The organism is Empedobacter falsenii (assembly GCF_013488205.1).
Lineage (GTDB): Bacteria > Bacteroidota > Bacteroidia > Flavobacteriales > Weeksellaceae > Empedobacter > Empedobacter falsenii_C.
The window spans coordinates 3,112,057-3,169,727 of record NZ_CP040908.1 but is presented as its reverse complement, the minus strand read 5'-3'; the positions used below and the strand labels follow the sequence as shown (position 1 = coordinate 3,169,727).

Sequence of the window (57,671 nt, the reverse complement as noted above, 5' to 3'; positions counted from 1 at the left end):
ACCAATGGTAATTTCTTCATTTTTGATGTGCAAACCAACCGAATTTTCTACACTTTGTATTTGCTCTTGAAGTTGCGCATTAAATGCATCAAAATCTTCGGTAAAATTCATCAATGCAAAACCAAAAGTTCCGTCTTTTCTACCAATTGTTGTTCCGCAATCTAAATGATCGTACACAAAAATTTCATCATCTTCTATACGATATTTAAATTCATTAATCTTATTCTCTGCCAACATCGAGCAATGTAAATAGACTGCGAAAAAAGACAATTTATTTGCTTTGGCAAATTTGTATGCTTTAGAACATTCAACCTCCGTAACAACTCCGACATACGGATTATCCATTTTCGAGAACATATTAAAATGCTCTATACGATTCCAACCTTCAGGATTAAATTTCTGTTTCATTGATGCAAAGTTAAAAATAGGATTTACAATTACTTTAATCTTTTTTGTTGATATGCATCACCAATTACATTCAGAGTCACGCCTAGAATAATCATAAAAATTCCTAAAGCTAAACTCAACGAAAAATCTTCACCAAATATCATAACACTTACAGCAACGGCAACCACAGGTTCTGATGCGCCAAGAATAGAAGTGGCTGTAGAACCAATATTTTTAATCGCATAAATCAAAGCGATGCTCGAAATAACTGTCGTTACAAAGGCAAATGTAAAAAAGTTGAAGGTTAATTCTAATGATGGTAAAATGAACGAGTCTTTGTGAATAATCATTTTTATTGCGTAATAAATCGTTGTAAATAGAAAAGAATAAAAGCTTAATGTAAAGCCTTTTATATCTCGTACTTTCGATTTGTTGACTGTCACAATATATAATCCGTAACCCAAAGCACTGATAAATACAATTCCTAATCCGATTGGATTTAGCTCGAATTTTCCTTCTTTGAAACTTAGTAAAATGACGCCAGCCAATACAAAAACAATGGCTATAATGGTTGAAATTGTAATTCTTTCTTTGAAGAAAACAGCCATTATGATGGCAACAATCAACGGATAAACGAATAATAATGTGGAGGCAATTCCAGGAGTTAAATAATCATAACCTAAAAATAAAGCATCCGCTGAGATTCCGTACAATAATCCTAAAATGATTAAAAATGGAATCTGTTTCACATCTATTTTGAATGATTGTTTTTTGATGAATAAATATGTTCCGACAATCAATGCAGAAAAAAAGAATCGATAGAATAATGTAGTATCCATCGAAAAATTTGCCTGTTTTATAGGTAGGATAAATAATGGAATTAATCCATAAGATATAGACGAAATTAGCCCATATGCGTAACCTTTGAATTTCATTTTTAATAGAAAAAAACGAAGTTCGAATTTCGAACTTCGCATTTGATTAGTATTTATTAAAATTTATTTTCTCGTAAAATCTAAATCTTGGAAATCGTAACTGAAATCTGTTAAAGGAGAAATCGCTTTCATTTTGAAACCTGTCATTTTTCCATTTTTCATTTCTGCATAAACAAAAGCGTCTGCATGGAAATAACGATTGTACCATTTTACCGCAAACGTATTGTCTTTGTAAAATGACATTTCACCAGTTAATTGAGGTGAACGTTTCGATTCGAAAATTATTTTTCCTTTCTTTTCATAAATCACAACATCACCAAACCAATTGTCTTTATACGTTCCGATTACGCTTTTTGTATCAAATTTGATGGCTTTATTTTTTTGATTTGCTTCAACTGTTTTCCAAACTTCATCGGTAATGACATCGGCTTCTTCCACATTTTTCTTCATCAACTCATCGTAGGTTTTTACCCAATCTGTAGAAGGATTTTTTAAGTAAAAATCTTTGATCGTATTTGAAATTGCACGGAAAGCTGCACCTGATTGTTGGTTAGTCAAAATCACAATTCCTAATTTTTCTTGAGGATAAAACATCGTTTGTGTTACAATTCCTTCCAATCCTCCAGTATGCGAAACTTCTAATTTTCCGTTCATATCCTGCAACTGCCATCCCAAACCATAAGCTTTGAATAATGAATTATAAGGCGGAGTTGTGCGATTTGGTTGTAAAGTTTGTGGCGTAATCATTTCATTCATTTGCTTTTCAGAAATAATTTGTTTCCCATTAACCTTTCCTTTATCCAAATTGAATTGCAACCATTTTGCAATATCATCAACATTCGAATAGATTCCTGCAGCTGCATCAAAAATGGTGTTCGTATAACGATCAATCACTTGTAATTTTCCATCAATCGGAACGTGCGGATCAATTGCATTTTTCTTATCTTTTACCAAGTGCCAATTCGCCGCAGTATTCGTCATTCCAATTGGTTCCAACAATCTTTTTGTTACAAAATCTGTCCAAGATTGTCCCGAAGTTCTTTCAATTACAACTCCTGCGATGATGTATAATAAATTATCGTAATCATATTTGACACGAAAATCAGAAACAGGTTTTAAAAATTGAATATTTGAAATAATATCTTTTGGCGTGAAATTATGTCCATCAGGCCAAACCATCAAATCACCTGCTCCCAAACCTAATCCACTGCGATGCGTTAATAAATCACGAATTGTAAACTCTTTGGTTACATAATCGTTGTACATCTTGAATTCAGGAATGTGAGTAATCACTTTATCATCCCACTTTATTTTTCCTTCATCAACCAAAATCGCCAAAGCTGCTGCTGTAAAAGCTTTTGAGTTAGAAGCAATTCCAAAATTTGTATTGGACTGAACTTTTTCTCCCGCTTTAAGCGATTTTACTCCATAACCTTTCGAATGCAGAATTGTGCCGTCTTTGATAACCGCAACAGATATCCCAGGAACATCAAAAGTTTTCATGGCATTTTCTGTGACTTGATCAATGGCTTGATTCGAAATATTTTGTCCAAAAGCTGTAAAAGAAGCTAATGTAATCGTTGATAAAAGTATATTTTTCATGTGTGAATTTGAATTTTCACGAAGTTAGAAATTTTTATTCATCAGCTTATAGCTTTTAGTAAAATATCAAATATAGTAGATGAATTAATTTTGAATGATTTAAAAATTTATAATAATTAAGTATAAACTAATTTACAATTAATTAAAAACGTAAATTAGTTAAAAATAATTTAATGAAAATAGCTTTCTTTTCGTCTAAGCCTTATGACAAAACTTTTTTTGAGGCTGAAAATAAAAATTACGGTTTTGAACTTAATTTTTATGAAACACATTTAGGTCCGCATATCGTAAACGCGATTGAAGATGAGCAGGCAGTTTGTGTGTTTGTGAATGATAAAGTGAATCGCCAAGTCATTGAAATTTTAGCAAAAAAAGGCGTTAAAATTATAGCTTTGAGATGTGCTGGTTTTAACAATGTCGATTTGGAAGCTGCGAAAGAATTTGGAATTAAAGTTTGTCGCGTTCCTGCATATTCTCCTGAGGCAGTGGCAGAGCATACAATGGCGATGTTGTTAACATTGAACCGAAAAACGCATAAAGCTTATAATCGTGTTCGTGAACAAAATTTTGCATTGAACGGTTTGCTTGGTTTCAATCTTTTTCAGAAGACAATTGGAATTGTAGGAACAGGGAAAATAGGAAAAGCTTTTATCAATATTGCGAAAGGTTTTGGATGTAAGATTATTGCGTATGATTTGTATCCAGATCAAGAATTGATGAATAATGGCGTGGAATATGTTGAGCTGGATAAGTTGTTTAAAAGCTCAGATATTATTTCGTTGCATTGTCCGTTGACGCCAGAAAATCATTACATGATTAATCAAGAAACGATTGCGATGATGAAAGATGGTGTAACGATTATTAATACGAGTAGAGGAGGATTAATCAATACACATGAAGCGATTGAAGCCTTGAAAAATCATAAAATTGGTTATTTGGGAATTGATGTTTATGAGCAAGAAGAAAAATTGTTTTTCAAAGATTTATCAGCAGAAATTATTCAGGATGATATGATTCAACGATTGATGAGTTTTCCAAATGTTTTGGTCACTGCACATCAAGCTTTTTTTACACAAGAAGCGTTGGAACAAATTTCAGAAATTACGATGCGAAGTATTTCAGAAATTAAGGAAAAAGGTTCGACAGATGAGGTTGTGATGTTATAAATCTCCTAAATGAGTGGACTTGAAACCATCATATTTTTTGAGACCAAATCCTAGATAACGATCGAACGCAATATGAGCGGAAAATATAAATCCAATCATCAAACACCATTCAATATGTAAAAAATAACCAATAAGAATTAATGCAATTGTCGTAAAATAATTATGAATAAAATTATAGGATATTGCGCCAATCTTATTTCCAAAAAGATAACCTAACATAAAAATATCGGGAGCAAGAAAAAGAATTGCAAACCACATCCATGATAATTTTAGTAGACCATATAAAACGATCATAAAAATTAATACAGCAAGTTGTTCTAGCTTTAGTAAGTTTTTCATGCGATTGGTATTTAGTTTACTAGTACAAATATTTTACCAATTGTTACAAAAAAAGCCACTCTATTGTGAGTGGCTTTGATAATTATTTATATCCCATTATTTAGTGAGGAAAGAGTTTCATTTATAGAAAAGTATTCAACATTGATATTTGTTGCTCCTATTTGTTTTACTCGTTCGCTATGCATTTCAGCATAATTTTGAGCATTTTCTAAAGTGTCAAATATATAAATACCTCCACTTCTTGCAGTGTCTGAATTTTCGATCCATATTTTTGAGATGAATCCTTTTTCAGTATTTATACTTTCTGCTAATGAACGAGCATTTTTTGTTAAATTTTCTCCCATCATTTGAATAGGAAAATCAAAATTTATTTGAATTAAAATCATTATTACTTTTTTATCAAAGTTCATTAAATTGTTTTAAAATATCTGTGATATTTGTTACAGTGAGTTCAAAAAAAAGAGCTACTTAAAAAAGTAGCTCTTATATAATTATATAAAAATTTTAATCATTCAATTTCAAAACAGCTAAGAAAGCAGATTGTGGAACTTCTACACGTCCAATTTGACGCATTTTCTTCTTACCAGCTTTTTGCTTTTCTAATAATTTACGTTTACGAGAAATATCACCACCGTAACATTTCGCCGTAACGTCTTTACGCAACGCTTTAATTGTTTCACGCGCAATAATTTTTGCACCAATCGCTGCCTGAATTGGAATATCAAACTGTTGACGAGGAATTAATTCGCGTAATTTCTCACACATTTTTTTTCCAATATTGTAAGCATTATCAACGTGAATTAAGGCAGATAAAGCATCCACAACTTCACCATTAATCATGATATCAACTTTTACCAATTTCGAAGCTTTCATTCCAGAAGGGGCATAATCAAACGATGCATATCCTTTTGAAATAGATTTTAATCGATCATAAAAATCAAAAACAACTTCAGCCAAAGGCATATTGAAAATCATTTCTACTCTATGTTGAGTTAAATAATTTTGAGATTGTAATTCACCACGTTTTTCAATACATAAACTCATTACAGGACCTACGAATTCAGATTTTGTAATGATTGCTGCACGAATATATGGTTCTTCAACACGATTTAATCCTGATGGATCTGGTAATTCAGATGGATTATGAACCGGAATCATTTTTTCTGGATCTTTCTCCAAATAAGCTTCATACGAAACGTTAGGAACAGTCGTAATTACTGTCATGTTGAACTCACGCTCTAAACGCTCCTGAATAATTTCTAAGTGTAACATTCCTAAGAATCCACAACGGAAACCGAAACCTAAAGCAGCAGAAGATTCAGCCTCAAAAGTTAATGAAGCATCATTCAAACGTAACTTTTCAATAGAAGCACGCAAATCTTCGTAATCTTCTGTGTCAACTGGATAAATACCTGCGAAAACCATTGGTTTTACTTCCTCAAAACCATCAATAGCTTCGCTTGCAGGATTCTCTACTAATGTAATTGTATCTCCAACTTTTACCTCAGAAGCTTCCTTAATTCCAGAAATAATATAACCTACATCACCAGTTTTAATGACTTTCTTTTCAACTTGATTCAGTTTTAAGGTTCCAATTTCATCGGCACCATATTTTTTGTTGGTTGCCATGAATTTTACTTGATCTCCTTTTTTGATTTCTCCATTTACCACTTTATAAAAAGCTTCAATTCCTCGGAAAGGATTATAAACAGAGTCAAAAATCAAGGCTTGTAACGGTGCATCTGGATCACCAACTGGCGCAGGAACTTTTTCGATAATTGTGTGTAACAATTCTAACACACCTTCACCTGTTTTTCCACTTACACGCAAAACGTCTTCGGGATCACAACCAATCAAATCAACAATATCGTCTGTTACTTCTTCCGGATTTGCAGAAGGTAAATCGATTTTGTTCAAAACTGGAATGATTTCCAAATCATTTTCTAAAGCCAAATAAAGGTTAGAAATAGTTTGTGCTTGTATACTTTGCGCAGCATCTACAATTAACAAAGCTCCTTCACAAGCGGCAATCGAACGAGAAACCTCGTAAGAAAAATCCACGTGACCAGGAGTGTCAATTAAATTTAAAATATATTTTTCACCATCTTTTTCATATTCCATTTGGATGGCGTGTGATTTAATTGTGATTCCGCGTTCGCGTTCCAAATCCATATCGTCTAAAGTTTGATTTTGTAACTCGCGATCAGAAATCGTGTTTGTTACTTGCAATAAACGATCGGCCAAGGTACTTTTACCATGGTCAATATGGGCGATAATACAGAAATTACGGATATTTTTCATATTCTATTTGTCGAATAGGCAAAAATAATCTTTTCCGTGCAGACTGCAAGTATTTTGAAAAATATTATGAATTATATTTTAATAAATTAACGAGAGTTGAAGTGAGAAATGCTGAGTTAAAAATAAGTAATATCATCATTTTTCTTTGAAAAACTCTCTGTAAATAAGTTTTAACCTTTATATTTAACCTTAAACGTGATTGTAAAATCTTTATATTTATTATTCTCAGAAGCTGGAATTATTTTTTTACCTTTTTGTTCGTAGTATTTAAAAACTTTCGAAATTCGTTTAAGATAAGTTGTTGAAATCAATGCGTCACTATCTTTTGAAAAGCTATAATTTGTTACTTTTCCATCTTTTTTAACTGTAAAATATAAAGTTAACTCATGTACAGATTTATTTTCTTTGAAAAAATCCTCACTAGAATCTTGGGTTTGGTCATTCAATTCATACCATAATTTTTCAGAAAAGCATTTGCTCAATTCTTCATTTGTTTTATATTTATTACAACCTGGAAATATTGGATATTTAACAGATTCTTGACCAAAACAAAAAGTTGAAATTGTTGTAAGTAGAATAAATAATAAATTTTTTTTCATTTTTTTATAAAAGTAATAAAACAATAATTGTTTTAAGCAATTATCTGATGGAAAAAAGTATACAATTCATCTTCTTTTACTAGACCAAATTTTTGCTTCAAACGATACTTTGTCATTCGTACACTTTTTGGTTCAATATTAAGAATAGTTGCAATTTGTTTGGTGTCTAAACCAAGATAGATATACGAACAATATTTCAAATCTAGAGGTGTTAGTTTTTGCTTAGAATGTTCGTTTAGCGTTTTGAAAAAGTTTGGATGTAATTCTTGAATTCTAAATTTAGCACTTTCAAAATCATTATCTAATAAATTTTCTTCTCGCATAACTTGTTTTAAATTGATAGAAGATTCATTCCCAATCTTATCTTTCAGATTTTTTAAAACTTGATTTTTATGTTCCAAATGTAGTTGACTAGCCAAAACTTCGTCTTGCAATTTCTGCTGTTGTAATGTTAATAACTCTTGTTCCGCCAAAATTCGGGCTTGTTCTTCTTCTTGCAATTGTAATTTTAGATGTGCTTCTTGTTTTTCTGAATTAAGTTGATTTTCTCGACCAACTGAATAACGCAGTTTGAAATGATAAGAACGAAACATAAAAAACGCACCAATAATTCCTATAAAAGCAAGACAGATGTATAAAATTCTTTCTTTTTGCAGACTTTTGTTTTTTGCTTCCAAATTGGTTAATTCTTCTTCTTTTCGTTCTGATTGAAATTGAGCTTCCAATTTTTTTGAAGTTTCTGCTTGATCTTGATTGTATAAATCTGTTGAATAATCAGTTGCTTTTTTCTGAAATTCAAACGCTTTTTGAAATTCTCCTTTTTGTTGATACAAATTGGCTAATTCAGTTGAATTTGCAACAAGCGCATAAAAATTCTTGATTTTTTGTGTGTGCAAAATAATATTAGCTTCTAGCAAATATTTTTCGGCAAGTTCTATCTGATTTTCATCTTTTGCCAAACCACTCAATAATCCCAATGCGCCAGCAGAAATTTCTTGTGAATTCGGAATCGTTTTACATAATTCTATAATTTTGAAACTATTTTGCTTGATTTCATTTTTATCATTAACCGTTAATTTGGTATAATTACGTTGATAATCAGCTAAATTTAGTAAAGCAATAGCATAGTTGTAGTTTGTAACTTGATTTTGATATTGTTCACTAATCTGCACCGCCTTTTTACTAGTTTTTATTAACTCATCTAAATCCTTAGAATTTTTAGATTCCATATATTTTAACGATTGTGCCACACCAAGATTTGCATAAGCAGGGACAAGAAGATTTTTGTCGGATGATAATTCGGCAAATTTCAACGATTTTTCAGCATATAGAATAGAATTTTTCGCATCATTCCAAGTCGCATGAACCGCATATAGGAGATAATTTGCTTTAGATTTTAGAATATATTCATCAGGCGTTTTTTCGAGTTGAGCAATAAATTGTAAAACCATTTTTTGACTTTTCTCAAATTCTCCAAGATTTATATAATGATAGGCTAATAGATATTTTAGATAAGCTTTTGGGAGAAATTCATTTGAATCTTTGGTGATATTTTGAATTGTATCCAATGATTTCTGCACATTCTCAAACAATTGTCGATTTTCGTACGAAACACCTCTTTGCACATAAGCTTTCACTAATTCGAGCTGATTATTTTCTTTTTTACTTAGTTTTATTTGCTCATTTATATAGTAGTCAGCTTGCTTATATTGATCGGAAGTTCTACTGAATTCTGCTAATTTATTTAGTAAATCAAATTTAGATTTTACAGAAATAGTCGATTTTTTTAATTCTGATTTTAAACTATCAGTGTATTTATTCTGAGCAAATAAAATCGTAGAATAAAAGACGAAAAAAATAGTATATAGGTAGGTGGGTAGAGTTTTCATATTTCAAAAATCGGGAAATTTTGTTTGAAATAAAAGAATTCTTCTATAAAATTTCCTGAATTATAAAAATGTATAATATTGACAATTAGACTGTTGTTTAAATCTGTAGTTAATCTGTAGTCATTGATATTTATGACTGTAGTAATAAAGTAGTAAGTCTAAACTTTTTTTTGATTTTGATTTCGAACAAATTTGTATCAGAAAATAAATCAAAACATAACCAACAAAATTATAACTATGGATAACAAAACATTATCAATCGTATCGTACATTACTATTATTGGCTGGATTATAGCTTTCGTTATAGGAAAAGATAAAGCAGATGATTTATTAAAATTTCATTTGAAACAAGCTTTAGGATTAGTAATTTTCTCATTTATTTGGGGAATACTTTTGAACATTATTATGTATGCAGTTAATATTCCTTTTATCGGAATTTTAGGATTTGCTTCTTTAATTTTAATGATAATCGGGATTATCAATGCTGCAAATGGTGTTAAAAAACCTTTACCAATCATAGGTTCTATATTCGAAGATAAATTTGCATTTATTGGGTAGAACATCAAATTATTTTAAAAGGTTATTTTTTATAAATAGTTTAGGGATTTTAAGAATCTTTTTCTGAATCCCTATTCTTTGAAAAATTAAAATATAACCGGATCAACCTAAGTTTAGCATATTCGTTATTCCCATAATTAACGAAGTTTATATTATGTATTCAACAAAAGAGATTATTAAAAACAATCTCTTTTGTTTTTTTATGAATTATTAAGCTATTTTTATCTTTATGAAAATCAGCATAAAATGAGGAGATTACTATTTTTTGTTATTACTTTTTTTACATTTATTCAACTTTCTGCTCAAACGACTCGAAATTTGAATTCAGAAAATTGGACTTTTCAACAAAAAGGAGATTCAAAATGGTTGAAAGCTGAGGTTCCTGGCTCTGTTCATACTGATTTGATGTTAAATAATATCATTCCAAATCCTTACAAAGACGTTAATGATGTAAAAGTGCAATGGGTAGAAAACGAAGATTGGAACTACAAAACTTCTTTTGATTTGACTGATGCTGAACGAAAAGCACAAAATATTCAGTTAAAATTTAATGGATTGGATACCTATGCAAAAGTTTTTCTGAACGGAAATTTGATCCTGGATGCGAATAATATGTTTCGAATTTGGGAAGTTTCGGTCAAAGATTTTTTGAAAGATAAAAATAATCTACTCGAAATACAATTCAAATCGTCGTCAAATGAAGGAAAACGTTTAGCAAATTTACTTCCATATAAATTACCAGAAGGCGAGCGTGTTTTTACTCGAAAAGCGCAATATCAGTATGGTTGGGATTGGGGACCAAGATTGGTGACAGCTGGAGTTTATAAACCAATTGAACTTATTTCTTGGAGTAATTTTAAGCTAAATGAGTTGTCTCATGAAATTGTCAAATTAGAAAAAAAACAAGCGAAAGTGAATTTTAAATTCATCATTCAATCAGAGCAAAGCACAGCTATAGAAATTATTTTTAATCAGAAAAAAATTACTCAAAAATTAATCAAAGGAATTAATCATTTTTCGATTGATGAAATAATTCAAAATCCAAAATTATGGTGGCCAAATGGAATGGGCGAACAGTATTTGTACGATTATCAGTTTAAAATTAAACAAGGAAATGAACAGGTTTCTAAGCATTTGAAATTTGGTTTACGTACGATAGAATTGGTTCAAGAAAAAGATAAAGCTGAATCGAGTTTTTATTTTAAAATAAATGGAATTCCGACCTATATGAAAGGTGCAAATTATATTCCGCAAGATAATTTTGTTTCACGAGTTTCAAAAAATGATTACGAAAAGCTGATAAATAGTTCGGTTGAAGCTAATATGAATATGATTCGTATTTGGGGCGGAGGAATTTATGAGGATGATTATTTTTATGAATTATGCGACGAAAAAGGTTTATTGGTTTGGCAAGATTTTATGTACGCTTGTGCTTTTTATCCTGGTGATCAAGATTTTCTTAACAATGTAAAACAAGAAACAATTGATCAAGTGAATCGACTAAAAAATCATACTTCTATCGCGCTTTGGTGTGGAAATAATGAAATTGATGAGGCGTGGCACAATTGGGGATATCAGAAACAAATGGGCTGGTCGAAACAAGATTCGTTGAGTATTTGGAACGATTATCAAACGACTTTTCATCATATTATTCCGAATGTTTTGGATTCTATTTTACCAAAATCAGAGAACCGTTATTGGCCGTCTTCACCTTCGATTGGTTGGGGAAAAAAAGAAAGTTTAACACAAGGAGATTCACATTATTGGGGCGTTTGGTGGGGAATGGAACCATTTGAAATGTATGAGAAAAAAGTTCCACGATTCGCTTCTGAATATGGTTTTCAAGGAATGCCAACATTAGAAACCGTAATATCTATGTTTTCTGAACAAGACACATTGAGTAGGAATTCTACAACAATTTTAGCGCATCAAAAACATCCAAAAGGTTGGGAAACAATCAACGAATATATGCAACGCGATTATATTGTTCCGACCGATTTTGTGCAGTATAACTACGTTTCGCAATTGTTGCAAGCGCGCGGAATTCAGATTGCGATTGAGGCACATCGACGCGCAAAACCGTACAATATGGGAAGTTTATATTGGCAATTGAATGACGTTTGGCCTGTGACTTCGTGGGCGTCTTTGGATAAATTAGGAAATTGGAAAGCATTACATTATCAAGTGAAAAGAAGTTTCGAAAAAGTATTGATTTCAGTTGAGAAAGAAGAAAAAGTGTACAAAATTTATATCGTAAATGATTTATTGAAAGATTTGAAAGGAAAAGCAAAGTTTTCTGTAATTGATTTTAATGGAAACCAACATTGGACTAATGATAAAGATGTAACGATTTCGTCTAATTCTTCTACTAAAATATCGGAATTAACTAATGAAATTTTAAAAGGAACTTCTTCAATTAAAGCTTTTATTCGAATTGAATTTGAATCAAATGGAGAAAAATATTCGAGAAATTATTTCTTCGAAAAACCGAAAGATTTAGCTTTAACAAAACCAACAATTAAAATTAAAAAGATTAATCATAATCAATTCGAAATTTCGACAAATGTTTTGGCAAAAGATGTTTATTTATTGGACGAAAACAATCAATTTGATGATAATTTTTTTGATTTAATACCAAATGAAACTCGTATTATAACAGGAGAAAAATCAATTCAAAATCTAAAAATTTATTCGTTGTATGACACTATGAATGCTGAAAATCAATAATATTTTTATCCCTATTTTTAGTGAAATTTCACAAACGATTTGGAAATGTGAATTTTATTGACTTAAATTTGCACTGATAAAAATCATAACGTATAACAATTTAATAACGAAGAAATAAAATGTTCAAAGAAACGACATATCAGTTTTCAGCTATTGCAACAGATTTTGCAATGAGCATTCTTCGTGCTTATAAATCGTAAATAATTTACTTATTATATCAAAAGCCCGGAGGATTCTTCGGGCTTTTTCTTTTATTATTCTATTCTAGATTCAGAATAACTTCTAAAAACTTCCGAAGAAGAAATAATTAGCGCTAATTATTTCAAAACAATTATTTGCAATCAAATAATCCATGTTATGGAAGATTCAATTTTCTTTTCTACTCGTTTGCGAACAAAAAGAGCAAGGAAAAGAAGTGTAAAAACAGCAAAAGAAAAAAATGTAAGAGATAAATATAAACGTCGAAAAGAAATCTTTAAAGAGCAAAAAGCTATTCCGCTTGTTCCTTTAAAAGAGCCGTATCAAAAAGGTTTCGAACGTTATTTTGTATTGAGAGAAGATATTAAAAAGGAAAATGACATTAAGTTTTTTACTCAAATTCTGAAGAAAATTAATACCTCTCAATATGCAGAAACACGAAAGTTTGTAAAAAAACGAAAACGAAACGGAAAACGAATTTATGTTCCGAGAATTCAAGAATTGAAACAATTACAACCTTACGAATATTCAGGTTCGCATTCAATTTTGAATGATGAAGAACGTCGATATTTTGCGTGTATTCAGGTGTATGATCCAAAAACAAAACGTTTCAAAGGAATTTATGAATTTCTACAACCGTGGCGTTTTCGATTAATCATCAAACCAAACATGATTACGCATTACAAACCACTTGATATTGATTTGAAGCGCGAAGAAGCACAAATCGATCACTTTTTTGATAAGTATAAAAATCAAGGAATCCTCTTGAAAAAAATAGTTGGAGGGGGTTATTCGTATGAACGAAAATCAAAATTTAAAAACCCTTTTACCAAAAGGAAATTTTTTAACAACAAAAATTCGGCGACAGAAATCGCTGAAATGCTGATAGAACAAGAACATCAGCTATCTAAAAGACATTAATCATGGGAAATAAAATCTCTGGAAAGGACTTCATAAAATTAGGCTTTCCAAAAAATAATTCGATCAATATTGCAATTGGGCAAATTCATCGATACAGAAAAAAAGAAAAGAAACAAACGATTCTCAACGAAGCAAAAGAAGTTTTACTCGAACCAGAAAAGTACATTGGTCACGGAATTTGGGGAAAAGTTGCGGAAGGATTGATAAAACCAGTTGAGGTTAGATTACAAGAATTGAAAACGACGCGTTCGCCTTTTTCGATTTTTGGTGAAAATGAAATTGATGAACAAGCAAAATTTCAATTGTATGACGCGTTGAAATTGCCGATTTCGGTAAAAGGCGCTTTGATGCCAGATGCACATTCAGGTTATGGATTGCCGATTGGTGGCGTTTTGGCGACGGATAATGCGGTGATTCCGTATGGAGTTGGTGTGGATATTGGTTGTAGAATGAGTCTTTCGGTTTACGATTTACCAGCCAGTTTTTTGAAAGGAAAATCGCATCAATTGATTCAGATTTTGCAAGATCATACCAAATTCGGAATGTATGAAACGCATAAATTAAAAGCTGATCACGAAATTTTTGAACGTTCTATTTTTGATGAAATTCCAATCTTGAAAAGTTTGAAAACAAAAGCTTATCAACAATTGGGAACTTCGGGCGGAGGGAATCATTTTGTTGAGTTTGGGATTGTAAAATTAGACGAGGTAAAACCAGAATGGAACTTGATTCCAGGTGAATATTTGGCTGTTTTATCGCATAGTGGTTCGCGTGGTTTGGGTGCAAATATTGCAAAATATTACACATATTTGGCGGCGAAACAATGTCCGCTTCCGAAACAAGTTCAGCATTTGGCTTGGTTGGATTTGGGTACGCACGATGGACAAGAGTATTGGGCTGCGATGAATTTGGCAGGAGATTATGCAAAGGCTTGTCACGACGATATTCACCGAAGAATTGCGAAAGCTATAGGAAAACGTATCGTTTTTAACATCGAAAATCATCACAATTTTGCGTGGAAGGAAATGGTTGATGGAACGGAACGAATTGTTCATCGCAAAGGTGCAACGCCAGCTGGAGAAGGAGTTTTAGGAATTATCCCAGGTTCGATGACCGCGAACGGTTATATTGTCGAAGGATTGGGAAATGAATCGAGTATTAATTCGGCTTCGCATGGTGCGGGACGAAAAATGTCACGTGCAAAATGTAAATCAACGATTACCAAAAGCTTTATGAATGCACAATTGAAAGATGCAGAAATTGAGCTGATAGGAGGAAGTGTTGATGAAGCGCCATTTGCGTATAAAAACATCAAAACGGTGATGAATTTACAAACCGAATTAGTGAAAGTGTTGGGAACTTTTACGCCGAAAATTGTACGAATGGATAAATAATGATGATGAAAAAAATTATTCAACTTACATCGGGTAGAGGACCTGCAGAATGCAATTTTGTGGTAACTAATGTTTTTAAAAAGTTTTCGGAAGCGTGCACAAAATCCGATATTAAGTTTGACGTAATCGAAAGAGAAATTGATAAAGATTTTAATCAACTTTCATCTGTGATTATAGAACTTGAAGGGAATGATTTAAACACATTTTTGATACCTTGGATTGGAACAATTTTATGGATTGGAACAATTTTATGGATTGGTAAAAGTCCGTATCGAAAATTTCATCAACGAAAAAACTGGTTTATTGGTTGTTTTGAATTAGAAATTCCGAAAGAAAATTCAATTAATCCAAATGAAATTGTTTACCAAACAATGCGAAGTTCTGGAAATGGTGGACAAAATGTAAACAAAGTAAATTCGGCTGTTCGTGCAACGCATCAACCAAGTGGAATTTCTGTTGTTTCGATGGATTCGCGTTCGCAACATCAGAACAAAAAAATTGCAACAACACGTTTGTTATTGAAATTACAAGAATTTGAAACCAATAAATTGAAGGACTTGGTTCAAGAAAAATGGAACAATCAAACGTCTATTGCAAGAGGAAATCCTGTGAAAATATTCAGAGGAGATAAATTTAATTAATAATAAAGCCGCTCAATGAGCGGCTTTGTTTATTCTTCTTCAGGTTTTACTAAAAGAGAATTAATCGTTTCTTGAACTTCGTCGATAGAATTTACTTTTTTAGTAAAAGTCACTTTTCCTTCTTTATAAAATTCAACCAAATACTTTTTTTCTGTTTCAGAAATTTTAATTCCCCAATCAGGATTTCCATTTTTATTATAACTCAAACTTGAAAGCACTTTATTTGGACCTTCTATAAATGATTCTTGAGAAAATAATTTTTGAATATTATTTGATTTAAAAATTTCTGCAAATTGATTAAACAAATCATCTATTTTCATCGTTCGATTACATGCAACAGCAGAATAAATCAACACAATTAATGGGTTGATTTCTTTATAAACTTTTTCGATTAAAGGGTTTAAACTCTCTGGAGATATGTTCTCTTCTTTCAGTTGATTATTTTCTATTTTAAAAATTGTAGTAGAATTAGGTGAACTTTTTTGTACTTCTTTTTGTTGATTATTGACAATCAATTTTCCGTTTTCATCAAAAACTTCTGCAAAAATGCCATTATTTTTTTCTGTTAATTTGATTGAAGTTTGCTTCTCAAAATCTTTCACCACGATTTCTTTTCCATTATAATCAAATGATAATCGGTTAAAAGCGTGCATTGCGAAAAGATTCATTTCAAGGTAATTTGCCTTTTCATTTTTATATCCAATTCGAATTAAAAAACCTTCTTCGCTATCGAAAAACTCAAAACCGTCTACAATTTTGCCATTTTTGTAGACACTTTTTTGATCATATTCATAAAATTGATAATTATCTAATTGCTTCAAAAAATCAAAAGAATACTGATATTTTAGTTCGCCTTTTTCGTAAAAATCAACTAAAGGAATTTCGTTCAGAATAATCTTATTGATGAAATATCCATCATAAGGTTTTCCATTTTGAAAAATCCCAGTGTAAGAAGCTTGAGGTTTTTCTTTAATTAAAAAATTAGAATAGATAACGGATTTTAGTTGATTGTTTTGAACTATTTTTTTTGTTGTTCGCTTTTTTTCTAATTTACTTAAGTCTTTACCTGAAATTGTATCGCCTCTATGATTAATGAAAATCGTGTCTTGAGAATAGGAAAAAATTGAACTAAATAGTACAAAAAGAAAGGTTATTTTTTTCATAGTAAATGTTTTGGTTGAGGTTAAATGTAAAAAAAACTGCTCATTTTGAGCAGTTTTAATATTACTTTTTCAAGATTGCTTTGATAATTCCTTCCAAATTTTCATTGAATTCGAGCAGTTGAGAAAAAACTTTATCGTCTTTATTCAAGCCGCCATGTTTATTGTTTTTGACAAACGTTGCTTTTATCGTTTCCCAACGTTCTTTTTCCTCGGAAGTCATCAAACCTGCAATTTCTTTTAAGCGCAAAAGATTCGATTCTGCATCTGTTGTCAACGTTTGAGATTCACTTTCGTAATGCGCCAAAATCGTTTCATTAATTTCTTTTTCGTTCATCATCGGAACAATTTTCGAAACTAATTTTGACATATTTCTGTACGAACCTTGCATCTTGAAAGGCGGTTCAGTTCTGTAATCATCTTGCATTGCTGCGCTTGCAATATAATTTTGATTGACTTTTACGACTATATTTCTAATCTTAATCACATGTTTCAAAACAGCAATAAAATCGTCAATTTCTTGTTTCAAATAATTGCCTTCCAAATTTGGAAGTTGTTCTTGATTTTCGGTTACAAAATTTGCTAACTTGTAAAAATCGGTTAAACTTTTTGAAGCAATTTTATCCAAATAAGGATTATCGCCTGTCGCATTTTCAATCAAACTTAAATTGAACAAAGTTTCCGTATCACCAATTACATCACCCAAATTATATACATCGGCACGATTGGCTAACATATCTGGAATCTGAAATTTAGAACCGCTTTCCGTATATGGATTTCCAGCCATTACAATACAAAAACGTTTTCCACGTAAATCGTAGGTTTTACTTTCTCCTTCGAAAATTCCATCAATTTTTCGCTGTCCATCGGCTAATGAAATAAATTTCTGCAAAAATTCTGCACTCAAATGCTGAATATCGTCCAAGTACAACATTACATTATCCGCCATTTCAAACGAAAGATTGATCTTTTTCAATTCTTCTCTTTCTCCAGAAGTTTTGGCTTCGATTGGATCGATTGACGTAATGTTATGTCCAATTGTAGGTCCATTCACTTTCACAAAATGCAAGCCCATTGTTTTGGCTAAATATTCCATCAACGTCGTTTTTCCATAACCTGGAGGCGAAATTAACAACAACATTCCCATACGTGCGGTGCGCTTGTTTTCGCCTGCTGTTCCCAATTGTTTGGCTAAATTATTTCCGATTAAAGGAAAATAAACTTCGTTGATTAATTTATTTCGAACAAATGATGTCAAAACTTTTGGTTCAAATTCTGCGATTTTTAAATCTTTTTCATACGATTTAGAAATTTCTTCTTTTAGCTTTTGGAATGATTTAAAATTTGGAACATCAACAGTTGAAAAATGCTCTAATTTCGAAATGATTTCATGATAATTTTGAGTATAAATTCCTTCAACAATTACCACATGATTTCCTTTCAAATCTTCAATTTTGATGACAGAATTTCCATCATTTATATAATATAGATCTTTCGAAAATAAAAGCATTGCCGCCACTTCATTCACCACATTTCTATATGACGAATAATTTTCGTTTTCATCAATAAAAGAATGAATCCAGTTTTCGATCAAGTAAAATTTTTCGGTTGAAGAAAATTGTTGATCTGTAATCAATGCATTAAAATCTTCCGAATTTTTATTTTTTTCTAAATAATTTACAAACTCTTTTTGAAATTTTTCAGCTTCTCTACTCATCGAAAAAGCTTGATATTTCGTGAAAGTTGTAAACAAATAGTGAGAAACTTTTTCTGATGATGTTTGCGATTTATCCCATTCGGTTTCCCAATTTTCAAAAAGCGATTTGATTTCATTTAGAATATTTTCAAAACGATTTGAATTCGGAAAATTTTTCAAAATTAATTGAGCTGAATTAATCATCGCGTTCAATTTTTCTTGTAAATTCTTTTCTAATGAATGCCAAAAAACTTGAGCAGTTGTGCGTGTTTGAGCATCAAATTGTAAGACATCCAATTTCGAATTAATATTTACTAATTCAGTGAAAATTCGCAACGCATCAAAATTGTGAACGCCTTTTATATAACCTTCCGAATAATTTTGTTCAATGATTTGATTGATGAATTTTTCAGCATCGAAATCTTTTTCATTTCTCGCTAAAAAAGCTTGATAAGCCAAATATTCAGCGCGATAAACCAATTGATTTTCCGAAACAAATTCTTGATTCCAAATATCTTGGTAACGATAAATTTCTTCGTTTTTAACTTTTTGATAGAAACTTGTTCCTGTTAAATGATAAAATAATTCGTTGTTACGATTCAGCAAAGTCAGCGCTAATTGCTGCGTATTGACCGTAAATTTATTTTGTCCGAGCGCAATAATATTTTGTCCATCAACAAAAAGTTCAGTTTTATCACGTAAAACACGAAGCGTATCTTCTTGAGATTTTTTCAAGAGATTTTCAAGATTTTCGGCTTTCGAAACATCTTTCAAATCCTTTAATTCTTGAATGATTTGACGCATTTTATCAATCATCAAATCCGAAGAATAAAACGCTAAAATTTCTTCTTTTTCTAAAAAAGTTTTGGATTTATTTTCGATATTTTTCAAGACTCGCAAACCAATTTGCTCTAAAGAATTGGTGCGTTTGTTGGTTTGTTCAACCAATTGTTCGCGCTTCGAATTGAACGCTTTGATAATTTCGTCGCGTTTATCTGCAATTTTTAAAGCGAAATCATCAAAATCAGAGAATTTACTTTCTAATTCTTCGAGCTGAACAATGATTTTTGTATTGTATTCTTCCGTTTTTTCGGCAGTTGTTGATAACTCTAAAAAGTTGACCACACTTTGTTCCAACAACGTAATTTGAGCAGAAAATTCGGCAACCGCTTCCTTGCTTTTTAAGGCAGAAGTTTGACGTGTTAATTGCGCACGAACTTCGTTAAGCGAAGCAAAAATGACAGAAATTTTCTCAATAATTTTTGTTGTTTGCGTGGCGTCTTCAATTTTTAAACTGTTCAGAATGTCAATCAATAACTCTAATTCGGAAGCAATTTTAAGACAAGATTCTTCGATTACTTTAGCGTCAACAACTTTCTCAATCGAAGCCACTAAATTTTTCTGTTCCGCAACTTTTTCTTCATACGGAATCAGCGCTTCATCCAATAAAAGAAACTCAATTGTTTTGGTTGATAAATTTTCGTTGACTTCTTGCAATTGATTTTCTAATTCCTGAACACGTTCTAAATTGATATAACGAATCGAACGTAAATCAATCACTTTTCCTTGAATTTTACGCGCTTCAGCCAAATGTTCAACCAATAAATCCAATTGATTATACGTTGTACTATTTACTTTGAAAACGATTTCTTCAATCGATTTTTCCGTTTTTTCTAACGTTTCTTGCGCAAATTTTTTCTGAACTTGGACTTTTGCAAATTCATCAATCGCTGTATTGGCAACCGTTTTGATTTCTAGCAAAGGAATAGCTAGCTCAAAGGTATCTTTGTCATTGATCCAAAAATATCCATCAACAATATTATTCGCTTTTTTTACAATGTCCTCATACAAACCTTCGTACGAATCTTCTTTGTTAATTAATTGGATAACTTCTTGAGATTCAGCCATTGCTTTTACAATGTCTTTGTTTCCAATTTTGTATAATGGATGATTTGTTTTTTCTTGATTTTCCACCAAACGCTCGACATAAGGCGTTTCCCAAATCTGAACTTGATGATGTCGCGTTGCTTCTTCTTCTGTGCGGAAATAGATTAAACTTCCGTCTTTAAAAATAGTAAAACCATTGCAAACAATAGGCGTTTCGACATTTTGTTGAATGATATTGTACGATAAAAGAATGTATGTATTGGTTTCATCTTGATTGAAAATATACATAAAATCTTCTCCGTTTGGAGAATTTACACGACGGAAAAATTGAAAATTATCTAACTTATTTTCGAATATATGATAGGTTCCGTTTTGTAAATAATAGCCATTCGAAAAAATCAAACCTTGATTGTCTGGCAACAAAACTGCTGCATCCAAAAGAGCAGGAATATTGATGACTTCCTTGGTGCGAACATTGTAAATATACGCTCTGAAATCTTCTTGAAAAGGTTTGATTTTAACCGCAATCAGATTTCCTAAATCGGCGTAATAATATTCGGCATCGTCTAATTGTTGATCTAAATGCGTAACTTTTTCAGTGAAAATTCCTTTTCCTGTATCCGTATTATCCTCAATTTTGAACGTAATATCGCCACCAATCGCTTCGATAAAAATTTTATCTAAAATAGAAATGTGTGGAAATTTACCTAATCGACGATCATCAATTGACGTTTTTTGCCATTCGAAATCAAATTGATCTGCTTTTTTTACTTCGTGAATGCTGCGATCATCTTGATAAATTAATTTTCCGTCTTTGATTAACCATTTAAACGCTTTTAAATCTTGTGCGCTTTTGCTGGTTTGGAAAACCATGTATAAATAATTATCTGTTCTACGAAATTTAGAAAAGATAGAATCGCGGTAATATTTATATAAATTCTGAAAATCTGTAAAGAAATTCTGATCGTTAATTAAGTCGAGAGGTTGAGGTATAAATTGATTTTCTTGAAACAGATAAATACTAAAAACATCGCTCAACTGAATGTCTGTGCGTAAACCGAAATGGACGTTGTACCCAAAAATACATAATTTATCGAACGCGATAATTCCACGTGAAATACAAGTGTTTTCTGTCGTAATTCTTTGGTTTGCGCTTAATGCAAAATTGGTAGAATTGAACACCTCTTTACGAGCTTCGTTCAATTTCGTTAATCTTTCCGAAAGAAAATCTTTTTGTGTAAGAAGTCTTTTTCGGATGATTTCGTACGCGCCTGCATCAAGCGTTTCGGTAACGTTAATATTTTTTTCTTCTTGCATTAAATTAAAATCTAAAAGGTGATTAAACGTGTTGATAAGAGCGATTGAAACGGTAAAATTTCAATCACTCTATTGTTGTTTAATAAATTAAACCATTGTACATTTTGATGATTTTATCAATAAAACCGTCAATTCGAGTGAAATTCTTTTAGAATTTTGTATCGAGAATAAGGTTTTGGAAGATAAAATTCGACTTAATTCTCGATACAATTTTTATTCATTTCATTTCTAAAAATCACTCGAATTGACGAATTTTAATTCAAAATGTACAATAGGTTGTATTAACCTATTTTTTTATTTGAAACACCTAATTGATTCGCAATTCCGAAAAGAGAATTGATAAATCCTGTGTCTTCGTTGTTTCCAGAAGCCGAAGCAGCTTGCTGCAATTTAATTAATGCAGCAGTAATTGTTAAGTTTTTGATGTCGTTTGACGAAATACCATATTTATCGGCAAGACTTCTCACTTTTCCAGCTAAATCGCTTCCACCATCTTCGTCAATCAACGCATTTTTGATATCTGTTGCATGTTTAGAATTGTCGATTAAATGATCGAAACCTTTTGCATTCGAAACTTGTTTGACAATATTTTCGAAGAACATCGTTTCTCCACCAACAATATCAATTTTTGCAGATTTTAATGCAGTTGATAACACCTCAGCTTGCGCTCCAGCAATATCTTTTTGAATGTTTATTTGAGCCAATTCGATATCTTTTTCTTTTTGTAATTGAAGTTTGAACTCTTCGTGCTCTTTTCCAACACCGTCCAATTTCTTCATTGCTTCTGCTTTTTCCTCGATTCCTTTCGCTTCTGCCAACGCTTTTTCACGAACAACTTCTGCTTGTGCTAAGCCTTCTTTACGTAACGCTTCTGCTTTTTTCTCGATAACAGATGCTTCTACAGTTCCTTGTTTTTCTTCTGCTTCTGCTTTTGCAACCATTACTTCTGCTTCAGATAGACCAATTGCAGCTTCTTCTTTTGCTTGTGCTTCAGCAATTATTTTACGAGCTTCAGCTTCTTTTGCAGAAGCTTCTTTTTTAGCTTCCGCATCAATTAATAACTCTTGCGCTTTGCGTTCTGCAACTTGTTTTTGTGCATCTGCTTCGATAACTTGACGAGCAGCTTCTTGCTCTGCCGCAATTTTTGCCGCTTCCGCAGCTTTTACAGTTTCGATTAAACGCTCTTCCGCTTCTTGCGATGCAGCAATAATTCCGGCTTGTTTCTGACGCTCAACTTCACGGTAAACTTCAACATCTTTCACACCTTGTTGCTCTTCAATCACGCCTTTTTCTAAAAGAACGCGTTCTTTGATAACGCCTTGAATATTTTTCTTCTCAACTTCGATAGACCTTTCTTTATCAATCTGAGCTAAAGTCACAATTCGCTCACGTTCTGTTTGCTCTAATGCACGATCTTTTTCAACGCGTTCCGTTTCGATTGCATCAGTACGAACTTTATTTTTTTCTGCGATAATAATTTGACGCAATTTATTTTCTTCTTGTACCGCCAATTGCTCTTCTGTTGTAATACGAACAGATTCAGCTTTTAGACGTTCTTCTTCGCGAACTTTTGCAATTTCTGCCTCTTCGCGCGCTTTTATATTTTCGATTTCTCTGCGTTGACGCTCTTCTTTTTCGGCTAATTGTCGCTCTAATTCTAAGATTGCTTCGCGCGCTTCAACGTTTTGTTTTTTGATTACTTTTTCTTCTTCACGACGAATTAAGTTGGCGTTCATATTTTGTTGAGCCGTTAATTCCGTGATTTTTTTAATACCTTCCGAATCTAAAATATTATCAGGGCTCAAGAATTGTAATTCAGTTTGTTCTAAATAATCAATCGCACAGTCATCTAAAATATATCCATTCAAGTCTGTTCCGATGATATTTAAAATTTCATCTCTAAATTCGCGACGAGCTTCGTATAATTCGATAAAATCGAATTTTTTTCCAACTGTTTTTAAAGCTTCTGAGAATTTTGCTTCGAAAATACTTTTTAATGTTTCTGGTTCTGATGCTCGTTCTGTTCCTAAGTTTTGTGCAACATTGATTACATCATTCACCGATTTATTAACGCGAACAAAAAATGCAACTTTGATATCTGCACGAATGTTGTCTTTACAAATTAAACCATCGTGTTGTTGACGAGTAATATCAATTTTCTTAATCGAAATGTCCATAATTTCCATTTTGTGGAAAACAGGAATTACATACATTCCTTTGTTGAAAGCTACTTGCGATCCACCAACACCAGTACGAACGATGGCTTTTCCTTGCGGAACTTTTTTATAGAAAACGCTTAAAACGACGATGAAAGCAATAAAGATGAAAACGATGACACCAACTGCTAAAAGAATAAAATTTGTCATGAGATTTTTATTATATTTTGATTGATTTAGTTAATAATTAAGGTTAAAATATCTTCGATAATAAACGAAGTAAGTTGAAATAATAGTATCATAATTAGGTTAAATATTGTTTAAAGTAATGTGTTTGATGACGAAATAATAATGATTTGACGGCGATTCGTCAGTAATAATAATGGTGTCACCAAAATTAATTTCTTCGCCATTTTGACTTTTGATGTTAAGCGTAATAATATCTTTCTCGATTTGAAATTCAGCAGAACCTATTTTATCACCAGTGATTTTAGACTTCGATTTTCCGACTCTTCCAATAAAATCTGTTTCGTCTTCTCCGTGATAGCCTAATTCTGCATAAACTCTTACGAGTGGTTTTGTAATCCAATGCATCATAAAATAAGCGATGATGAAAACTGGAATTAAAACTAAAACAGAATACAATCCTAACTTGCTTAATCCAAAAACAATCGAAGAAATAATGGTAATCACCCAACTGATAAATTTGAACAAGGTAATAATTACCATTAACGGAACTTTACCAACATTGATAAATTCTAAACATTTTGCCCAAAAACCTGGCTCGTGATGCACGTCAGCATCAGCATCGTGATCGGCGTCAATTTCGTGGTGCGCATCAACATCATTGATGTCTCCGATATGAAAATCTGAATCAGTTCCAAGGTCAATTCCGTCACCAGCCAACAATTGAAACACCCAATAGACGAGAGAAAATCCCATCAGAATGGTCATAATTCCATTGGCCAATGGATTGAAAAGAAGGTTTAAAATTTCGCTCATTAGCGTTGATTTTTAGTGTTAAAGTTGTCTTTTAAAGGTAAAATAAATTCTGTAAGTTATTCCATTATTTGACAATGGAGTAGAGGAGGTTAATTCCCAGCCTTCTGCTCCGTATTGATTCAATAATTTATCTAAATATTCTTGGTCGATAGAGACTTTGAAAATTCCTTGTTCAGCTTTTATTTCGATTGTTTTGTATTCAAATTTTGGCATATAGTTTCAAAATTAAAAATGATTAAGTTCTATTATTTTAAAGAAATAAAACTCACTATAAAAAGTGATTTATTCTTGATTTTTCGATAGAATTTTTAGCTTCAAAGCTTCTAATTCATTTTGAATCAAATCTCCTTTCAAGGTTTCATTAATTTCATCATCAGCTGTTTTCGAATTATCCGCCAAACTTCCGTAAGCTTGCGCAAGCGCTTCGTCTTCTTCTACTTTGGCTTTCATGCGTTCTAACATGCTAATTGTGCTATTTGCATCAATTTTTGCCATTTGTTTGTTTACCTGTTTTGTCGCATCAGCAACTTTTACACGCGCTTTTAACGTTGTCAATTCATTTTCCCATTTATTAATGTTGAATTTTAGAACTTCGACATTTTTATGGACTTCATTTGCAGATTTTTCATGAATAATTACTTGATTTTCTAATTCAGTAATTTCTTCTAACAATTGCTTCTTTAAGCCCAAAGCTTCTTTCGCTAAACTTTCGGCTTGTTCAACTGTAATTTCACTTCGCCCAGCTTTTTCTAACAAAAGAATTGCTTTTCGTTCGTAATCTGCCGCTTCTTCTTTCTTTTTGTCTACGCTATTTTGCGAACGAATTGCCATCGCTTTTACTTTTGCATAAGCTTCTAATGATTGATTAAGATCGTCGCGCATTTCGCGAATTCCTTGTTCAGTCATTTTAATTGGGTCTTCCATTTTTTCGACAACCGAATGTATTTCTGCTTGTCCAATTCTAAAAATACGTTTGAAAATATTCATAGTGATATTGTTTTATTGTTTAGAAAATTCGATTAATTGAGCAGAATATTCGCTCATCAATAAACTCAAAGAGTTTAACGTTGCTTCAAATTCGTTTTGATCAAGATTCGCAATTTGAAGTGTGTAACGATAAATAACTTTGTTTCCGTCTTCTGTTATTGCAAAAGCACCATGAATGATATCGCGATTTTTCATCAACAACGCTTTTAGCATTTCCAGATTATCATTTGTAATTGTAAATAAATACAACTCGAAAATGATGACAGGTGGTGCAATTCCTACAATCAGATTTTGAACACCATCCAATAAATTTTCAATCATAAAAACACCTTCTTTTTCGTCTTTGTAACTGATGGTGTAATTGATGTTTTGAATAAAATTTTCAATCTTCGAAAAATAATTCATTTTGTTGTTATTCGTGTTTTTTGTAATTTGTTTCCATAAAATTAAACAACTTGCTAAAATAATTAGCAATTAAAAATGTTAAAATTTTAAATAATGACAAAAATAGGTGAAAATATAAAAAAATTAAGACAGGTTAAGAACTTAACTCAACAGGCTTTTGCTGACTTATTTGAAGTTAGTAGAGGAAATATTTCATCTTATGAAGAAAAACGTGCAGAACCAAAAATTGAAACAATTTCTCAAATTGCTAAATATTTTAGCATTCCGATAAGTCATTTAATCGAAAAAAACTTAACAGTTAACGAAATATTACACTTTGATAACTATTTCGAGGAAGCTGATATGTTGCGAAATGTTAAAAATTTGAGCGCGATTCCTTTTTTATCTCGAGAAGTTATCCAAGCAAAAAAAGAGTTGTTTTCGAACTTAGAAAATTATCCTTCAATCTATTTTCCAATTTATAATTCACATCAATTTATTGCGTTAGAATATTCTTCGAGTATCGCTTCTCCTATTGATTTTACAGAAGAAGAATCGTCTATTTTATTTTTTGAGCATTTGGAAGTGGAAAATTTACATTTGGTCAATGATAAATTTGGTTTGTATTTGAATGATGATGAAATTTTTGTTGGAAAGTTTATTCAACACGAAAATCAATTGATTTTGGAATTAAACCAATGGAAACAAATCATTTTTGATGTTGAGAATATTCAACATTTTTATCAGTTTTATGCGGTTTATAAGAAAGTTTAGCTAGAATATACGATTGATTGTGGTTTGTTTTTATTTTGTTTTTAAAGTAACTAATCGCATTTTAAAATCAATAAAATCTACTGTTTTATTTCCATCTTGGTCATAAGATATAAGAGTCTCACCAGCTTGTTGATACTTATAATTTTTAGGCAATCCGAACTTTTGAATTAAATTATCGTATTTTAAATATTCTTTCGGTCTGGAATTATAAAAAGTCAATGCAGATTTAATGTCATATAATAAGGTATCTGAAATTTCGTGTAATTGTCCATTTTTAAAAATTAATCGTTCTTCATAGAGGCACGAACAGTATTTGTCCTTTCCAACGGAAAAGCTAAAATCACTTGGACAATCATTGATTTCTTTAGAAGATTTTAATTTTTTCAAACGATTAATAATTGAATTAAATTCGTTCTCATTAATTAAAACAATTTCAGAATCTTTATTATAATACCCATTGTTTTCTTGACATTCAGGAGGAATATTATAATCTACGTAATTAGGAGGAAAAGACGCAATAATATCATTGATTTCTTTTTGTTCATTGCAAGAGAAAAAATAGAAAAGACTTAATAATCCAATAATAAAATACTTCATAATTAAGATTTTAAACTTTAATATAAATCTTCTTTTTATCTAATAAATAAGCTAACCACCAAAAGAAGGCTAAGAAAATTAGCGAATAAACAAATGAACCAATTTCTGGAATTCCAGGAATCTTTGCGCAAATGTTTTCGTAAAACCAACCCAATGGTGAAATGAATTTGACTTCTCCTTTGTCGTTTAAACCAGCTTCAATTCTGATTAAACCTAATAATCGAGGTAATAATCCACTCAAAACAAAGATAAATAAAGGATTTTTTCCGAAAACATCAAAGAATTTCATGAAACCATTTTTGATTCCTAAAATTTCGATGAACCAAATCATTGCGCCAATTGTCAAAATTGCTAAACCAGTTGTGTTGAAAACATAAGAGCTGCTCCAAATCTTTTTATTGTACGGAAAGTCCCATTGCCAAATGTAACCAATTGTCAACGCAATTGTTCCTAAAACAAATAAACCAGCTAACATTTTATATTGCGGATTGTCTGTTTTTGGTAACGGACGATTCAACCAATTGATATTTCCTTGTTTCTGAATATAGTCACCAACCAAATACCCAAATAAAACTTGTGGAATGGTAGAAATTGTACTGAAAATTCCTTCTGGATCAAACGGAACACCTTCTCCTTTGTAAATATGCGCTAAACCAAGCAATTGATTATCGATTTTAGTTCCGATAAAACCTTCTAACGAATAAGGATCAGAAGTTCCAAGTCCGAAAGTTAAAACCCAATAAAGTAGAAGAATCGCACAACTTATCAATAAAACTTGTTTTTGTTTAAAATAAAAAGCAATAACCGAAGCGAAAAAATAAGCAATTGCAATTCGTTGTAAAACGCCCATAATTCGGATTCCGCTTTCTTCTGAATCTTTCCATGCTTTGAAAATTAGTTCATTATTATCCCACTTGAAAAATGGCCACCAATTGATGAATAATCCAATTCCGAAAATTAAAATTGTTCGTTTTATTACTTTTTGCCAAAAAATCTGTTGAGGCTGTTGTTGCAATTTCGGAATCACAAAAGCCATCGCATTTCCTACAGCAAACAAAAAGAATGGAAAAACCAAATCTGTTGGTGTGCATCCGTGCCAATCTGCATGTTCCAAAGGATCAAACATAGCTGACCAGTTTCCTGGATTATTTACCAAAATCATCAACGCAACAGTTGCGCCACGAAAAACGTCTAATGAATAATAACGAGCTGCTTTCATCTCTTTTGTGTTAATGTTTTAAAGATATAGATTTTTTGAATTTTTTGACAAAATGCTTTTCAAAAAGATACTAGATTATTCCTTACCTTTAATTGTCAATAACAAACAATAAATAAAATGAGAACGGAGTCTGATTTATTAGGAGAATTACAAATTCCTGAAACGGCTTATTATGGTGTGCAAACGCAACGCGCCATTAATAATTTCAAAATTTCCAATAATTATTTGTCGCATTATCCCGAATTTGTAAAGGCGCTTGGTGTTGTGAAATTAGGGGCTGCACAAGCTAATCATGAATTAGGAATTTTATCGAAAGAATTATTTGATGCGATTTCTTTTGCTTCAAATGAATTAATTGCTGGTAAATATACAGAGCAATTTCCGATCGATATGATACAAGGTGGTGCAGGAACTTCTACAAATATGAACGCCAATGAAGTGATTGCAAATATTGCTTTGGAGCATTTAGGAAAACAAAAAGGTGAGTATCAATTTTGTTCGCCAAATGATCATGTCAACCTTTCGCAATCTACGAATGATGCGTATCCATCTGCCTTGAAATTAGCATTATTTAATATGAATAAGCCTTTGATTGATGCATTAACTTCGTTGTATGAAGCGTTTGATAAAAAAGGAAAACAATTTGGTAATGTTATAAAAATGGGACGTACGCAATTGCAAGATGCGGTTCCAATGACGCTTGGTCAAGAGTTTGAAGGATTTTCGAATACGTTGCATAAAGAAGTTGATAATTTGAATCGAATTGCTGCTGAATTATTAGTAATTAATATGGGGGCAACTGCAATTGGAACTGGATTGAACGCTGTTCCGGGTTATGCGCAATTGTGTACAACTAAAATTGCTGAAATTATGAATGAAGATGTTTCGTTGGCTGATAATTTAGTGGAAGCAACTTCGGATACAAGTTCGTTTGTGGATTATTCTTCAGCTCTGAAACGTCTTTGTGTGAAGTTGTCTAAAATTTGTAATGATTTACGTCTGTTGACTTCAGGTCCGAGAACAGGTTTGTTTGAGATTAATTTACCTCCAAAACAACCGGGATCTTCGATTATGCCAGGGAAAGTAAATCCGGTAATTCCAGAAGTTGTCAATCAAGTTTGTTTTAAAGTAATTGGAAATGATTTATCAATAACAATGGCTGCAGAAGCTGGACAATTACAGTTGAATGTGATGGAGCCGATTATTGGTTTTTCGATTATGGAATCGATTCAATATTTAACAAATGCGATGAATACGCTACGTGTTGAATGTATAGATGGAATTACAGCGAATGTTGAACATTTGAAAAATGAAGTTCAAAATAGTATTGGAATTGTGACTGCGCTAAATCCTTATATTGGTTATAAAGCAAGTACAAAAATAGCGAAAGAAGCTTTAGAGACTGGTGGAAGTGTTTATCAATTGGTTTTAGATCATGGTTTGTTGTCGAAAGAACGTTTGGACGAAATCCTTGATCCTAAAAATATGCTTGGACCGCATATATAGAAGTTAGAAATTAGAAATACGAAGTTAGAGTTGTTGAGTTTCTAACTTCGTAATTCGAGTTTCGTATTTTTTTAGTATCCGTGTAAATTCACCTCATCAGTTGGAAGTAAATCAACTTTTTTACCCATTTTTTTCTGAATGATTTTGAAATGATGCAAATCTTCTTCTGTAATCAAGCTAATTGCTTTTCCGTTTGCATTTGCACGACCTGTACGTCCAATTCTGTGCACATAATCTAAAGGCGAACGAGGTAATTCGTAATTAATAACAGTTGGTAAACCTTCGATATGAATACCGCGTCCAATCAAATCTGTTGCAACCAAAACGTTAACATCACCTAGTTTAAAATCTTCCAAATTATCCATTCTCGCGCCTTGGGATTTCTTACTATGAATCGCCATTGCAGAGATTTTATTCTTTTTTAATTTTTCAACCAAATTATCAGCAGTTCGTGTCGAAGAAACAAAAACCAACACTTGCTCTAAGTTTTCAGATTTGATTAAATAACGTAAAAAAGGACCTTTTGTTTCTGCATCAACTTTGTAAGCAACTTGCTCGATTTGCTCCAAATCAATTTCTTGCTTTTTGATTTCAACAACAATTGGATCAATGTTTAATGTAGATTTTATTTCATCAATTTTATCATTCAAAGTTGCAGAAAAAAGAATCGATTGTTTCTTTTTCGGAACACTTTTCAAAATTCGGTTCATTTCATCACCAAATCCTAATTGAAACATTTTGTCTGCTTCGTCAATCACCAAATATTGCAATTGATCTAATGATAAAGCATTATGATCCATCAAATCCAATAAACGACCAGGTGTTGCAATCAAAATTTCTGTACCATACAAATTTTTCATCTGCGGATTAATCGAAGTTCCTCCATACACCGCTTGTGTTTGTACTTCACGACGTAAAGCAGTTTGTAATCCTTCAAAAGTTTGTTCAATTTGAACTGCTAATTCACGCGTCGGAACTAAAATTAACGCTTTTATGTTACGAGATTTTTCGTACGATTGATGCTGAATTTTTTGTAGCAAAGGCGCAACAAAACACAAGGTTTTTCCAGAACCAGTTTTCGCAATTCCCATCACATCTTTTCCTTTTAAAATAGATGGAATTGTTTCGGTCTGAATTTCAAAAGGTTTTAAAAATCCAAGTTTTGTAATTGCTTTTGATAAATATGGTGATAATCCTAAATTTTCGAATGACATAAATTGATATAAGATTGCAAAGGTAGAGATTAAATATCAATACATAATGTTAGAATTTTAATATGATTTTATTCATGATAGATTTCAAGATTTTGGTTTGAATGTTGATAATTAAATGATACCAAACCAATTAATCAACAAATGAAAAAGATATCATTAACCTTAGGGTTAATTGTAGCTAATGCTTTTGGCTACGCGCAAGTTGGTATAAATACCTCTACTCCTGATCCTAGTGCAATTCTCGAAATGAAAGATTCGAATAAAGGACTTCTTATACCTCGAGTAAAATTAACAGGAAAGTCAGATCTTACTACTATTTCTAATCCTGCAAATGGATTATTAGTTTACAATCTTACGGATGGTAATAACAATACTACAACTACAACATCTGATGATGTATATGCAAACAACTTTTATTATTATTCTGCCTCTACAACTAGTTGGAATTTATTGATTAATCAATCCAAATTAGAAGAGTCTGTAGATAAATTAGGGGTTCCTAAATTGTTGTTAATAGCAAGTTTTATAAGTAAATCAGTATCTAATAATAATACAGATTATTTAAGTGCAGCTCTGGGTACTACTACTAATAATATTCGTCAAATGTATTTTAAAAATAAGGTTTACGAAAAAGTAGTAAATTCATATGATGTTTCTAATTCTACTTTCACAGCGCCTTATAATGGTTATTATCAAATAGAAGCAAATACATTATTAAAAAGTAATCAAGCGCAACCGACAAGTAATTTTGTAAGGTTAGGAATTAGTAAACCATTTACAGGTGTTGAACCATCAACTTATCTTAATAATACTTTTGCTTTTTTGAATCAGCCTCTTAATCCAGTTGTTACAGTTGATGATCCATTGAGTGTTCATGTAACTGGAGTTATTTACATGAATAAGAATGAGAAAATAATGGTATTATCACGTTATATAACTCCTGGTACAAGTGGAAACAGTTATTCAGCTGATATTGAAACCCCTTATGGAATTAATAGAAATGATTCTAACACTTTGACAATTACTTATTTTCCAACACTATAATTATTTGTAAAATGAAATTTGTATTATCCTTTTTAGGAATAATAGTTCTTAGTAATGTATTAAGTGCTCAAATTGGTATTAATACGCTAGACCCTGACAAAAGTTCTGTACTTGATATTTATAGTTCAAATAAAGGTGTATTGATTCCCAGAGTATCATTAACAGGTATTAACGATACTACAACTGTAAAAAATCCTGCGCAATCTTTATTAGTGTATAATTTATCTAATGGAAATAATGGAACAACAAATGATACATCTGATGATGTAAGAGCAAATGAGTTGTATTATTTTTATGACGGAAAATGGAATCAGATTGTAAATCAATCTGATTTAGATAATAGTATAACTAAGGTTAGTCTAAACAAGTTAATAACTTTAGCAAACATGAAATCGAGTGGTAATGATAATTCTTTTGTAAGTTCAGATTTAGGAAATAACATAAGGAGATTTATTTTTGATAACAAAGTATCAGATAATTTAAATGCTTACAATTCAACAACTGGAGAGTTTACAGCGCCTTATACAGGTTTCTATATGTTTAATATTAATACAATTTTAAAACCTTGGCGTAAAAGTGGCGATACCACAGTAAGAGTGCTAGCTATTGGTTTAGCAAAATCATATACGAGTACGTTTCCTACTTCAGGCTTAACAAATGCCAATTTTTATACGCAGAAAGAATTTATAGATCCTGCTACAGGTCCTAATTTTATTACTTATATGAGTATGAAGAATATTATATATATGACGGCTGGTTCTAAAACTGTTGCTTTAGTTAAGAATGTTACTCCGGGTTCTACTGTTGATACGTATCAATATAATTTAAATGTGGAAATAAACTCATATAATAGAGTTTTAGCAAATTCAATGTCTATTATTTTCTTAGGAACGGATTAATTTCTATATACTATTTTTGATAAAATCTAGCTGAAATAAATTCTTTCTGTTTTAAGTGGATTTTATCATTTAGATAAGTATGATGTTCTGTTAAATTAGAAAAACTTTCGGAATAAAACTTTAATATTCTCTTTTAGCTTAATAAAACTATCGTTAACTTTGATTCTTATGAAAAAAGATCAGTCTAAGATAATTCGTGAGCAAGCGCCAAGATCAGCTACTCGCGAGCATTCGGTTCCATTATATTTAACATCAAGTTTTATTTTTGATAGTGCAGAACAAGGTCGTGCAATTTTTGCGGAAGAAGAGCAAGGAATGGTTTATTCGCGTTATGCAAATCCAAATACAACAGAGTTTATTAATCGCGTTTGTGCGTTAGAAAAAGCTGATGCTGGTTTGGCTTTTGCATCGGGAATGGCGGCTGTTTTTGCGTCATTTGCATCGTATATCAAAAGTGGAGATCATATTGTGTCAAGTCGTGCAATTTTTGGTTCTACGCATCAATTAATTACGCAATTGTTTCCGCGTTGGGGTGTAACCTATACATATGTAGAAACGCCAAATATCGAAGATTGGGAAAAAGCAATTCAACCAAATACGAAAATTGTTTTCTTAGAATCTCCTTCAAATCCGGGATTAGAATTATTTGATTTAGAAGCTTTGGCAAAATTGAAAGAAAAACATCCTCATGTTATTTTTGCAATAGACAATTGTTTCGCAACACCATATTTACAACAACCTTTGCAATTTGGATTTGATTTATCTATTCATTCTGCAACAAAATATATGGACGGACAAGGTCGCGTTTTGGGTGGAGTAGTTGTAGGGAATGAAGAATTAATCAACGAAATGATGTTTTTTATTCGTCATACAGGTCCAGCGATGTCTGCTTTTAATGCGTGGACAATTTCTAAAAGTTTAGAAACGTTGCCACTTCGTATGGATCGTCATTGCGAAAATGCGTTGGCGTTGGCAGAAGCTTTGGAAAATCATCCTGAAATTGCAGATGTAAAATATCCATTTTTACCATCGCATCCTCAATATGAGTTGGCGAAAAAGCAAATGAAAGGCGGTGGTGGAATCGTAACATTTGAAGTGAAAGGAGGAAAAGAGCGTGCTTTCAAATTTATTGATGCATTAGAAATGATTTTATATACGTCAAATTTAGGAGATTCAAGATCGATTGCAACGCATCCAGCGACTACAACTCACGCAAAATTATCAGATGCAGAACGTGCAGATTTAGGAATTATGCCAGGTTCTATCCGTTTATCAGTAGGCTTGGAAGATAAAGCAGATATTATCGAAGATATTTTGCAAGCATTAGAAAAAACTAAAATTTAATAAGCTGATTACTTGTTGATTATGTATAATTATTAAAAATTTATTCATTTCAGCACGGGCTTTGCATTGTTTAAATGAAAGTTTAGAATATGAAGAAGTTTTTAATTTTTGGTTTTGCGTTGTTTACAATGTCAAGTTACGCGCAAAACAGACCAAATGATGGGAATAATAGAAATGTCGATGTTTTAATTGAACGATCAGACTATTATGAGATATCATCAAGTCAAAAAAATAAAATAATAGCCTTAAAAAAACAAGCAAGTAAAGATTTCGAAAGAGTTGGAAGAGATCGCAATTTATCTGGTTACGAAAAAGGTAGAAGAAACAGAGAGATTTCTTACAATTTACAACGTGATATTGATAAAATCTTAAATGATAATCAACGTTACAAATGGTCAAATTCTCATCGTGACGATTATTACAAAGATAGAATTGATAATCGATTAGAGCGTTTAGAAGACGAATATGAAAGAGATATCAAGCGAATAGAACGTAATTATTCTTACGATAAAAATTTGATGAAACGTAAAAAAGAAATCAGAAAGTCTCAATATAAACGAGATAAAGAGCGTTTGAAAAATGTGAAAGATTATTATTAAAATAAAAGGATCCAATAATTTATGGATCCTTTATTTTTTATATTGATTTGATAAAATTTTCTACCTGTTCCTCTGGCGTTATCCAAGAAGTAACCAATCTAATTGCAGAATTTTGATCATCAATTTTTTGCCAAATATAAAACTCAAAATCTTGTTGTAGTTTTTCGATAATTGAATTTGGTAAAATAGGGAAAATTTGATTGGAAGATGGTTCTGTCAAAAAGTAGTGACCTTTTGCTGAAATAGCATTTGCTAATTTTTCTGCCATTTGATTAGCGTGTTTTCCCATCTCGAAAAATAAATCATCTCGAAACATTTCCGAAAACTGTATTCCAATTAAACGTCCTTTCGCTAACATTCCGCCTTTTTGCTTGATATGATAACGAAAATCTTCATCCAATTTCAAGTTATTTATCACAATTGCTTCACCTAAAAGTGCACCATTTTTAGTCCCCCCAATGTAAAAAACATCTGTAAAATTCGCCATATCTTCTAAGCTTAAATCACATTTAGAAGAAGTTAAAGCAGAAGCTAAACGCGCGCCATCGACGAAAAGATATAAATTATTCTCTTGGCAAAAATGATAAAGTTCTTGCAATTCCTTTTTCGAATAAACACTTCCAACTTCCGTAGAATTAGAAATATAAACCAATTTTGGCTTTACCATGTGCTCGTCCGTGTGCGTGGCAAGAACAACCGAAATTTGCTCAGGAGTTATTTTTCCATTATCCGTCGCAATGGTATTTACTTTATGACCTGTTGCTTCTATCGCGCCCGTTTCGTGAACAGCAATATGCCCGCTTTCGGCTGCAATTACAGATTCGTGTGGTTTTAGAATAGAAGAAATTACAATTAAATTGGCTTGTGTTCCACCAGAAACAAAATGAATTGCAGCATCTTTTTTCAGATATTTTTTGATCAATTCTCTTGCTTCATTGCAAAATTCATCTTCGCCATAACCAATTGTTTGTTCTAAATTTGTATCGATTAATCGTTGCAAAATTGCTGGGTGAGCGCCTTCGCTATAATCATTTTTAAAGCTATATTTTTTCAAAATTGAAATCTTAAATTTTGAGAATAAAAGTAGGAGTTTTCCTAATTCTTTCCTATTTTACTATCTATTTTTACCAATTATTTAAACTGAATTATGAAGATTTTAGTCGTAGAAGATGAAATAAAATTGCAAGAAACGATTGTTGAGTTTTTAGAAAAGGAAAAGATGATTGTCGAAACTGCGGATAATTATCAGCAAGCTTTGGATAAAATAATTTCGTTCGATTATGATTGCATTTTATTGGATATGATGTTGCCAGATGGTGATGGGATGCCTTTGTTGAAGGAATTGAAGAATCTTCATAAAGAAACTTCGGTGATTATTTTGTCGGCAAAAGATTCGGTTGATGATAAAGTAGAAGGATTATTGGTTGGCGCGGATGATTATTTGGCGAAACCATTTCATTTTGCTGAATTATTGGCTCGAATTAAAGTTGCTTTGCGCAAAAATCTACAAAAAGGAGAAGATATTTTGAGTTATAAAAATATTCAAATTTTTCCCGAAGATCGTTTGGTTAAAGTAAATAATATCGAACTGAAATTGAATAGAAAGGAATATGATTTGCTGTATTATTTTATGTTGAGACCCGAACGTGTTTTTCAGAAAACGACTTTAGCAGAAAGTGTTTGGGGAGATCATATTGAGCTGTCAGATAATTTAGATTTTATTTATTCGCAAATAAAGAATCTAAGAAAAAAAATGAAAGAAGCGAATTCTGAAGCCGATTTACAGGCGGTTTATGGGATTGGTTATAAGTTGATTTAACATGAAAATATCACTAAAAAATTATACATTTCGTTACCTTACATTTTGGCTGCTTATCATTATTGCGATTTGGGCATTTCTTTTTCATTCCTTGATTTTGGATGAAGTTTATGACAATGTAGATGACGGGTTGAAGAATCAAAAAATTGAAATTATTCGAGAAGCTTATCGCGATCCGAATTTATTAAATACAACTGAATTTGGATTAAGTCAATTCAAAATTACCAAAGTTGATCCAAGTAAATATGATGAAAGAAATCATTTTTCAAATGAGTTAGTTTACATGGGATACGATGATGATATGGAGCCTTATCGTGTATTGAGAACTGGTTTTTATGACAAAGAAAATCATCCGTATTCATTAGAAATTAGAACTTCAACCGTCGAAGAAGATGAATTGATTTATGATTTGTCTCTTTCTTTGATTGCGTTGTATTTTTTTATCTTGATTAGTATATTGTTGATTAATCATTTTGGATTGAAAAAAGCCTTCAAACCTTTTGGGCAAATTATTTCTCAATTAAGAAAATATGAAGTGGGAAATAACGAAAAACCAAAACTTGTCGAAACGAATGTGAAAGAGTTTTCTTATTTGCAAAAAGAAATTGAGCGAATGATTAATCGAAATGATGAGGTTTTTAACTCGCAAAAATTATTCATCGAAAATGCTTCGCACGAATTGCAAACGCCTTTGACGATTGCACTAAATAAGCTTGATTTGCTAATAGAAAATTCAGATTTAAAAGAAAAAGAAGTGATGAGTTTAGTAGAAACAAAACAAACTCTTTGGCGAATGGTGAATCTTAATAAGTCGTTGTTAATGTTGTCTCGAATCGAGAATAATCAATACAAAAATAATGTTGAAGTTAATTTTACAACTTTGACAAAAGATTTGATCGAAGATTATGAAGATATTTTAGAAGCAGAAGAAATTAAATTAGAAACGAATTTTAAAGCAGATTTTATCCTTGATTTTAATATCGATTTGGCGCGAATTTTAATTTCAAATTTGATTAGAAATGCGATCAAACATAATAGTGAAGAGAAAATTATTAAGATAGAAAGTGATTCAAATCAATTTATAATTTCGAATACAGGAAAAAACGCAACGTTGGATTCGAATCTTATTTTTAGTCGTTTTTATAAACAAGGAACAAGCGATGGTAATAATGGACTGGGGCTTTCAATTGTGGACACGATTATCAGAAATCAACAAAATCTAAAGTTAGATTACAATTATGAGTTTCCTTTTCATCAATTTATTCTGAAAAAATAAATTATTCCCAAATCTTTCCTAATTCACTTTGCAACTTTGTCTTATAATTATAAAATCAAACAAAATGAAAAAGTTTTTAAGTGTTATCATGTTAAGTGCAACGTTGATTTCTTTTGCTCAAGATAAAGCGATAAAATATAACCAAGTTCCAAAAACAGGACAGCAATTTATCAATAAGTATTTTGGAGCAAAACAAGTTGGTTCTGTGATGTTGGACGACGATTATTTTTCGAAAGAATATAAAGTGTATTTGGCAAATGGAACAAAGGTAGAATTTGACGGAGACGGAGCTTGGAAAGAAGTTGATGGAAAACGAAATGCTATTCCAACAGGATTTATTCCAGCTAAAATTTCGAATTATGTGAAAAGAAGTTTTCCGAATACTACAATCACAAAAATTGAAAGAGACCGAAAAGAAATTGAAGTGAAATTGAACAATGGACTTGAATTAAAATTTGATAAAAACGGAAATTTTAAGAAAATTGATGATTAATAAAAAATATATTCAAAGAAAAACTCCAACTAAATATTAGTTGGAGTTTTTTATTCTATTTATCTCGACTTTCTAACATTGGCACAAATTTGAAATCTCCAAATTCGTAATGCTCAAATTGATCTTCTGATAATCTCATAATGACAATCATTCGTTGCGATTGTTCACCAACAGGAATCACCATTATTCCACCAATATTCAATTGTTTTTTTAATTCTTCCGGAATTTCTGGTGCGCCTGCAGTTACAATAATTTTATCAAAAGGAGCAAAAGAAGGTAAACCTTTGTAACCATCTCCATACGTTTGATAACGTGGCTCGAAATTGATTTTTTTCAACATGATTTTTGAGAAATCAAACAAATCTTTTTGTCTTTCAATCGTAAAAACTTCAACACCTAAAGCAACCAAAACAGCAGTTTGATAACCCGAACCAGTTCCGATTTCTAAGACTTTTTCATTTGGCTGAATATCTAATAATTGTGTCTGAAAAGCAACTGTAAACGGATGCGAAATTGTTTGTCCAGCAGCAATGGGAAACGCTTCGTCACGATATGCGAATTCCGTAAAAGCGCTATCCAAAAACAAATGTCGTGGTACTAAATTAATAGCTTCCAGCACGTTTTCATCTTCAATTCCTTTCGAGCGCAACAAATCAACCAACATTTTGCGTCGTCCTCTGTGTTTAAAATCGTCTACAGACATATTCCAAAATTTTTACAAAAATGCATTAAATACAACTTATTCTCATTAATTTTAACGGCAAAATCTACCAAATGTTAAAAGTAGGAGTGATCGGTGCTGGGCACCTTGGAAAAATCCATTTAAAGTTATTAAATCAATCGGAAAGATACGAATTAATTGGCTTCTTTGATTCTTTTGAAGAAAATGGAAAGAAAGTTGAAGCTGAATTTGGGTATAAATATTTTAGTTCGATGGACGAATTAATTGATGCTGTTGATGTTGTTGATATTGTGACACCAACGTTATCACATTATGAAGTTGCATTGAAAGTGATCGAAAAAAATAAACATTTTTTCATCGAAAAACCAGTTACGCATACCTTAGAAGAGGCAGATCATTTGTTGAAATTGACAAATGAAAAAGGTTTGAAAGCGCAAGTTGGACACGTAGAGCGTTTCAATCCTGCATTTACAGCGGCTGCACCTTTTATCGAAGAACCATTGTTTATAGAAACGCACCGTTTGGCAGAATTTAATCCGCGCGGAACAGATGTTCCTGTTGTGTTGGATTTGATGATTCATGATTTAGATGTGATTTTATCGATTGTAAAATCAGAAATTAAATCAATTCATTCGTCTGGAGTATCGGTGATTAGTGATACGCCTGATATTGCAAATGCTAGAATTGAGTTTGAGAATGGTTGTGTGGTTAATGTTTCGACAAGTAGAATGTCAATGAAAAATATGCGAAAAATGCGTGTTTTTCAACGAAATGCGTATATTTCAATTGATTTCTTGACGAAAAAGACTGAAATTATTAAAATGCACAAAGCGCCAGAAAATCCAAGCGAATTTGCAATGATTTTGGAAAATGATAAAGGAGATCGTAGAGAAATTTGTTTCGAACATCCAGAAGTTTTACCAAATAATGCAATTTTGGATGAATTAGAAAGTTTTGCAGATTCTATTGTGAATAATTCGCCAATCAAAGTTTCGTTACAAGATGGACGAAATGCATTGAAAGTTGCATTGGAGATTATTGCTTATTTTGAAAAAGAGCAGCAAGTCATCAAAAATCAAACAATCGAGAAAGAATAAATTGAAGTTAGATTTTAGAAGTACGAATTTTGAAAAACGCAAAACGCAAAACGAATCTCGAACTTCGCAAAAAATATGATGTGGTTCTGAAACAAGTTCAGAATGACGAAAGTTTGTCAAGCTGAATTTATTTCAGCTTCTCATCCTAAAAAGTCGAACTTCGCAAAACGAGCTTCGAATCTCGAAAAAAACATAAATAATAAAAACAAACATACAAAAAGATGAAAAACATTACAGTTATTGGAGCTGGAACGATGGGTAACGGAATTGCTCACGTTTTCGCACAATCAGGATTTGCAGTGAATTTGGTTGACGTTTCTCAAGATAGTTTGGAGCGTGGATTGAAAACAATCGCTGGAAATTTGGAGCGTATGATCGCCAAAGAAAAAATTACAGAAGCTGATAAAACAGCAACTTTAAATAATATTACAACATTTACGGATACTGCGGAAGCGGTGAAAAATGCGGATTTAGTTGTAGAAGCTGCAACAGAAAATTTAGATTTGAAATTGAAAATCTTCAAACAAATTGATGAAGCTGCGCCTGTAAATGCAATTCTAGCGTCAAATACGTCTTCTATTTCGATTACAAAAATTGCGTCTGTTACAAGTCGTCCAAAACAAGTGATTGGAATGCACTTTATGAATCCAGTTCCGATGATGAAATTGGTCGAAATTATTCGTGGTTACGATACAACAGATGAAGTAACGAAAGCGATTATGGAAATGTCAGAAAAATTAGGGAAAGTTCCAGTTGAAGTGAACGATTATCCTGGTTTTATCGCCAATCGTATTTTAATGCCAATGATTAACGAAGCAATTTATTCTTTATATGAAGGTGTTGCGGGCGTAAAAGAAATCGACGAAGTAATGAAATTAGGAATGGCTCATCCTATGGGACCATTACAATTAGCTGATTTTATTGGTTTGGACGTTTGTTTATCAATCTTAGAAGTATTGTACGACGGATTCAAAAATCCAAAGTATGCACCTTGTCCATTGTTAGTAAACATGGTAACAGCAGGTAAAAAAGGAGTGAAGTCTGGAGAAGGATTCTATGATTATTCTGAGTCGAAGAAAGCAGAAAAATTAGCTGCTCAGTTTGCGAAGTAATTTATCTTACAAAATAGTCAAAACAAAAAGCGTTACTTATCGGGTAACGCTTTTTATTTTGAAAACTATTTTGATTACTTAATTGCTGCTAAAGCATGTGTGTAATCTGGTTCTTGTCCAATTTCAGGAACTTGCTCTGTGTAAGCAACTTCTCCATTTGGATTAATTACCACAACTGCGCGAGAAAATAAACCATTTAATGGTCCATCAACCATTTTCACACCATAAGCATTTGTGAATTCTTCATTTTTGAAATCAGATAAAGTGACTACATTATCCAAACCTTCCGCAGCACAAAAACGAGATAAAGCGAAAGGTAAATCTTTCGAAATACATAACACAATTGTATTTGCAGCAGAAGAAACTTCTTTGTTGAAAGTTCGTACAGATTGCGCACAAACACCAGTGTCAACACTTGGGAAAATATTTAAAACAACATTTTTTCCAGCATAATCAGCCAATGTTTTGTCGCTTAAATCGCCTGCTGTTAAAGCAAAACTTGGGGCTTTTTCACCAACTGTTGGTAAATTTCCGCCTGTATGAATAGGATTTCCTTTGAATGTAATTTCAGCCATAATTTTTTATTTTATTCTTAGATTTTTAATGATTAAAAGTAACAAAATTCTACGGAGAAAAAAGTATCTTCGCAATAATAAATTGTTACATTACAAATAACACACAAATATTATGCAACTTTCAAAGCGTTTACAGAATTTGAAACCATCTGCAACTATTGCAATGTCTGCGAAAGCAAGAGAATTAAAATCACAGGGAATCGATGTGATTAGTTTAAGTATTGGAGAACCAGATTTCAATACACCAGATTTTATCAAGGAGGCGGCTAAAAAAGCTATCGACGAAAATTATTCAGGATATCCTCCAATTGCAGGGTATGCAGATTTGAAGGAAACGATTTGTAAAAAGTTTAAACGTGATAACAATATTGAATATACAGCAAATCAAGTTGTTGTTTCTACAGGAGCAAAACAATCTATTTATAATGTTTTACAAGCAATTGTAGACGAAGGAACTGAAGTAATTATTCCAACACCTTATTGGGTTTCTTATTCAGATATCGTAGAATTATCAGGAGGAACGCCAGTTTTTGTGGAAGGAACTTTAGAAGCTGATTTCAAAATTACACCAGCACAATTAGAGGCTGCAATTACAGATAAAACGCGTGCAATTATTTATTCATCTCCTTGTAATCCATCAGGATCTGTTTATACAAGAGAAGAATTGCAAGGTTTAGCGACTGTTTTAGCTAAATATCCAGATGTAATTATTATTTCGGACGAGATTTATGAGCACATTGTTTACGGAGAAAAAAATGTTTCGATAGCATCTTTCCCAGAAGTTTATAACCAAACGGTAACTGTAAATGGTTTAGCAAAAGCTTTCGCGATGACAGGTTGGAGAATCGGTTTCATTGGAGCGCCAGCTTGGTTAGCAAAAGCATGCGAAACATTACAAGGGCAAGTGACTTCGGGAGCAACATCTATTGCGCAACGTGCAGCAATTACGGCTTTAGAAGCAGATCCAAGTTCAGTTCAATACATGGTTGATGCGTTTGCAGAACGTCGTGAATTGATGTTGGGTTGGGCAAGAGAAATTCCAACGTTCAAAGTGAACGAACCAAAAGGAGCTTTCTATTTGTTCCCAGATGTTACGGCAACTTTCGGAAATACGTACAATGGTGTTACAATTAACAATGCAGATGATTTGGCTTTATATTTATTAGAGCATGCGCAAGTTGCGGTTGTTTCAGGTTCGGCTTTCGGATCTAAAAATTGTATTCGTATTTCGTATGCGGCGTCTGTAGAAGAGTTGAAAGAAGCAATGACACGTATCAAAAATGCTTTAGCGTAAGTAGAAAAGCAGATAAAATATCAAAATCCTCAAGTTTTGCTTGAGGATTTTTTTGTGGATAATATTTTCTTCAAAAAAATGTGATTTTAATTTTAATGAAATTCAATTGATTAGCCTATTTAAGCGACTTTTTATTGAAAATATTTCAAAAAAGATTTGTTTTAATCGAAAATAACCTCTTATATTTGCACCACTAAAAACAAGGCGAGGTAGCTCAGATGGTTAGAGCGCAGGATTCATAACCCTGAGGTCGGCAGTTCGATTCTGCTCTTCGCTACAACTTCAAAAGACAAATTCATTATTGAATTTGTCTTTTTTTATGAATTGAAATTAGCCAGAGTAGAATATACTTTTGGTTCTCTTTTTATGTCCATTTCAACTAATAATTTTTCCCATTCTAAAGCGTATTGCTTTTTTAATTGAATAGTTATAAAATCTTCAAAAGAAATATTTTTCCAAACTTCATAAACTAGAATTTCATTTTTGTTATGTTCATTTTGATGAATGCTAGCTTTCACAAAGTTTTCTTCATTTTTGTAGAGTTGATGAAATAGATTGATCAATTCTTGTAAAAATCTGTCCTTGTTTTTTTCCTCTGTTTCAAATTTTATGATTAATATAAATTTCTCCATTTATTGTTACTTTTTAGGCAAACCTACAATATCCTTGTTTATTTTTGTAACTAAGTATAGATAATATACAGTAACAAAAAGTAAACAAAGTAACTTATGGATAAAGTTTTTTCAAAAGACGAATGTTTTTCTCATGTAAAGTCCGTGAATGATGCGATGTATGTGTTGAGTGGGAAATGGAAAATACCAGTTTTAGCATCTATATGCTACAATAAAAAAAGAAGATTTTCTGAAATATTAAAAGATCTTGAAGGAATATCTAACAAAATGTTGAGCAAAGAGCTAAAAGAGTTAGAGATAAATAAACTTGTTACCAGAGAAATTATAAGTACAAGACCAATTACAATTGAGTACAAGCTGACTGATCATGGAAAAAAATTAACGAATGTTATAAGTCTTTTATCTAGCTGGGGAGTTGAACATCGAAATTTAATTATTAAAGATTAAGCTTAAAAGTTGAATGAATTTTGATGAGCTTGATATCAATCCTATCTTTTTTATTATCAATAAATATTATTGGACTTCTGATGATAATCATCGATTAATCTGTTCAAATTCATTAAATTTGCATTCAATTTAGTAACGTTCTAAATAAAATTCAAAAAAATGATTCAAACAGATATAGTTATAATCGGAGCTGGGCCAACTGGTCTTTTTGCCGTTTTCGAAGCAGGTTTATTAAAAATGAGATGTCATATTATTGATGCTCTTCCTCAGCCTGGAGGGCAATTGACAGAATTGTATCCCAAAAAACCAATTTTTGATATTCCTGGTTATCCTTCTGTTGGTGCAGGTGAATTGATTGATAATTTGATGGAGCAAATCAAACAATTTGAGCCAGGTTTTACATTAAACGAACAAGCTGCAACAATCGATAAGCAAGAAGACGGAACTTTTATTGTAACAACTAATAAAGGAACGCAAGTACAAGGAAAAGCAGTTGCGATTGCGGGTGGTCTTGGATCTTTTGAGCCTCGTAAACCAATTATCGAAAACATCGAAGCATACGAAGAAAACGGAGTAGAGTATTTTGTGAAAAATCCTGAATTGTTCCGTGATAAAAAAATCGTAATTGCTGGTGGTGGAGATTCTGCTTTAGATTGGTCTATTTTCTTGGCTGATGTAGCTGCGGAAGTCACGTTAGTACACAGAAGAAATGAGTTTCGTGGAGCGTTGGATTCTGTTGATAAAGTAATTGAATTGAAAAAAGCAGGAAAAATTAATTTGGTTACTCCTGCTGAAATTACTGGAATCAAAGGTGAAGGAAAAGTAGAAAGTTTGGTAATCGAAAAAGGTGAAGAAACTTTTGAACTTGAAACAGATTATTTTATTCCATTGTTTGGTCTTTCTCCAAAATTAGGTCCTATTGCAAATTGGGGATTGGAAATTGAGAAAAATGCCATCAAAGTAAATAATGCATTAGATTATCAAACAAATATTGAAGGGATTTATGCAATTGGTGACGTAAATACTTATCCAGGAAAATTGAAGTTGATTTTATGTGGTTTTCACGAAGCAACTTTAATGTGTCAGTCTGTTTACAATAGAATGAATCCTGGGAAAAAATTTGTCTTGAAATACACAACAGTTTCTGGTGTTGATGGTTTCGACGGGACAAGAAAAGAAGCTGAAAAAGCGGTTGTCAAAGCTATTGACTAATTTTAACAAAATAAATAGAAATATTTTTTAAACCTTTTACGTTTTGCGTAAAAGGTTTTTTTATTCACATTCACAAGGTTCTCTACTTCGTCTCTTAGCTTCATTATCCCAAAAAGGGTAAAATTTTAATCCAAAATAAAAGTTCGCAGAAGTTAATTTTTTCTGTTTAAAAACGATTGGAATTGCATTATCACTGCCCAAAATTAGAGGGCCAATTCTTACATATCCACCAAATGTTATATTTTCATAATCATAGATAGAAAGGGAAGGTCCAATTCCAAATCCATCTTTTTGGATAGTATAAGAAGTTTGTAGCACATTGATACGTTTCAAACTATTTTCAAAAACTGGAATTCGTTGCATCCAATTGAAATTTAAGTAATGATTTTCGATAATTTTTTTACTCAGATTAAGATGTAAACTTGTTGGTAAACCCATCGAAAAATTATTTCCCGTTTTAGATTTTGTTTCATCTCCATAAACTTCTTTGCTTAAAAGTCCTAAATATTGATCAACACTTTCAAATTCAACTCCATCTAAATTTGGATTATTACGAAGTTGAACTCTTTGCGAAGGATTGTAGAAATGATGGTTATCGCCTCTGAATTTTACTAATCCAACATCTAATAAATTTGCCGAAAATTTGAAATCATATAATTCATCATTCGTTCTTCTGTTCACAAAAGAAATTCCTAAATCTATTCCAACTCCATTTCCTCTATTTCGTAAAACATATTTATCTCGATCAAAATCATAATTGGTAGAATATCCTGCTTTTATATCATAATTTGACGCATAAATATTTGCATCAGGATTGTCGATTGTACTTGTTATAGTTGGTTCAGCTTCTAATTTTATCGTGTTTTTACTCTTGATATACGCGCCATCTAAACCCATAAGATATTTAATATTTGCCCCAATAATAACTTCAGAAGTATTAGTTGTATACAAATTTGTCGCAACATTTAAGCCTAATTCAGCCCAATTCATTGCATTTGTCTTTGTAGGTTCAAACATATAATTTTTTGGTTCTATTTCATTCTGATTACTAAAACGAAAATAATTATCTAAATCTTTAATAGAACCTTGTGTACGAAGTCGGGTGAAAATACCAAGGCGATAAGTTTGATTATTAATTTTCTTTTTAAAAGAAACGGAAGGTCCCATAAGATCATTTTCCAAATGATAAGAAATCGTATTTCTAGTTGCGAAATCTAATATATTAGAATGCGTTTCACCTCTTATTCCAGCTTTTATATTTGCTGATTTTGTTTCACCTTTTATTAAACCTAATACGTTTTGATCGGATATGTAAGCGTAATCATTTCTGAATAAAATATCTTCAGAAATAATATTAACATCCCATTTGTTCGGGTTAAAATATGAAGTTGTCGGAGAAAAAACACTACCGTTAATCCCGCTATATTGATCATTACTAAAAGATAAAATATTTTGTCCAAAAGTAAATCCTGAACAAAAAATAACGGTTAATAGAAGTTTTTTCAAATGATGAAATTTTTATTAAAAATAAGAAAAATCAATCGAAATAAATTACGGTTTTCCGTATAAAAATAAAAGAGTATCAATTTGAAACTCTTTTTTATAAAATTAAATTTTAATCGCCATCAATTAATCTTCCTAAACCTCCTAAAATAGAACCTTCACCTTGTGAAGAACCGCCTGCAGAAGGTGCATGAGCAATAATGCGATCAGCCAATCGGCTAAAAGGTAAAGATTGAATATACACAACTCCTGGACCTCTCAAAGTAGCAAAGAAAACACCTTCTCCTCCGAAAAATGTATTTTTAATTCCGCCTATAAATTCGATGTCGTAATGAACAGATTGTTCGAAACCAACAATGCAACCTGTATCAACTTTTAAGACTTCGCCAGCTTGTAAAACTCGACGATGCAATGTTCCACCAGCATGAATAAAAGCCATTCCATCGCCTTCTAATTTTTGCATAATGAAACCTTCTCCTCCAAAAAGTCCAGTGCCTAATTTTCGATTAAATTCAATTCCAACCGAAACTCCTTTTGCAGCACAAAGAAAAGCATCTTTCTGACAAATAAATTTTCCGTTCACTTCTGGTAAATCAATCGGAACAATTTTTCCTGGATATGGAGCAGCAAAAGAAGCTTTCTTTTTGCCTTGTCCGTAATTCGTGTACGAAGTCATAAACAAACCTTCACCTGTTAACATTCGTTTTCCAGCATTTAATAATTTTCCGAAAAGTCCACCGCTTTGTTGAGAACCATCGCCAAAAATCGTTTCCATTTTTATACCATCATCCATCATCATAAAACTTCCTGCTTCTGCTACAACAGTTTCTTGTGGATCTAATTCAATTTCGACAAATTGCATTTCTTCTCCGTAAATTTTATAATCTATTTCGTGTGCATTCATTTTTTAATTTTACCAATTAGTAGACAAAATTCGTGATTCGTAACAGTTCTTATTTAAAATTAGTATTAAATATGAACCAATGAGGCATATTCTTTTTTTGAAAGTAAACAATCCGTATTTTTGTGTAACTTGAAAAAGTATTATGGCAGATATTAAAATTACAATTATAGATAGAGAAGGTGTTTCGCACGAAGTTGACGCACCTACTGATATGAATATGAATATCATGGAGCTTGTGCGTGCATACGAATTAGCACCAGAAGGAACCATTGGTATTTGTGGTGGAATGGCGATGTGTGCCTCTTGTCAATGTTATGTGTTGACACCAGAAATTCAATTACCAGAAATGACGCCTGATGAAGATGCAATGTTAGCAGAGGCTTTTAATGTGAAAGATAATTCTCGTTTAGGTTGTCAGTTACATCTTTCGGATGAAATGGATGGATTGGTTGTTGAATTAGCGCCAGAATATTAAAATAAACGTATTGCGGTTAGCGATTTGTGAGAATTTTCGCTTTACGCTCATCGCTTTTCGCATAACGAAAATTATATGAATCAATTAGATAAAAGACTTTTTTTGTTAGATGCTTATGCCTTAATTTTTAGAGGATATTATGCATTTATCAAAAATCCACGAATCAATTCAAAAGGGTTCAATACATCGGCAATTATGGGATTTACAAATTCCTTGTTTGATGTTATTCGCCGTGAACAACCAACGCATTTAGCAGTTGTTTTTGATGTTGGTCAAGCAACAGTTCGTACGGTAGATTTTCCTGAATATAAAGCAAATCGTGATGAAACACCAGAAGCGATTCGTCAAGGTGTTCCTTATATTCAAGATATTTTACGCGCGTTAAAAATTCCAGTGCTTTTTGCCGAAGGTTATGAAGCAGATGATGTGATTGGAACTTTGGCTCAAAAAGCCGAAAAAGCTGGTTATACAACCTATATGGTAACGCCTGATAAGGATTTTGCGCAATTGGTAACGGACAAAATCAAGATGTATCGTCCTGCTGCAAATGGAAAAGGTGTGGAGATTTGGGGAATCGAAGAAGTCAAAGAAAAGTTTGAAATCCATGATCCAATTCAAGTGATAGATTATCTTGGAATGATGGGTGACGCTGTCGATAATATTCCAGGATTACCAGGTGTTGGAGCGAAAACGGCAAGTAAATATTTGAAAGAATTTGGTTCGATGGAAGGACTTTTAGCGAATACAGATAAGCTGAAAGGTAAAGCCAAAGAAAAGATTGAAGAAAATAAAGAACTTGGAATTTTATCAAAAAAATTAGCAACGATTATTACAGATGCTCCAGTTGAATTTGATGAAGAAGATTTAACGGTTTGTCCACCAGATATTGAAAAAGTAACTGAACTTTTCACGGAGTTAGAGTTCCGTAGAATGTTAGAAACGGTTTACAGAATTTATGGTTTGGATGCTTCTGGAATTATCAAAGAAGCGCAAGAAGAAATTTCTGCGGCAAGTCAGATTTCTTCGAATCAAGTGCAAACAGCTCAACAATCTTTGTTTGATTTTACGTCAGATGAAGAGATTATTCCTCAAAATTCTGCGTTTACAGATATTTCAATAACGAATCATTTATATCAATTAATCGATACAAAAAAAGGTCGTGAAATTTTATTACGAAATATTCTAAAACAAAAAGAAGTGACGTTCGATACTGAAACAACTTCTTTGGACGCTTTAGAAGCTGAATTGGTTGGAATTTCATTTTCTTGGGAAAAAGGAAAAGGATATTATGTGCCTTTTTCAACTGATTTCGAAGAAACAAAAGCAATTATCAACGAGTTTAAACCATTTTTTGAAGATGAATCAATTTCTAAAATTGGTCAGAATTTAAAATATGATATCAAAGTTTTAAACAAATATGACATTGTTGTTTTAGGTCAAAATTTTGATACGATGATTGCTCATTATTTGATTAATCCAGATATGCGTCACAATATGGATGTATTGTCGGAAACATATTTGAGTTATCAACCCGTTTCAATTGAAAGTTTGATTGGTAAAAAAGGAAAAAATCAAAAGAATTTCCGCGATGTTCCGTTAATGGAGCAAACCGAATATGGCGTGGAAGATTCTGATATTACAAATCAGTTGAAAAATCTTTTTGAGCCTGAATTAATCAAAGCAAATACACACAAATTATTTACTGATCTTGAAATGCCATTGATGCAGGTTTTAGCTGATATGGAATTGGAAGGTGTTAATTTGGATGTTCCGTTCTTGAAAGAACTTTCGGTAAAACACGAAGCTAAATTAAGAGAATTAGAAGCAAAAATTCAGGTAGATGCTGGAGAAGAATTCAATCTTAATTCGCCAAAACAATTGGGAGAAATCTTATTTGATAAATTACAATTAGATCCAAAAGCGAAGAAAACCAAAACTGGACAATACGCAACAGGAGAAGAAATTTTATCAAAACTGAAAGATAAACATCCAATTATCAATGATATTTTAGAGTATCGCCAATTACAAAAATTAAAATCGACTTATATTGATGCATTGCCAGAATTGGTGAATTCAAAAACTGGTCGTGTGCATACAACTTATGCGCAAACGGTTGCTGCAACGGGACGTTTGTCTTCTGTAAATCCGAATTTACAAAACATTCCGATTCGTTCGGAAGCTGGACAGCAGATTCGTAAAGCCTTTGTTGCGCGAGATGAAAATCATGTGATTATTTCTGCCGATTATTCGCAAATTGAATTGCGTTTGATTGCGCAAATGTCACAAGATCCTGCAATGGTAGAGGCTTTCAAACATGGAGAAGATATTCACGCTTCTACTGCCGCAAAAGTTTTTAATGTGGCGTTGGATGAGGTGACGCGTGAACAAAGAAGTCAGGCAAAAACGGTGAATTTCGGAATTATTTATGGTGTTTCGGCTTTCGGTCTGGCAGATCAGGCGAATATTTCGCGTAAAGAAGCCAAAGCATTGATTGATGCCTATTACGAAACGTATCCAACGTTGAAAGCATATATCGAAAAACAAGTTGAGATTGCTCGTGATCAAGGTTTTGTAGAAACGTTGATGGGGCGTCGTCGTTATTTGAAAGATATCAATTCGAGAAATGCAGTTGTTCGTTCGCATGCAGAGCGAAATGCAGTGAATGCGCCAATACAGGGAACTGCGGCAGATATCGTTAAAATGGCAATGATTCAAATTCAGAAAGAATTGAAGAAAAATTATCAAACCAAAATGATTTTGCAAGTACATGATGAGTTAATTTTTGATGCTCCAAAAGATGAGGTAGAAAAAGTTTCTGAATTAATCAAATCGACTATGGAAGCGGCAATGCAAATGGATGTTCCGTTAATTGCAGAAGTCGGAGTAGGAGCAAATTGGTTAGAAGCGCACTAAAATTTTAACTGTTACAATATTTTATAAACGCCACTCGAAGAGTGGCGTTTTTTTGTTAAAATATATTTAAAACTTCATGATTCACAAATTCTTAACAGTTTTAAAATATATCTTTATCGTAAATCATTTTAAAACTATATGAAAAAACTAGTTTACTTATTTATCTTTTTTGCAATTTGTGTGAATGCGCAAAAAATCAATGTTACAGTTAAGGTAGAAGAGTTACCCGAAAATACCGTTTTAGAATTATTACCTCAATATATAAGAGCATATTACGAAAATCCTGTATATGATTCTATTGAAAATACAGCAGATAAAAATACTTTTCATATAGATAAAACGACTTTTTATTATCCCTATACTTTAAGCTATCAAGAGGAAGAAAATGTGTTTCAACTTTCTCGAACATTCTTTTTAAAAAATAAAAATTTGAATCTGAATTTAAATGATTTTAGAAGTGAAATACTGAATGATTTACCAGAGAAAGTGAAGTACAATGAATTTTTCAAAGATTATAAAATAGAAGAAGATGCTTTTAATGAATATTATGGTCAAATGTTTTTGAAATATAAATTTGAATTTCCCAAAGAGGTAAACGATTCGATAAATAAATGGTACAATAAAGTTTGGATGCATGAAATTGAGTTATTGGATAAATATGTGAAGTCTAATCCGGGTTCTGTTATTGCTTTTTGGAAAATTGTTGAAAAGTATGAACGTTATAAAGAATATCCTTACGAAAATATCTTAAATCAGTTTGATGCTTCTGTAAAACAATCTTTTCCATTTAAGAAATTGATCAGTAATATTGAAGAAAATAAAATATTTGGGCAAGGGAGAACTTTTCCTGAAATTAAAAATTTAAAGGATCAATCAGGAAAATCTGCTCAGATAAATTATAAAACAAAATATACATTAATCGATTTTTGGTTTCATTCATGCAAGCCTTGTTTAGTTTCTTTTCCAGATTTGAAAGAAGTTTATCAAAAATATAATTCAAAAGGTTTTGAGATTGTTGCAATTTCAGCTGAAGCGACAAAATATATTCCGAATTGGAAAAATACAATTAAAAAGTATGAATTGCCTTGGGTTAATTTATTAGACGAAAACAGAGAATTCACCTCAAAAAATCAAATAACATCTTTTCCAACCAATTTTTTAGTTGACCAAAATGGGAAAATTATTTTTAGAGATATTTCAACAAGTGAATTAGAAAAGTTTTTGAATAATAATTTAGAAAAATAAGCTAATGAGAATATTCTATCTTTTTATACTTTTTGCTATTTCGGTAAATGCGCAAATTATTCAAGGAAAAATATTATCCAAAGAAACGAATGAAGGATTGTCTTATATATCAATTTTTGCTGATGATAATAATTATTTAACTATTACAGATAGTGTAGGAAATTTTTCTTTTCAGAAGACAGAACATACAAAACAGATTATTGTAGACGCACAAGGTTTTGAATTAAGAAAGATTAATCTTGATGAGATTGAACGTGACAATTTTAAAATTTTTTTAATTCCTCAAATTATTCAACTGAATGAAGTTGCGATTGTTTCTAAATTCACAAAAAAAGTAAATACAGGAAATTCTGGCGCTACTATTCATGTAGATTTTCTTCCTGTAACAGATGAAAATCGGATTAGAGAAGTTGCTGTAAGGCTTAACGCACGAAATATTGCTAAGATAGATAAAGTAAATATTGAATTTACGAAATTACCAAAGTACGAACGCACTGCTTTTAGGTTAACTATTTATGATGAAAAAGATGGGCATCCAAATAATATTATTTCGAAACAAGACTTGATGTTCGAGATTAATGAAGAAGATTTAACTAATAATGTATACACAATACATTTAAAAGATAAGAATATTATGGTGAATGGAACTTTTTATGTTGCAGTCGAAATTTACAATGAATTGGAAGAAGCAGTTTGGTTGAGCGCAGGATTTCTTGGAAGAAACGGATATTTACGACGAAATTATAAAGAATGGGATAAAATGCCTTTAAAAATATCTCCTTATATCAATGTAGAATTACTATTAAAAATTAAATAACATATGACTAAACTATTTTACCTTTTTGTATTATTTGCAGTTTCGGTGAACGCACAAATTGTAAATATAACAATCGCAGATTTGTCGGATAATTTACCGTTAGATGATGCGGATATTTATTTCAAGAATTCGACGAAGAATTTTGTTTCGGATCAGCAAGGAAAAGCGATTATTGATTTGAGTAATGTTTTGCAAACAGATGAATTAATTGTTTCGAAAAAAGATTATCAAGATGCAATAATTAAAGTTTCAGAACTAAAATCTGAACTCAGTATCAAACTCGAAAAAGTATCTGAAGTTGAGCTAAAAGAAGCTTTTGTCACAAACCTAAAAGCAGAAGATATTTTGCAGAAAGTGATTGATAATTATGATAAAAACTTCAATACAGAACAACATTTTTATAAAGTAAATTTTATAATTGATGAAATTGTAGATTCTACGAAAAGAGATTTCATTGATTTAGATTTGCAGCTTCGTTTTAAGAAAGATAATTTGAGTATAAAATCTAATAATCAGGTTAAAGAACGAATAATTAATGAGCCAAATTATGGATATAAAATAAATTTATTACCCATTTTAGGTATGGTTTCTTTGAAAGAATTCGTAAATGATTATCTGAAATATTATAAAAAATATAAACCTTCAAAAGTCAACTTAACAAAATATGGAGATGAGTTGATGTATGAATTTTATTTGGATAATAATTCGTTTCATCGGTTTTTGGTGGCAAAGGATTCTTTTGCTATTGTAGAATATAAAGTAGATGCAGAAGGAATTGAAATAAAAAAGAGTCAACAAACTGTGAATTTTGTTAATACCTATTACAGATATAGACCTTATCAAGGGAAATATATTTTGAAAGAATTAATGCGCAATTGGAGTACAGATTACAAAGGAGGTGATGGAAGTAATCATAATGTTAATGTAAAAATGAACCTTGAAGTTAAAGATTTCAGTACGCAACCTTTCGCTGAATTTAATAAATCGGTGAATGAGAAAATGGATATTCGTAGAAGTTTTAAATAAAAAAATCCAAGAAAATTATTTCTTGGATTTTATATTTTATTCAGCTTTTGGTTTACGAACCACAGGTAAAATTTCACCTTTTTCTAAACAATATTTTTGAACATCTTCCGAAGGAATTTGTTTTGTGTAATCTACTTTTTCGACGATAAAACCTACGTCTTCCAAACGTTTGTAATAATCTAAACCATAAACACGAACGTGATCATATTGTCCAAATTTTTCTTTACGTTCTTCTTTTGTTGTAACCGTTGGATCTTCGTACGTCACATCTCGTTGATATGAAATCGGAACTTGCAAAATTCCCCAACCTCCAGGTTTCATGACACGAAATAATTCGCTCATCGCTTTGTGATCGTCAGGAATATGTTCCAAAACGTGATTACAAAAAACAATGTCAAATGTATCATCACCAAAAGGTAAATCGCAAATATCTGCTTTTACATCTGCCAAAGGCGATTCGATATCACTTGTGATGTATTCTAAGTTCTTCATCGCACGAAAACGCTTGATAAAAGATTGTTCTGGCGCAATATGCAAAACTTTTGCTTTTTCGGTAAAAAAAGACGTTTCATTTTTTAGGTACAACCACATCAAACGATGTCTTTCTAACGAAAAAGTTCCAGGTGAAAGTACATTATCACGCTGTTTTTCGTAACCATAAGGCAACAAACTGTAATAACCTTGTCCATCAATTGGATCTACAAAACGATTACCTTTCATAAACCAAACTAAAACTGGACGAACGATATAACTACCTTGAATCAACAATGGACGAGGTAGAATATTCATGATTTTTTTTAAAAGCTTTTTCACAAAAGTTTTTTAGGGTTTGAATAAAAATGGTTTTTCTTCATCAGATTCGATACCTAACGCATCGTAAATAAACTGATAAGTTGACAATAATTTTGGTTCGCCATCTACCACACAAACATCATGTTCGAAGTGAGCCGAATATTTATCATCGCGCGTTGTAACTGTCCAACCATCTGGATGAAAGAAAACTTTTTCAGTTCCCATATTTACCATTGGTTCGATAGCTAACACCATTCCTTCTTCAATTTTTTTACCAGATCCACGACGTCCATAATTCGGAACTTGTGGTTCTTCGTGCATTTTACGACCTAATCCGTGTCCAACTAATTCACGAACGATTCCGTAACCTTCTTTTTCACAATATTGTTGAATTGCAAAACCGATATCACCTACACGATTACCTTTTTTCATTTGTTCAATTCCTTTGAACATCGATTCTTTCGTAATGCGTAATAATTTTTCGGTTTCAGCATCTACTTCACCAACTGCAAATGTATAAGCATGATCACCATAAAAATCATTCATATAAACACCACAATCTACCGAAACAATATCTCCTTCGTTAAGCGGTTCGTCGTTTGGAATTCCATGAACAACTTGTTGATTTGGAGAGATACAAAGGTTTTTAGGGAAATCGTACATTCCTAAAAACGCAGGATATCCACCATTGTCGCGAATAAATTCGCCTCCTAATTTATCTAAATGATTGGTTGTAACACCAGGCACTACTTCTTTGGCTAACATACCCAAGGTTTTTGAAACCAATTGAGCGCTTAGGTACATTAGTTCTAATTCTTCTTTACTTTTTAAATGTATCATAATCCGAAAAATCCTCTTTTCTTTTTCTTCTCAGGAGCTTTTTGTCCGTTTGCGTGAACACTTAATTCAATCTTTTTTGTAATGATTTGATAAACGTCACTCCAACCTGGGAAACCTCCTAAATTTCTATCGTCGATAAAGATATCGGCATTTATTTTTCGACTTTGCGTATTTTTATCAAAATCCTCTCCGTCAAAACTATTGTTGATGGCATAAAACTCAATTCCATTTTTTTTACAGAATTCTACAGCCTCATCTAAGTATTTACCACTACGATAAGTCCATAAAGTAAGGCGATATCCGTCGTTTTGTAATTGTTTCAATGTTTCGAAAGCGAAGATTTTAGCTTTTCCAATTTCTGGATATTTATCATCTACCACAGTTCCATCAAAGTCAACAGCAATAATTTTATTAATCATGTTTGTAAGTATTTAAAGTTATTTAGGTTATTTTTTTTGAACAATAATGTTTCCGGTCATTTCAGTTGGAATTTCAATTCCCATCAAAGTTAAGATAGTTGGTGCAATATCTCCAAGTTTACCATGTTCAACATTCCATTCGATATTTTTCTGAGCCAAAATAAATGGAACAGGATTCGTTGTATGTTGCGTATTCGGTGATCCATCTTCGTTCATCATAAAATCTGAATTTCCGTGATCAGCCAAAATCACCACATTGTAACCATGTTCTAAAGCTGCATTTATAATTTTTTCCGCACAAGAATCTACTACTTCAGCAGCTTTTATTGCCGCAGACATAACACCTGTATGTCCAACCATATCTGTATTAGCGAAGTTAAGACAAATGAAATCCGCTGATTCTTTTTCGATTTCTGGTACAATTGCATTTGTAATATCATATGCTGCCATTTCTGGTTTCAAATCGTAAGTCGCAACATCTCTTGGCGAAGCACATAAAATACGAGATTCACCAACGAAAGGTTCTTCGCGACCACCATTGAAAAAGAAAGTTACGTGTGGATATTTTTCAGTTTCAGCAATACGAATTTGCTTACGACCAACATTCGCAATAACTTCTCCTAACGTATTTACAATATTTTTCTCGTCAAAAATTA

53 protein-coding genes and 1 tRNA gene (2 of these 54 only partly in view) are annotated in these 57,671 nt (G+C 31.9%); 26 read left to right on the top strand and 28 right to left on the bottom strand.

What is annotated here, in order from left to right; all coding sequences use genetic code 11:
- The 3 genes from FH779_RS14840 to FH779_RS14830 all read right to left on the bottom strand — a co-directional run.
- A protein-coding gene (locus tag FH779_RS14840; RefSeq protein WP_180905251.1) for a CatA-like O-acetyltransferase crosses the window boundary here: on the bottom strand, window positions 1–408 show its 5' portion. It extends 225 nt beyond the left edge of the window; the window shows 408 of its 633 coding nt (coding positions 1–408); the start codon lies at window positions 406–408; the stop codon falls past the left edge of the window.
- 29 nt (window positions 409–437) lie between these two features.
- Window positions 438–1,322, bottom strand: coding sequence for a DMT family transporter (locus tag FH779_RS14835; RefSeq protein ID WP_180905250.1), 885 nt, complete (start codon window positions 1,320–1,322; stop codon window positions 438–440).
- Window positions 1,323–1,385: 63 nt separating this feature from the next.
- The gene (locus FH779_RS14830; protein ID WP_180905249.1) at window positions 1,386–2,924 is read right to left on the bottom strand and encodes a serine hydrolase; all 1,539 of its coding nucleotides are present in this window, start codon (window positions 2,922–2,924) and stop codon (window positions 1,386–1,388) included.
- Between the two features lie 173 nt (window positions 2,925–3,097).
- Here FH779_RS14830 and FH779_RS14825 point away from each other — a divergent pair, with 173 nt between their 5' ends.
- Window positions 3,098–4,090: a 2-hydroxyacid dehydrogenase gene (locus FH779_RS14825; RefSeq protein WP_180905248.1), complete on the top strand. Its 993-nt coding sequence runs from the start codon at window positions 3,098–3,100 to the stop codon at window positions 4,088–4,090.
- Here the strand turns inward: FH779_RS14825 and FH779_RS14820 are convergent.
- The 5 genes from FH779_RS14820 to FH779_RS14800 all read right to left on the bottom strand — a co-directional run bounded on the left by FH779_RS14820 (window position 4,085) and on the right by FH779_RS14800 (window position 9,218).
- A complete protein-coding gene (locus FH779_RS14820) occupies window positions 4,085–4,429 on the bottom strand; it encodes a DUF4260 domain-containing protein (RefSeq protein ID WP_180905247.1) in 345 nt (114 codons plus the stop codon). The two genes, FH779_RS14825 and FH779_RS14820, sit on opposite strands and share 6 nt — an antisense overlap.
- A gap of 86 nt (window positions 4,430–4,515) precedes the next feature.
- The gene (locus FH779_RS14815) at window positions 4,516–4,839 is read right to left on the bottom strand and encodes a monooxygenase (RefSeq protein ID WP_221408221.1); all 324 of its coding nucleotides are present in this window, start codon (window positions 4,837–4,839) and stop codon (window positions 4,516–4,518) included.
- A gap of 94 nt (window positions 4,840–4,933) precedes the next feature.
- Window positions 4,934–6,730: a translation elongation factor 4 gene (gene lepA, locus FH779_RS14810; protein WP_038332533.1), complete on the bottom strand. Its 1,797-nt coding sequence runs from the start codon at window positions 6,728–6,730 to the stop codon at window positions 4,934–4,936.
- 170 nt (window positions 6,731–6,900) lie between these two features.
- Window positions 6,901–7,329 carry a hypothetical protein gene (locus FH779_RS14805; protein WP_180905246.1) on the bottom strand — a complete coding sequence of 143 codons (429 nt, stop codon included), beginning with the start codon at window positions 7,327–7,329 and terminating at the stop codon, window positions 6,901–6,903.
- 32 nt (window positions 7,330–7,361) lie between these two features.
- The gene (locus tag FH779_RS14800) at window positions 7,362–9,218 is read right to left on the bottom strand and encodes a helix-turn-helix transcriptional regulator (RefSeq protein WP_221414069.1); all 1,857 of its coding nucleotides are present in this window, start codon (window positions 9,216–9,218) and stop codon (window positions 7,362–7,364) included.
- 237 nt (window positions 9,219–9,455) lie between these two features.
- Here FH779_RS14800 and FH779_RS14795 point away from each other — a divergent pair, with 237 nt between their 5' ends.
- The 5 genes from FH779_RS14795 to prfH all read left to right on the top strand — a co-directional run bounded on the left by FH779_RS14795 (window position 9,456) and on the right by prfH (window position 15,657).
- Window positions 9,456–9,776: a DUF4870 domain-containing protein gene (locus FH779_RS14795; RefSeq protein WP_180905245.1), complete on the top strand. Its 321-nt coding sequence runs from the start codon at window positions 9,456–9,458 to the stop codon at window positions 9,774–9,776.
- Window positions 9,777–10,022: 246 nt separating this feature from the next.
- Window positions 10,023–12,503, top strand: coding sequence for a beta-mannosidase (locus FH779_RS14790; protein ID WP_180905244.1), 2,481 nt, complete (start codon window positions 10,023–10,025; stop codon window positions 12,501–12,503).
- A 357-nt stretch (window positions 12,504–12,860) separates the two neighbouring features.
- Window positions 12,861–13,622 carry a hypothetical protein gene (locus FH779_RS14785; protein WP_180905243.1) on the top strand — a complete coding sequence of 254 codons (762 nt, stop codon included), beginning with the start codon at window positions 12,861–12,863 and terminating at the stop codon, window positions 13,620–13,622.
- 2 nt (window positions 13,623–13,624) lie between these two features.
- Complete coding sequence (locus FH779_RS14780) at window positions 13,625–15,016, top strand: RtcB family protein (protein ID WP_180905242.1); 1,392 nt, start codon at window positions 13,625–13,627, stop codon at window positions 15,014–15,016.
- A gap of 5 nt (window positions 15,017–15,021) precedes the next feature.
- Complete coding sequence (gene prfH, locus FH779_RS14775) at window positions 15,022–15,657, top strand: peptide chain release factor H (RefSeq protein ID WP_180905241.1); 636 nt, start codon at window positions 15,022–15,024, stop codon at window positions 15,655–15,657.
- 29 nt (window positions 15,658–15,686) lie between these two features.
- Here the strand turns inward: prfH and FH779_RS14770 are convergent, their stop codons facing one another.
- The 7 genes from FH779_RS14770 to FH779_RS14740 form a co-directional block, all read right to left on the bottom strand.
- Window positions 15,687–16,820 (bottom strand): hypothetical protein, encoded by a 1,134-nt coding sequence (locus FH779_RS14770; RefSeq protein WP_180905240.1) that lies wholly within the window; start codon window positions 16,818–16,820, stop codon window positions 15,687–15,689.
- A 61-nt stretch (window positions 16,821–16,881) separates the two neighbouring features.
- Window positions 16,882–21,717: a DNA repair ATPase gene (locus FH779_RS14765; RefSeq protein ID WP_180905239.1), complete on the bottom strand. Its 4,836-nt coding sequence runs from the start codon at window positions 21,715–21,717 to the stop codon at window positions 16,882–16,884.
- 281 nt (window positions 21,718–21,998) lie between these two features.
- On the bottom strand, window positions 21,999–24,083 hold the full coding sequence (locus FH779_RS14760; protein WP_180905238.1) for a flotillin family protein: 2,085 nt from the start codon (window positions 24,081–24,083) through the stop codon (window positions 21,999–22,001).
- A gap of 99 nt (window positions 24,084–24,182) precedes the next feature.
- A complete protein-coding gene (locus FH779_RS14755; protein ID WP_114997780.1) occupies window positions 24,183–24,875 on the bottom strand; it encodes an OB-fold-containig protein in 693 nt (230 codons plus the stop codon).
- An 18-nt stretch (window positions 24,876–24,893) separates the two neighbouring features.
- Window positions 24,894–25,088, bottom strand: coding sequence for a DUF4177 domain-containing protein (locus tag FH779_RS14750; protein WP_038332555.1), 195 nt, complete (start codon window positions 25,086–25,088; stop codon window positions 24,894–24,896).
- A gap of 69 nt (window positions 25,089–25,157) precedes the next feature.
- The gene (locus tag FH779_RS14745; RefSeq protein WP_180905237.1) at window positions 25,158–25,862 is read right to left on the bottom strand and encodes a PspA/IM30 family protein; all 705 of its coding nucleotides are present in this window, start codon (window positions 25,860–25,862) and stop codon (window positions 25,158–25,160) included.
- Window positions 25,863–25,874: 12 nt separating this feature from the next.
- Window positions 25,875–26,267 carry a type III secretion system chaperone family protein gene (locus FH779_RS14740; protein ID WP_038332747.1) on the bottom strand — a complete coding sequence of 131 codons (393 nt, stop codon included), beginning with the start codon at window positions 26,265–26,267 and terminating at the stop codon, window positions 25,875–25,877.
- A 93-nt stretch (window positions 26,268–26,360) separates the two neighbouring features.
- Between FH779_RS14740 and FH779_RS14735 the strand changes: the two genes are divergently transcribed.
- A complete protein-coding gene (locus FH779_RS14735) occupies window positions 26,361–27,020 on the top strand; it encodes a helix-turn-helix domain-containing protein (RefSeq protein WP_038332559.1) in 660 nt (219 codons plus the stop codon).
- A gap of 30 nt (window positions 27,021–27,050) precedes the next feature.
- Here the strand turns inward: FH779_RS14735 and FH779_RS14730 are convergent, their stop codons facing one another.
- Together FH779_RS14730 and FH779_RS14725 are read right to left on the bottom strand one after the other, a co-directional pair.
- Entirely contained in the window at window positions 27,051–27,617 is a 567-nt protein-coding gene (locus FH779_RS14730; protein ID WP_038332561.1) for a hypothetical protein, read from the bottom strand.
- 10 nt (window positions 27,618–27,627) lie between these two features.
- On the bottom strand, window positions 27,628–28,836 hold the full coding sequence (locus FH779_RS14725; protein WP_180905236.1) for an acyltransferase family protein: 1,209 nt from the start codon (window positions 28,834–28,836) through the stop codon (window positions 27,628–27,630).
- 108 nt (window positions 28,837–28,944) lie between these two features.
- Between FH779_RS14725 and aspA the strand changes: the two genes are divergently transcribed.
- Window positions 28,945–30,342: an aspartate ammonia-lyase gene (aspA, locus tag FH779_RS14720; protein WP_180906870.1), complete on the top strand. Its 1,398-nt coding sequence runs from the start codon at window positions 28,945–28,947 to the stop codon at window positions 30,340–30,342.
- A 71-nt stretch (window positions 30,343–30,413) separates the two neighbouring features.
- Here aspA and FH779_RS14715 read toward each other — a convergent pair whose 3' ends face one another.
- Entirely contained in the window at window positions 30,414–31,556 is a 1,143-nt protein-coding gene (locus tag FH779_RS14715; RefSeq protein ID WP_180905235.1) for a DEAD/DEAH box helicase, read from the bottom strand.
- 141 nt (window positions 31,557–31,697) lie between these two features.
- Between FH779_RS14715 and FH779_RS14710 the strand changes: the two genes are divergently transcribed.
- From FH779_RS14710 to FH779_RS14695, 4 genes are all read left to right on the top strand, one after another.
- Window positions 31,698–32,600, top strand: a complete 903-nt coding sequence (locus FH779_RS14710; protein ID WP_180905234.1) for a hypothetical protein — start codon at window positions 31,698–31,700, stop codon at window positions 32,598–32,600.
- 140 nt (window positions 32,601–32,740) lie between these two features.
- The gene (locus FH779_RS14705) at window positions 32,741–33,499 is read left to right on the top strand and encodes a hypothetical protein (RefSeq protein WP_180905233.1); all 759 of its coding nucleotides are present in this window, start codon (window positions 32,741–32,743) and stop codon (window positions 33,497–33,499) included.
- A gap of 168 nt (window positions 33,500–33,667) precedes the next feature.
- Window positions 33,668–34,843 (top strand): trans-sulfuration enzyme family protein, encoded by a 1,176-nt coding sequence (locus tag FH779_RS14700; protein ID WP_180905232.1) that lies wholly within the window; start codon window positions 33,668–33,670, stop codon window positions 34,841–34,843.
- 89 nt (window positions 34,844–34,932) lie between these two features.
- Window positions 34,933–35,442: a hypothetical protein gene (locus FH779_RS14695; RefSeq protein ID WP_180905231.1), complete on the top strand. Its 510-nt coding sequence runs from the start codon at window positions 34,933–34,935 to the stop codon at window positions 35,440–35,442.
- Window positions 35,443–35,479: 37 nt separating this feature from the next.
- On the opposite strand, the gene FH779_RS14690 is transcribed toward FH779_RS14695, so the two are convergent.
- A complete protein-coding gene (locus tag FH779_RS14690; RefSeq protein ID WP_180905230.1) occupies window positions 35,480–36,496 on the bottom strand; it encodes a threonine aldolase family protein in 1,017 nt (338 codons plus the stop codon).
- A 93-nt stretch (window positions 36,497–36,589) separates the two neighbouring features.
- On the opposite strand from FH779_RS14690, the gene FH779_RS14685 reads away from it, so the two are divergent.
- From FH779_RS14685 to FH779_RS14675, 3 genes are all read left to right on the top strand, one after another.
- Window positions 36,590–37,261, top strand: a complete 672-nt coding sequence (locus FH779_RS14685; RefSeq protein ID WP_180905229.1) for a response regulator transcription factor — start codon at window positions 36,590–36,592, stop codon at window positions 37,259–37,261.
- A gap of 1 nt (window position 37,262) precedes the next feature.
- Entirely contained in the window at window positions 37,263–38,537 is a 1,275-nt protein-coding gene (locus FH779_RS14680; RefSeq protein WP_180905228.1) for a sensor histidine kinase, read from the top strand.
- A 64-nt stretch (window positions 38,538–38,601) separates the two neighbouring features.
- Window positions 38,602–39,030, top strand: a complete 429-nt coding sequence (locus FH779_RS14675; RefSeq protein ID WP_180905227.1) for a PepSY-like domain-containing protein — start codon at window positions 38,602–38,604, stop codon at window positions 39,028–39,030.
- A 55-nt stretch (window positions 39,031–39,085) separates the two neighbouring features.
- Here FH779_RS14675 and FH779_RS14670 read toward each other — a convergent pair whose 3' ends face one another.
- Window positions 39,086–39,733 carry a protein-L-isoaspartate(D-aspartate) O-methyltransferase gene (locus tag FH779_RS14670; RefSeq protein ID WP_038332579.1) on the bottom strand — a complete coding sequence of 216 codons (648 nt, stop codon included), beginning with the start codon at window positions 39,731–39,733 and terminating at the stop codon, window positions 39,086–39,088.
- Window positions 39,734–39,804: 71 nt separating this feature from the next.
- Here FH779_RS14670 and FH779_RS14665 point away from each other — a divergent pair, with 71 nt between their 5' ends.
- Both FH779_RS14665 and FH779_RS14660 read left to right on the top strand, forming a co-directional pair.
- A complete protein-coding gene (locus FH779_RS14665) occupies window positions 39,805–40,809 on the top strand; it encodes a Gfo/Idh/MocA family protein (protein WP_038332582.1) in 1,005 nt (334 codons plus the stop codon).
- A 221-nt stretch (window positions 40,810–41,030) separates the two neighbouring features.
- Entirely contained in the window at window positions 41,031–41,921 is an 891-nt protein-coding gene (locus FH779_RS14660) for a 3-hydroxybutyryl-CoA dehydrogenase (RefSeq protein ID WP_180905226.1), read from the top strand.
- Window positions 41,922–41,995: 74 nt separating this feature from the next.
- On the opposite strand, the gene tpx is transcribed toward FH779_RS14660, so the two are convergent.
- A complete protein-coding gene (gene tpx / locus FH779_RS14655; protein ID WP_180905225.1) occupies window positions 41,996–42,496 on the bottom strand; it encodes a thiol peroxidase in 501 nt (166 codons plus the stop codon).
- Between the two features lie 112 nt (window positions 42,497–42,608).
- Here tpx and FH779_RS14650 point away from each other — a divergent pair, with 112 nt between their 5' ends.
- Complete coding sequence (locus FH779_RS14650) at window positions 42,609–43,790, top strand: pyridoxal phosphate-dependent aminotransferase (RefSeq protein WP_180905224.1); 1,182 nt, start codon at window positions 42,609–42,611, stop codon at window positions 43,788–43,790.
- A 203-nt stretch (window positions 43,791–43,993) separates the two neighbouring features.
- Window positions 43,994–44,067 (top strand) — tRNA-Met (locus FH779_RS14645).
- Window positions 44,068–44,107: 40 nt separating this feature from the next.
- On the opposite strand, the gene FH779_RS14640 is transcribed toward FH779_RS14645, so the two are convergent.
- Window positions 44,108–44,422: an antibiotic biosynthesis monooxygenase gene (locus FH779_RS14640; RefSeq protein ID WP_180905223.1), complete on the bottom strand. Its 315-nt coding sequence runs from the start codon at window positions 44,420–44,422 to the stop codon at window positions 44,108–44,110.
- Between the two features lie 96 nt (window positions 44,423–44,518).
- On the opposite strand from FH779_RS14640, the gene FH779_RS14635 reads away from it, so the two are divergent.
- Window positions 44,519–44,869 carry a winged helix-turn-helix transcriptional regulator gene (locus tag FH779_RS14635; RefSeq protein ID WP_180905222.1) on the top strand — a complete coding sequence of 117 codons (351 nt, stop codon included), beginning with the start codon at window positions 44,519–44,521 and terminating at the stop codon, window positions 44,867–44,869.
- Window positions 44,870–45,028: 159 nt separating this feature from the next.
- Window positions 45,029–46,081, top strand: coding sequence for an NAD(P)/FAD-dependent oxidoreductase (locus FH779_RS14630; RefSeq protein WP_180905221.1), 1,053 nt, complete (start codon window positions 45,029–45,031; stop codon window positions 46,079–46,081).
- Between the two features lie 60 nt (window positions 46,082–46,141).
- Here the strand turns inward: FH779_RS14630 and FH779_RS14625 are convergent, their stop codons facing one another.
- Both FH779_RS14625 and FH779_RS14620 read right to left on the bottom strand, forming a co-directional pair.
- A complete protein-coding gene (locus FH779_RS14625) occupies window positions 46,142–47,587 on the bottom strand; it encodes a DUF5723 family protein (RefSeq protein WP_180905220.1) in 1,446 nt (481 codons plus the stop codon).
- Between the two features lie 109 nt (window positions 47,588–47,696).
- A complete protein-coding gene (locus tag FH779_RS14620) occupies window positions 47,697–48,488 on the bottom strand; it encodes a TIGR00266 family protein (RefSeq protein ID WP_180905219.1) in 792 nt (263 codons plus the stop codon).
- Between the two features lie 142 nt (window positions 48,489–48,630).
- Here FH779_RS14620 and FH779_RS14615 point away from each other — a divergent pair, with 142 nt between their 5' ends.
- The 5 genes from FH779_RS14615 (at window position 48,631) to FH779_RS14595 (ending at window position 54,964) form a co-directional block, all read left to right on the top strand.
- On the top strand, window positions 48,631–48,963 hold the full coding sequence (locus FH779_RS14615; RefSeq protein ID WP_180905218.1) for a 2Fe-2S iron-sulfur cluster-binding family protein: 333 nt from the start codon (window positions 48,631–48,633) through the stop codon (window positions 48,961–48,963).
- A gap of 75 nt (window positions 48,964–49,038) precedes the next feature.
- Window positions 49,039–51,876 (top strand): DNA polymerase I, encoded by a 2,838-nt coding sequence (gene polA / locus FH779_RS14610; RefSeq protein ID WP_180905217.1) that lies wholly within the window; start codon window positions 49,039–49,041, stop codon window positions 51,874–51,876.
- Between the two features lie 138 nt (window positions 51,877–52,014).
- Window positions 52,015–53,121: a TlpA family protein disulfide reductase gene (locus FH779_RS14605; protein ID WP_180905216.1), complete on the top strand. Its 1,107-nt coding sequence runs from the start codon at window positions 52,015–52,017 to the stop codon at window positions 53,119–53,121.
- A gap of 4 nt (window positions 53,122–53,125) precedes the next feature.
- Window positions 53,126–53,938 (top strand): carboxypeptidase-like regulatory domain-containing protein, encoded by an 813-nt coding sequence (locus FH779_RS14600; RefSeq protein WP_180905215.1) that lies wholly within the window; start codon window positions 53,126–53,128, stop codon window positions 53,936–53,938.
- A gap of 3 nt (window positions 53,939–53,941) precedes the next feature.
- Window positions 53,942–54,964 carry a hypothetical protein gene (locus FH779_RS14595; RefSeq protein WP_180905214.1) on the top strand — a complete coding sequence of 341 codons (1,023 nt, stop codon included), beginning with the start codon at window positions 53,942–53,944 and terminating at the stop codon, window positions 54,962–54,964.
- A 36-nt stretch (window positions 54,965–55,000) separates the two neighbouring features.
- Here the strand turns inward: FH779_RS14595 and FH779_RS14590 are convergent, their stop codons facing one another.
- The 4 genes in view from FH779_RS14590 to gpmI are tightly spaced (at most 27 nt apart) and all read right to left on the bottom strand, a layout consistent with a single transcriptional unit that may run on beyond the window.
- Complete coding sequence (locus tag FH779_RS14590; RefSeq protein WP_180905213.1) at window positions 55,001–55,777, bottom strand: class I SAM-dependent methyltransferase; 777 nt, start codon at window positions 55,775–55,777, stop codon at window positions 55,001–55,003.
- Between the two features lie 9 nt (window positions 55,778–55,786).
- Window positions 55,787–56,596: a type I methionyl aminopeptidase gene (map, locus tag FH779_RS14585; protein ID WP_038332603.1), complete on the bottom strand. Its 810-nt coding sequence runs from the start codon at window positions 56,594–56,596 to the stop codon at window positions 55,787–55,789.
- Window positions 56,593–57,015: a BT0820 family HAD-type phosphatase gene (locus tag FH779_RS14580; RefSeq protein WP_115001885.1), complete on the bottom strand. Its 423-nt coding sequence runs from the start codon at window positions 57,013–57,015 to the stop codon at window positions 56,593–56,595. Before FH779_RS14580 ends, map begins: the two co-directional genes overlap by 4 nt.
- Window positions 57,016–57,042: 27 nt before the next feature.
- On the bottom strand, window positions 57,043–57,671 hold the 3' portion of the coding sequence (gene gpmI, locus FH779_RS14575; protein WP_180905212.1) for a 2,3-bisphosphoglycerate-independent phosphoglycerate mutase. The gene runs 907 nt beyond the window's last position; the window shows 629 of its 1,536 coding nt (coding positions 908–1,536); the start codon falls outside the window, past its right edge; its stop codon occupies window positions 57,043–57,045.

Excerpts from the sequence above, each read along its gene's own strand:
- FH779_RS14835 (WP_180905250.1), bottom strand. The coding sequence starts at position 1,322 with ATGAAATTCAAAGGTTACGCATATGGGCTAATTTCGTCTATATCTTAT.
- FH779_RS14830 (WP_180905249.1), bottom strand. The coding sequence starts at position 2,924 with ATGAAAAATATACTTTTATCAACGATTACATTAGCTTCTTTTACAGCT.
- FH779_RS14825 (WP_180905248.1), top strand. The coding sequence starts at position 3,098 with ATGAAAATAGCTTTCTTTTCGTCTAAGCCTTATGACAAAACTTTTTTT.
- FH779_RS14820 (WP_180905247.1), bottom strand. The coding sequence starts at position 4,429 with ATGAAAAACTTACTAAAGCTAGAACAACTTGCTGTATTAATTTTTATG.
- FH779_RS14815 (WP_221408221.1), bottom strand. The coding sequence starts at position 4,839 with ATGAACTTTGATAAAAAAGTAATAATGATTTTAATTCAAATAAATTTT.
- lepA (WP_038332533.1), bottom strand. The coding sequence starts at position 6,730 with ATGAAAAATATCCGTAATTTCTGTATTATCGCCCATATTGACCATGGT.
- FH779_RS14805 (WP_180905246.1), bottom strand. The coding sequence starts at position 7,329 with ATGAAAAAAAATTTATTATTTATTCTACTTACAACAATTTCAACTTTT.
- FH779_RS14800 (WP_221414069.1), bottom strand. The coding sequence starts at position 9,218 with ATGAAAACTCTACCCACCTACCTATATACTATTTTTTTCGTCTTTTAT.
- FH779_RS14795 (WP_180905245.1), top strand. The coding sequence starts at position 9,456 with ATGGATAACAAAACATTATCAATCGTATCGTACATTACTATTATTGGC.
- FH779_RS14790 (WP_180905244.1), top strand. The coding sequence starts at position 10,023 with ATGAGGAGATTACTATTTTTTGTTATTACTTTTTTTACATTTATTCAA.
- FH779_RS14785 (WP_180905243.1), top strand. The coding sequence starts at position 12,861 with ATGGAAGATTCAATTTTCTTTTCTACTCGTTTGCGAACAAAAAGAGCA.
- FH779_RS14780 (WP_180905242.1), top strand. The coding sequence starts at position 13,625 with ATGGGAAATAAAATCTCTGGAAAGGACTTCATAAAATTAGGCTTTCCA.
- prfH (WP_180905241.1), top strand. The coding sequence starts at position 15,022 with ATGAAAAAAATTATTCAACTTACATCGGGTAGAGGACCTGCAGAATGC.
- FH779_RS14770 (WP_180905240.1), bottom strand. The coding sequence starts at position 16,820 with ATGAAAAAAATAACCTTTCTTTTTGTACTATTTAGTTCAATTTTTTCC.
- FH779_RS14765 (WP_180905239.1), bottom strand. The coding sequence starts at position 21,717 with ATGCAAGAAGAAAAAAATATTAACGTTACCGAAACGCTTGATGCAGGC.
- FH779_RS14760 (WP_180905238.1), bottom strand. The coding sequence starts at position 24,083 with ATGACAAATTTTATTCTTTTAGCAGTTGGTGTCATCGTTTTCATCTTT.
- FH779_RS14755 (WP_114997780.1), bottom strand. The coding sequence starts at position 24,875 with ATGAGCGAAATTTTAAACCTTCTTTTCAATCCATTGGCCAATGGAATT.
- FH779_RS14750 (WP_038332555.1), bottom strand. The coding sequence starts at position 25,088 with ATGCCAAAATTTGAATACAAAACAATCGAAATAAAAGCTGAACAAGGA.
- FH779_RS14745 (WP_180905237.1), bottom strand. The coding sequence starts at position 25,862 with ATGAATATTTTCAAACGTATTTTTAGAATTGGACAAGCAGAAATACAT.
- FH779_RS14740 (WP_038332747.1), bottom strand. The coding sequence starts at position 26,267 with ATGAATTATTTTTCGAAGATTGAAAATTTTATTCAAAACATCAATTAC.
- FH779_RS14735 (WP_038332559.1), top strand. The coding sequence starts at position 26,361 with ATGACAAAAATAGGTGAAAATATAAAAAAATTAAGACAGGTTAAGAAC.
- FH779_RS14730 (WP_038332561.1), bottom strand. The coding sequence starts at position 27,617 with ATGAAGTATTTTATTATTGGATTATTAAGTCTTTTCTATTTTTTCTCT.
- FH779_RS14725 (WP_180905236.1), bottom strand. The coding sequence starts at position 28,836 with ATGAAAGCAGCTCGTTATTATTCATTAGACGTTTTTCGTGGCGCAACT.
- FH779_RS14715 (WP_180905235.1), bottom strand. The coding sequence starts at position 31,556 with ATGTCATTCGAAAATTTAGGATTATCACCATATTTATCAAAAGCAATT.
- FH779_RS14710 (WP_180905234.1), top strand. The coding sequence starts at position 31,698 with ATGAAAAAGATATCATTAACCTTAGGGTTAATTGTAGCTAATGCTTTT.
- FH779_RS14700 (WP_180905232.1), top strand. The coding sequence starts at position 33,668 with ATGAAAAAAGATCAGTCTAAGATAATTCGTGAGCAAGCGCCAAGATCA.
- FH779_RS14695 (WP_180905231.1), top strand. The coding sequence starts at position 34,933 with ATGAAGAAGTTTTTAATTTTTGGTTTTGCGTTGTTTACAATGTCAAGT.
- FH779_RS14685 (WP_180905229.1), top strand. The coding sequence starts at position 36,590 with ATGAAGATTTTAGTCGTAGAAGATGAAATAAAATTGCAAGAAACGATT.
- FH779_RS14680 (WP_180905228.1), top strand. The coding sequence starts at position 37,263 with ATGAAAATATCACTAAAAAATTATACATTTCGTTACCTTACATTTTGG.
- FH779_RS14675 (WP_180905227.1), top strand. The coding sequence starts at position 38,602 with ATGAAAAAGTTTTTAAGTGTTATCATGTTAAGTGCAACGTTGATTTCT.
- FH779_RS14670 (WP_038332579.1), bottom strand. The coding sequence starts at position 39,733 with ATGTCTGTAGACGATTTTAAACACAGAGGACGACGCAAAATGTTGGTT.
- FH779_RS14665 (WP_038332582.1), top strand. The coding sequence starts at position 39,805 with ATGTTAAAAGTAGGAGTGATCGGTGCTGGGCACCTTGGAAAAATCCAT.
- FH779_RS14660 (WP_180905226.1), top strand. The coding sequence starts at position 41,031 with ATGAAAAACATTACAGTTATTGGAGCTGGAACGATGGGTAACGGAATT.
- tpx (WP_180905225.1), bottom strand. The coding sequence starts at position 42,496 with ATGGCTGAAATTACATTCAAAGGAAATCCTATTCATACAGGCGGAAAT.
- FH779_RS14650 (WP_180905224.1), top strand. The coding sequence starts at position 42,609 with ATGCAACTTTCAAAGCGTTTACAGAATTTGAAACCATCTGCAACTATT.
- FH779_RS14640 (WP_180905223.1), bottom strand. The coding sequence starts at position 44,422 with ATGGAGAAATTTATATTAATCATAAAATTTGAAACAGAGGAAAAAAAC.
- FH779_RS14635 (WP_180905222.1), top strand. The coding sequence starts at position 44,519 with ATGGATAAAGTTTTTTCAAAAGACGAATGTTTTTCTCATGTAAAGTCC.
- FH779_RS14630 (WP_180905221.1), top strand. The coding sequence starts at position 45,029 with ATGATTCAAACAGATATAGTTATAATCGGAGCTGGGCCAACTGGTCTT.
- FH779_RS14620 (WP_180905219.1), bottom strand. The coding sequence starts at position 48,488 with ATGAATGCACACGAAATAGATTATAAAATTTACGGAGAAGAAATGCAA.
- FH779_RS14615 (WP_180905218.1), top strand. The coding sequence starts at position 48,631 with ATGGCAGATATTAAAATTACAATTATAGATAGAGAAGGTGTTTCGCAC.
- polA (WP_180905217.1), top strand. The coding sequence starts at position 49,039 with ATGAATCAATTAGATAAAAGACTTTTTTTGTTAGATGCTTATGCCTTA.
- FH779_RS14605 (WP_180905216.1), top strand. The coding sequence starts at position 52,015 with ATGAAAAAACTAGTTTACTTATTTATCTTTTTTGCAATTTGTGTGAAT.
- FH779_RS14600 (WP_180905215.1), top strand. The coding sequence starts at position 53,126 with ATGAGAATATTCTATCTTTTTATACTTTTTGCTATTTCGGTAAATGCG.
- FH779_RS14595 (WP_180905214.1), top strand. The coding sequence starts at position 53,942 with ATGACTAAACTATTTTACCTTTTTGTATTATTTGCAGTTTCGGTGAAC.
- map (WP_038332603.1), bottom strand. The coding sequence starts at position 56,596 with ATGATACATTTAAAAAGTAAAGAAGAATTAGAACTAATGTACCTAAGC.
- FH779_RS14580 (WP_115001885.1), bottom strand. The coding sequence starts at position 57,015 with ATGATTAATAAAATTATTGCTGTTGACTTTGATGGAACTGTGGTAGAT.